At 48.1% G+C, this 57,671-nt stretch carries 52 protein-coding genes (2 of these 52 cut by a window edge); 29 read left to right on the plus strand and 23 right to left on the minus strand.

Annotated features, from left to right (window positions below; genetic code table 11):
• From POF51_RS25485 to POF51_RS25505, 5 genes are all read left to right on the plus strand, one after another.
• Positions 1 to 697: the 3' portion of a hypothetical protein gene (locus tag POF51_RS25485; RefSeq protein WP_069851868.1), read on the plus strand. Its footprint begins 338 nt before the window's first position; only the last 697 of its 1,035 coding nucleotides appear in the window; its start codon lies off the left edge, out of view; the stop codon is at positions 695 to 697.
• A gap of 5 nt (positions 698 to 702) precedes the next feature.
• Positions 703 to 999, plus strand: coding sequence for a hypothetical protein (locus POF51_RS25490; protein ID WP_069851870.1), 297 nt, complete (start codon positions 703 to 705; stop codon positions 997 to 999).
• A 24-nt stretch (positions 1,000 to 1,023) separates the two neighbouring features.
• A complete protein-coding gene (locus tag POF51_RS25495) occupies positions 1,024 to 1,170 on the plus strand; it encodes a hypothetical protein (protein ID WP_170831635.1) in 147 nt (48 codons plus the stop codon).
• 135 nt (positions 1,171 to 1,305) lie between these two features.
• Positions 1,306 to 1,761 (plus strand): phage holin family protein, encoded by a 456-nt coding sequence (locus POF51_RS25500; protein ID WP_069851872.1) that lies wholly within the window; start codon positions 1,306 to 1,308, stop codon positions 1,759 to 1,761.
• 6 nt (positions 1,762 to 1,767) lie between these two features.
• Positions 1,768 to 2,604: an N-acetylmuramoyl-L-alanine amidase gene (locus POF51_RS25505; protein WP_069851875.1), complete on the plus strand. Its 837-nt coding sequence runs from the start codon at positions 1,768 to 1,770 to the stop codon at positions 2,602 to 2,604.
• Between the two features lie 46 nt (positions 2,605 to 2,650).
• On the opposite strand, the gene POF51_RS25510 is transcribed toward POF51_RS25505, so the two are convergent.
• The 3 genes from POF51_RS25510 to POF51_RS25520 form a co-directional block, all read right to left on the minus strand.
• Positions 2,651 to 3,154: a S4 domain-containing protein gene (locus POF51_RS25510; RefSeq protein ID WP_069851878.1), complete on the minus strand. Its 504-nt coding sequence runs from the start codon at positions 3,152 to 3,154 to the stop codon at positions 2,651 to 2,653.
• A 313-nt stretch (positions 3,155 to 3,467) separates the two neighbouring features.
• Positions 3,468 to 4,352 (minus strand): hypothetical protein, encoded by an 885-nt coding sequence (locus POF51_RS25515; RefSeq protein ID WP_069851880.1) that lies wholly within the window; start codon positions 4,350 to 4,352, stop codon positions 3,468 to 3,470.
• On the minus strand, positions 4,349 to 5,452 hold the full coding sequence (locus POF51_RS25520; RefSeq protein WP_271756291.1) for a glycosyltransferase family 2 protein: 1,104 nt from the start codon (positions 5,450 to 5,452) through the stop codon (positions 4,349 to 4,351). Before POF51_RS25520 ends, POF51_RS25515 begins: the two co-directional genes overlap by 4 nt.
• Before the next feature lie 149 nt (positions 5,453 to 5,601).
• Here POF51_RS25520 and POF51_RS25525 point away from each other — a divergent pair, with 149 nt between their 5' ends.
• The 3 genes from POF51_RS25525 (at position 5,602) to POF51_RS25535 (ending at position 13,098) form a co-directional block, all read left to right on the plus strand.
• Positions 5,602 to 6,690: a glycosyltransferase family 2 protein gene (locus POF51_RS25525; protein WP_069851882.1), complete on the plus strand. Its 1,089-nt coding sequence runs from the start codon at positions 5,602 to 5,604 to the stop codon at positions 6,688 to 6,690.
• Positions 6,691 to 7,132: 442 nt separating this feature from the next.
• A complete protein-coding gene (locus POF51_RS25530; RefSeq protein WP_271756292.1) occupies positions 7,133 to 11,809 on the plus strand; it encodes a collagen-like protein in 4,677 nt (1,558 codons plus the stop codon).
• Positions 11,810 to 11,955: 146 nt separating this feature from the next.
• On the plus strand, positions 11,956 to 13,098 hold the full coding sequence (locus POF51_RS25535) for a sensor histidine kinase (RefSeq protein WP_069852959.1): 1,143 nt from the start codon (positions 11,956 to 11,958) through the stop codon (positions 13,096 to 13,098).
• A gap of 87 nt (positions 13,099 to 13,185) precedes the next feature.
• Here POF51_RS25535 and POF51_RS25540 read toward each other — a convergent pair whose 3' ends face one another.
• From POF51_RS25540 to POF51_RS25570, 7 genes are all read right to left on the minus strand, one after another.
• Entirely contained in the window at positions 13,186 to 14,226 is a 1,041-nt protein-coding gene (locus POF51_RS25540; RefSeq protein WP_069852956.1) for an acyltransferase family protein, read from the minus strand.
• 190 nt (positions 14,227 to 14,416) lie between these two features.
• Positions 14,417 to 14,725, minus strand: a complete 309-nt coding sequence (locus POF51_RS25545) for a hypothetical protein (protein ID WP_016741286.1) — start codon at positions 14,723 to 14,725, stop codon at positions 14,417 to 14,419.
• A gap of 84 nt (positions 14,726 to 14,809) precedes the next feature.
• Positions 14,810 to 15,016, minus strand: a complete 207-nt coding sequence (locus POF51_RS25550; RefSeq protein ID WP_083261758.1) for a cold-shock protein — start codon at positions 15,014 to 15,016, stop codon at positions 14,810 to 14,812.
• 154 nt (positions 15,017 to 15,170) lie between these two features.
• Positions 15,171 to 18,059 (minus strand): ATP-binding protein, encoded by a 2,889-nt coding sequence (locus POF51_RS25555; RefSeq protein ID WP_069852955.1) that lies wholly within the window; start codon positions 18,057 to 18,059, stop codon positions 15,171 to 15,173.
• A complete protein-coding gene (locus POF51_RS25560) occupies positions 18,056 to 18,418 on the minus strand; it encodes a response regulator transcription factor (protein WP_069852954.1) in 363 nt (120 codons plus the stop codon). The genes POF51_RS25555 and POF51_RS25560 overlap by 4 nt, the downstream gene beginning before the upstream one ends.
• A 12-nt stretch (positions 18,419 to 18,430) precedes the next feature.
• Complete coding sequence (locus tag POF51_RS25565; RefSeq protein WP_069852952.1) at positions 18,431 to 20,053, minus strand: GGDEF domain-containing response regulator; 1,623 nt, start codon at positions 20,051 to 20,053, stop codon at positions 18,431 to 18,433.
• A gap of 110 nt (positions 20,054 to 20,163) precedes the next feature.
• On the minus strand, positions 20,164 to 20,643 hold the full coding sequence (locus tag POF51_RS25570) for a hypothetical protein (protein ID WP_017251880.1): 480 nt from the start codon (positions 20,641 to 20,643) through the stop codon (positions 20,164 to 20,166).
• Between the two features lie 77 nt (positions 20,644 to 20,720).
• On the opposite strand from POF51_RS25570, the gene POF51_RS25575 reads away from it, so the two are divergent.
• Entirely contained in the window at positions 20,721 to 20,924 is a 204-nt protein-coding gene (locus POF51_RS25575) for a YwbE family protein (RefSeq protein WP_069852949.1), read from the plus strand.
• A 53-nt stretch (positions 20,925 to 20,977) separates the two neighbouring features.
• Here the strand turns inward: POF51_RS25575 and POF51_RS25580 are convergent, their stop codons facing one another.
• The 3 genes from POF51_RS25580 to POF51_RS25590 all read right to left on the minus strand — a co-directional run bounded on the left by POF51_RS25580 (position 20,978) and on the right by POF51_RS25590 (position 22,850).
• Complete coding sequence (locus POF51_RS25580; RefSeq protein ID WP_069852946.1) at positions 20,978 to 21,403, minus strand: NUDIX hydrolase; 426 nt, start codon at positions 21,401 to 21,403, stop codon at positions 20,978 to 20,980.
• Between the two features lie 114 nt (positions 21,404 to 21,517).
• Complete coding sequence (locus tag POF51_RS25585) at positions 21,518 to 22,075, minus strand: cysteine hydrolase family protein (RefSeq protein ID WP_069852944.1); 558 nt, start codon at positions 22,073 to 22,075, stop codon at positions 21,518 to 21,520.
• A gap of 226 nt (positions 22,076 to 22,301) precedes the next feature.
• On the minus strand, positions 22,302 to 22,850 hold the full coding sequence (locus POF51_RS25590) for a GbsR/MarR family transcriptional regulator (RefSeq protein ID WP_069852940.1): 549 nt from the start codon (positions 22,848 to 22,850) through the stop codon (positions 22,302 to 22,304).
• 260 nt (positions 22,851 to 23,110) lie between these two features.
• Here POF51_RS25590 and POF51_RS25595 point away from each other — a divergent pair, with 260 nt between their 5' ends.
• The 3 genes from POF51_RS25595 to POF51_RS25605 are packed head-to-tail and all read left to right on the plus strand — an operon-like array spanning position 23,111 to position 26,123.
• The gene (locus POF51_RS25595; protein WP_017251874.1) at positions 23,111 to 24,337 is read left to right on the plus strand and encodes a quaternary amine ABC transporter ATP-binding protein; all 1,227 of its coding nucleotides are present in this window, start codon (positions 23,111 to 23,113) and stop codon (positions 24,335 to 24,337) included.
• The gene (locus tag POF51_RS25600) at positions 24,334 to 25,179 is read left to right on the plus strand and encodes an ABC transporter permease (protein ID WP_017251873.1); all 846 of its coding nucleotides are present in this window, start codon (positions 24,334 to 24,336) and stop codon (positions 25,177 to 25,179) included. Before POF51_RS25595 ends, POF51_RS25600 begins: the two co-directional genes overlap by 4 nt.
• A gap of 17 nt (positions 25,180 to 25,196) precedes the next feature.
• Complete coding sequence (locus POF51_RS25605) at positions 25,197 to 26,123, plus strand: glycine betaine ABC transporter substrate-binding protein (protein ID WP_069852966.1); 927 nt, start codon at positions 25,197 to 25,199, stop codon at positions 26,121 to 26,123.
• Between the two features lie 54 nt (positions 26,124 to 26,177).
• Here POF51_RS25605 and POF51_RS25610 read toward each other — a convergent pair whose 3' ends face one another.
• The 3 genes from POF51_RS25610 to POF51_RS25620 all read right to left on the minus strand — a co-directional run bounded on the left by POF51_RS25610 (position 26,178) and on the right by POF51_RS25620 (position 30,108).
• Entirely contained in the window at positions 26,178 to 27,599 is a 1,422-nt protein-coding gene (locus POF51_RS25610; RefSeq protein ID WP_069852935.1) for a DUF1254 domain-containing protein, read from the minus strand.
• Positions 27,600 to 27,686: 87 nt separating this feature from the next.
• Positions 27,687 to 29,177, minus strand: a complete 1,491-nt coding sequence (locus tag POF51_RS25615; protein WP_069852933.1) for an amidase — start codon at positions 29,175 to 29,177, stop codon at positions 27,687 to 27,689.
• Positions 29,178 to 29,256: 79 nt separating this feature from the next.
• Entirely contained in the window at positions 29,257 to 30,108 is an 852-nt protein-coding gene (locus POF51_RS25620) for a helix-turn-helix domain-containing protein (RefSeq protein ID WP_069852930.1), read from the minus strand.
• A gap of 124 nt (positions 30,109 to 30,232) precedes the next feature.
• Between POF51_RS25620 and POF51_RS25625 the strand changes: the two genes are divergently transcribed.
• A complete protein-coding gene (locus tag POF51_RS25625) occupies positions 30,233 to 30,844 on the plus strand; it encodes a DedA family protein (protein WP_069852928.1) in 612 nt (203 codons plus the stop codon).
• A gap of 10 nt (positions 30,845 to 30,854) precedes the next feature.
• Here POF51_RS25625 and POF51_RS25630 read toward each other — a convergent pair whose 3' ends face one another.
• Both POF51_RS25630 and POF51_RS25635 read right to left on the minus strand, forming a co-directional pair.
• A complete protein-coding gene (locus tag POF51_RS25630; RefSeq protein ID WP_069852926.1) occupies positions 30,855 to 32,402 on the minus strand; it encodes a vWA domain-containing protein in 1,548 nt (515 codons plus the stop codon).
• A gap of 158 nt (positions 32,403 to 32,560) precedes the next feature.
• Positions 32,561 to 33,541 carry a hypothetical protein gene (locus POF51_RS25635; protein WP_069852924.1) on the minus strand — a complete coding sequence of 327 codons (981 nt, stop codon included), beginning with the start codon at positions 33,539 to 33,541 and terminating at the stop codon, positions 32,561 to 32,563.
• A gap of 250 nt (positions 33,542 to 33,791) precedes the next feature.
• Here POF51_RS25635 and POF51_RS25640 point away from each other — a divergent pair, with 250 nt between their 5' ends.
• From POF51_RS25640 to POF51_RS25660, 5 genes are all read left to right on the plus strand, one after another.
• The gene (locus POF51_RS25640) at positions 33,792 to 34,856 is read left to right on the plus strand and encodes an AAA family ATPase (protein WP_017251865.1); all 1,065 of its coding nucleotides are present in this window, start codon (positions 33,792 to 33,794) and stop codon (positions 34,854 to 34,856) included.
• Positions 34,857 to 34,859: 3 nt separating this feature from the next.
• A complete protein-coding gene (locus POF51_RS25645) occupies positions 34,860 to 36,659 on the plus strand; it encodes a vWA domain-containing protein (RefSeq protein WP_069852921.1) in 1,800 nt (599 codons plus the stop codon).
• A gap of 123 nt (positions 36,660 to 36,782) precedes the next feature.
• Positions 36,783 to 37,988: a chromate transporter gene (locus tag POF51_RS25650; protein ID WP_069852919.1), complete on the plus strand. Its 1,206-nt coding sequence runs from the start codon at positions 36,783 to 36,785 to the stop codon at positions 37,986 to 37,988.
• 363 nt (positions 37,989 to 38,351) lie between these two features.
• Complete coding sequence (locus POF51_RS25655) at positions 38,352 to 38,951, plus strand: TetR/AcrR family transcriptional regulator (protein WP_069852916.1); 600 nt, start codon at positions 38,352 to 38,354, stop codon at positions 38,949 to 38,951.
• 65 nt (positions 38,952 to 39,016) lie between these two features.
• Positions 39,017 to 40,246 (plus strand): MFS transporter, encoded by a 1,230-nt coding sequence (locus tag POF51_RS25660; RefSeq protein ID WP_069852914.1) that lies wholly within the window; start codon positions 39,017 to 39,019, stop codon positions 40,244 to 40,246.
• Positions 40,247 to 40,343: 97 nt separating this feature from the next.
• On the opposite strand, the gene POF51_RS25665 is transcribed toward POF51_RS25660, so the two are convergent.
• A complete protein-coding gene (locus POF51_RS25665) occupies positions 40,344 to 41,522 on the minus strand; it encodes an oxalate decarboxylase family bicupin (protein ID WP_017251860.1) in 1,179 nt (392 codons plus the stop codon).
• A gap of 180 nt (positions 41,523 to 41,702) precedes the next feature.
• Here POF51_RS25665 and POF51_RS25670 point away from each other — a divergent pair, with 180 nt between their 5' ends.
• Positions 41,703 to 42,458: a DUF4241 domain-containing protein gene (locus POF51_RS25670; protein WP_069852911.1), complete on the plus strand. Its 756-nt coding sequence runs from the start codon at positions 41,703 to 41,705 to the stop codon at positions 42,456 to 42,458.
• 11 nt (positions 42,459 to 42,469) lie between these two features.
• Here POF51_RS25670 and POF51_RS25675 read toward each other — a convergent pair whose 3' ends face one another.
• On the minus strand, positions 42,470 to 43,033 hold the full coding sequence (locus tag POF51_RS25675; protein ID WP_069852909.1) for a hypothetical protein: 564 nt from the start codon (positions 43,031 to 43,033) through the stop codon (positions 42,470 to 42,472).
• Between the two features lie 134 nt (positions 43,034 to 43,167).
• Between POF51_RS25675 and POF51_RS25680 the strand changes: the two genes are divergently transcribed.
• The 9 genes from POF51_RS25680 (at position 43,168) to POF51_RS25720 (ending at position 52,031) form a co-directional block, all read left to right on the plus strand.
• Positions 43,168 to 43,755 carry a TetR/AcrR family transcriptional regulator gene (locus tag POF51_RS25680; protein ID WP_017251857.1) on the plus strand — a complete coding sequence of 196 codons (588 nt, stop codon included), beginning with the start codon at positions 43,168 to 43,170 and terminating at the stop codon, positions 43,753 to 43,755.
• A 293-nt stretch (positions 43,756 to 44,048) separates the two neighbouring features.
• The gene (locus POF51_RS25685) at positions 44,049 to 45,137 is read left to right on the plus strand and encodes an ABC transporter ATP-binding protein (protein WP_069852906.1); all 1,089 of its coding nucleotides are present in this window, start codon (positions 44,049 to 44,051) and stop codon (positions 45,135 to 45,137) included.
• On the plus strand, positions 45,134 to 46,288 hold the full coding sequence (locus POF51_RS25690) for an alkaline phosphatase family protein (protein ID WP_069852904.1): 1,155 nt from the start codon (positions 45,134 to 45,136) through the stop codon (positions 46,286 to 46,288). The genes POF51_RS25685 and POF51_RS25690 overlap by 4 nt, the downstream gene beginning before the upstream one ends.
• Positions 46,289 to 47,176 (plus strand): carbohydrate ABC transporter permease, encoded by an 888-nt coding sequence (locus POF51_RS25695; protein ID WP_069852901.1) that lies wholly within the window; start codon positions 46,289 to 46,291, stop codon positions 47,174 to 47,176. It abuts the gene before it with no gap.
• Positions 47,177 to 47,186: 10 nt separating this feature from the next.
• Positions 47,187 to 48,014, plus strand: a complete 828-nt coding sequence (locus POF51_RS25700; protein WP_069852899.1) for a carbohydrate ABC transporter permease — start codon at positions 47,187 to 47,189, stop codon at positions 48,012 to 48,014.
• Between the two features lie 32 nt (positions 48,015 to 48,046).
• A complete protein-coding gene (locus POF51_RS25705) occupies positions 48,047 to 49,372 on the plus strand; it encodes an ABC transporter substrate-binding protein (protein WP_069852897.1) in 1,326 nt (441 codons plus the stop codon).
• Positions 49,373 to 49,399: 27 nt separating this feature from the next.
• A complete protein-coding gene (locus POF51_RS25710) occupies positions 49,400 to 50,134 on the plus strand; it encodes an HAD hydrolase-like protein (RefSeq protein WP_069852894.1) in 735 nt (244 codons plus the stop codon).
• A gap of 17 nt (positions 50,135 to 50,151) precedes the next feature.
• Positions 50,152 to 51,063: a sugar phosphate isomerase/epimerase family protein gene (locus tag POF51_RS25715; RefSeq protein WP_271756294.1), complete on the plus strand. Its 912-nt coding sequence runs from the start codon at positions 50,152 to 50,154 to the stop codon at positions 51,061 to 51,063.
• 17 nt (positions 51,064 to 51,080) lie between these two features.
• The gene (locus POF51_RS25720) at positions 51,081 to 52,031 is read left to right on the plus strand and encodes an NAD(P)-dependent oxidoreductase (protein WP_244521853.1); all 951 of its coding nucleotides are present in this window, start codon (positions 51,081 to 51,083) and stop codon (positions 52,029 to 52,031) included.
• A 46-nt stretch (positions 52,032 to 52,077) separates the two neighbouring features.
• Here the strand turns inward: POF51_RS25720 and POF51_RS25725 are convergent, their stop codons facing one another.
• From POF51_RS25725 to POF51_RS25735, 3 genes are read right to left on the minus strand one after another with little or no spacing between them, the layout of a single operon-like run.
• The gene (locus POF51_RS25725; RefSeq protein ID WP_069852889.1) at positions 52,078 to 53,226 is read right to left on the minus strand and encodes a Ger(x)C family spore germination protein; all 1,149 of its coding nucleotides are present in this window, start codon (positions 53,224 to 53,226) and stop codon (positions 52,078 to 52,080) included.
• A gap of 2 nt (positions 53,227 to 53,228) precedes the next feature.
• Positions 53,229 to 54,755 (minus strand): spore germination protein, encoded by a 1,527-nt coding sequence (locus POF51_RS25730; protein ID WP_069852886.1) that lies wholly within the window; start codon positions 54,753 to 54,755, stop codon positions 53,229 to 53,231.
• Positions 54,733 to 55,839, minus strand: coding sequence for an endospore germination permease (locus POF51_RS25735; RefSeq protein WP_069852883.1), 1,107 nt, complete (start codon positions 55,837 to 55,839; stop codon positions 54,733 to 54,735). The genes POF51_RS25730 and POF51_RS25735 overlap by 23 nt, the downstream gene beginning before the upstream one ends.
• A gap of 113 nt (positions 55,840 to 55,952) precedes the next feature.
• On the opposite strand from POF51_RS25735, the gene POF51_RS25740 reads away from it, so the two are divergent.
• Positions 55,953 to 57,671, plus strand: partial view of a DEAD/DEAH box helicase gene (locus POF51_RS25740; RefSeq protein ID WP_271756295.1) — the 5' portion only. Its footprint extends 564 nt past the window's final position; 1,719 of the gene's 2,283 nt are visible here — the first part of the coding sequence; the start codon lies at positions 55,953 to 55,955; its stop codon lies beyond the right edge, outside the window.

The following is a 57,671-nucleotide window of genomic DNA, read 5'->3' on the forward strand; positions in this document are numbered from 1 at the left end:
CGGATCAACCAGACACCAACCCGTTTACAATGCCACGACAGGCGCGTTTGTCAGGAATCTAAGCGCGGGATACGGTTGGATAGATTGGAGGATTGGGCCGGATGACGCGTTGTATACCGTTGAAAATGCGAATCTCCGAAAAATCGACACAAGCGGAAATATCGTATGGACAACGCTCATTAGCACTTCAAATGGCAATGGCGCTATCATTGCTGGGTTTGAAGATGGATTTGTCTATATAGGGCATTCCGCAAATGGCATCATGTCATATTACAATATGACAACCGGGGCGAAACAGGCCGAGCGAATGGTTACATCCTATTCCACGCAAACGATTGGGACAATGCGAAAATTCGGCTCGGAGTATTTTGTATTGAATAGCGGTAATGAATACCGAGTCTTTACCGACAGTTCACTTCAAACATTCGCACGCAGAGTCACGGGCGTGAGTTTTTTTTACAAAATTAGCGATGCGGAAATGTTGGTGTGTGGCTATGCGGGTACGGCGGGTTATGGCGAAATGTTTACCGTGAATCCGGCCAATTTCACTGTTATAAATCCATGCATATCTGCTTTCAATATTTTGGAGCAACCCGTTTACGAGGAACAAGGTAAGGTTATTTATTTTCCTGCCAAAAAGACACAAGGCGATTTCATGGCAGGTCAAAGCCTTGTGAAAGTACATTTGAAAGGGTGAGTGTTATGTATTTGGTTTTGCACAAGAAAACCAATGACAAAAACATGGTTTCGAGCATTATCAATCTTGATGTTGCAACAGATTTGCCACAAGAGGTTATTGATTCCGGGGTTATCGTTGAGAATGAACCATCCCCGGAGGCTGTGACAGGAAAAACAGCAACCATATATATCGATCTTGGCACAAAAAAATACTATTACGAGTATGCAGACCGACCACTAACACAAGACGAAGAGATTGCAGACCTTAAAGCGAAACTTAAAGTGACACAAGACGCGATTGACGCCACCTTGCTCACATAATCAACTACACGGAGGGATTGGAAAATGGCAAGTAGACTGTACGCTTATTGCAAAATGCGCTGGGAAGATGGAGCGTGGACAGAGGCAGAATTGACAATCGCCGTCACCAAGAAGCACATCACAGATCCAGAAAAAACAGAGATCATGACACACCCACAGAAAAGCATGTAGAGCGCCTTATCCTACTCAGGAGAGGCGCTTTCCTATGGAAAACTCTGCTATCTATCACGAAGACCAACAGCTCGCCCCGTTCCTAGCGGGGCTATTTTTATTCCTTTATAAGGGACTTAAAGGAGGAGACACACCATGAAATCCCTACACAGCCTAGAAAGCATCGCAACCCCAGCAAACGCCTGGGCGACAACAGCAGGTGCAATCGTGTCGCCCGCCTTTCACTATCTATACGGCACCAACCGCCAAGACATCCTAATCGTCCTCTTCTTCCTAATCGCCCTCGACTGGATCACAGGCATCTCCGCCGCCAAAAAAGACCAATCCTACTCATCCGACTACGGCCTGTCCCGAATCCCACGCACTCTATTCCTCATGGCCCTACCAGCCGTAGCCAATCTCCTAGACCGCGTCATGGGTACACCAGGCTTCTTATTCTACGGCGTCACCTTCGGCCTCATCTACCACACCTGGACAAGCCTGACCGCCAATGCCCACCGCGCAGGCTGGCCGATGCCCAAATCCGTCGAGAGACTAGTCAGCGCCGAAATCAAGGCAAAGGCTGAGCGAGCCAAACGAAAGGAGTCCTAGTAAACAATGAAAATCACCGAGATGCTTCTGACCAACGAAAATTCCCGCCCGAAAAAGAAAATCGTCCCAAAAGGAGTCGTCATCCACTGGACGGCCAACGAACGCAGCGGTGCAAATGCCGCCGCCAACCGAAACTACTTCAACAGACCAACGACAGTCGCGAGCGCACACTACATCGTAGACGACAAACAAATCATTCGCTGTCTGCCCGAGGACGAGATGGGCTACCACGTCGGGGCGAAAACTTATTCACAGGCCGCCTTGAGCAAATTGAGCAACTACCCGAACAACTGCACGATTGGGATTGAAATGTGCGTCAATGCAGATGGAAGCTATGAGAAAATGTACGAGCAAACAGTGGCACTGACTGCGGATATCTTGAAACGACATGGCTGGGGAGTCGAGCACCTGTGGCGTCATTACGACATTACAGGGAAAAACTGCCCGGCCTTTTTTGTCGTCAATACGACCGCTCAAACATATACGGGCATGTCAGCGAAGGACGCATGGGCAAAGTTTCAACAGGATGTCCACAGGTTTCTCACAGCTTATCCACAAAAACCACAGCCTGATGTGGATAAGTGCGCAGTTGAGCTGACACTTACTTCCACTGGAAAATTAATCGATGATGTATCCTATGTACCCATCCGAATGATTGCGGAGGCAGTGGGTGGAGCAGTGGAATGGGAGCCTTCCACGCAAAAAGTGACCGTGAACGGACAGGAAGTCTCCTATGTAAACGACCAGGGAACTACTTTTGCGAAAACAAGAGAGCTTGCCGCCTTACTTGGATTGCAAGTGGAGTGGGACGAGCCGAGAAAAATGGTCGTATTAAAGAAATAAAAGAAAAAGCCGCAGATATTGTCTGCGACTTTTCCCATACATACTTTTACTCAATCAAAATCTGAATGATATCTGCTGCACTCAATACAGCGCTTGGCTTCGTCTCCTGCTCATTCAGACGAATATGCCCGTCCTTGATCTTGCGGACAATCTCGCTGCGGCTCCAGCCTTCTATCTGTTCAGACAGCAGCTTGTCGAGTCTGAAGCGAGCCTCTGCGCGCTCAATCCGAATCGTCACTTCCTGAACGCCCTTTTCCTGGTATTCATGCAAGGGGAGAGTAGGCAGCGGCGCTATTTCTTCACTAAACTCCGTATCTGGCACCTCCCGATGATCCGTAAAGGCTTTGTAGATGGCTAGCTTTTCGTTCCACGTATGATTTTTTTCGCATTTATAGATAGCGAAGCGATAGATGTTTTTGCCGTTAGCGTTGTGGCGGCGGATGTTGGTATCGAAAAAGAGAACGATTCGCCCGCAATTGCTGCAATGTCGCCGCACTGGCTGATTTTCATGAATTTCACGTAAAACCCACGTATGCTCGATGATATGCATGGTCCTTCACCTCGTGTAAAAAGTGAAAGGAACGCACCTGCTATTTGGATGTCCTGTAGGGCAGGCCTGTTTTTTGGACACAAAAAAACGGAGATTCCCCATAGCGAACCTCCGTCAGGATAAACACCTACAGATTTCGTTACGTTCCTTTGTAATGGGAAAAAAGGGCAGACTGCACCTGTGCGAAAAACAGTTTGTTTTCCGAAGGGCCAGCTATCCAGTTTTTTAGGCCATTACAAAGTAGTTGTTGGCATACGTAGTTACCGTACCTTTCCATCCAAATAGACGTGGAATGAATATACCATATAATGGTTTAGTTTCCAAGGGGGATTGTATTGTTGACGACAGGAGAACGAGTGGTTTTGACGCGTAAAGGAGCGGAGCCGTAGATTTGCTTCATCCAGGTTCGCGCTTCCGCAAAGTCACTCTCCCGATAGAGATGAAAAGCGGGATGGTGTGTATCCACAAAAAGGGACAAACCCAAAGCCTGAGCCCGGATGCAGAAATGACGGTCCTCGCCCCAGAAGCTCAGATTTGGAATTTGCTTAAAGCTGACGCCAGCCTGCAGCGCTTTTCTGCGGATGAGGGTGCAAGCCCCTAAACCACCTACCTCATATACGCCGGGGACACGGAGTTGTCCGTAGAAAGCGTACTTCCGTAAGTATTGTTCTTCTAAGGAAATTTGTTCATGGCGTGCGCATTCGAATTGGGTGTATTCGTCTTTGAGCCACACCTGTGGGACGGGGACAGTATCTGGTGTCCAGCTCGTCCAGAAGATTTCAGATATGATCTCTTTTTCAGAGGCGAGCAAAACTTCCAAAGTAGTTGGCTGGAGAAGCAAATCCGAATCAATGAGGAAGAGGGCGTCGTAATCATGGAGTTTGGCGCGGGCGATCATTTCGTCCTTGAATCCACCGACCTTCCAGACGAGTGCGTCGCTCCAGTAGTGGGTCGTTTCATCGCATGTGTAAGGATGCAGGCTACCAGCAGCGGGGATAATGTCGACCTGTCCCGTGTGTTTTTCTGCAAAGTTTTGAAGAATTTTGCTCGAAAGTGGATCGTTATTGTCATCTACGAACAAATAGTGCAACGTCAAGTTTGAGGTCGACAGCCTTTCTAACGAAAACAAAAACATCCGGAGAACATCTGGTTTCTGACAAACTGGACTTCCGATTAGCACACTTGTTTTCACGCTCATAGCACCACCTCTCGCTTTTGTGCGAAGTGCGAAGCATGTAGGGAGCTTGCTGTGTAATCGTAGACAAGGGATTCATGTGCCTTGCCCATGCGCTCCATGCATCGTCCCAAAAAGTGAAAAGCGTAAAAGCTCCCCATTCCTTGCTCACTAAAATGCTCCCACTGATTGTCCCCGATCTCTAAGCAATACTCGAAAGCCTTTATCGCCTCGGCATACAGACCATGCTCCATCAGGAAAACGCCTTTGTAAAAATGAAGGTCTACGTAATTGGGGTAGATTTGAATAGCTCGTGCAATCCCCGGCCATGCTCCGCGCATACTGCCATGCTGGAAAAGAATATCGAATTTCAGCTTGTAGCAAATAGACGGGGGAGGTTGTTTGGTGGTCAAAAAGCCTTTCATTGCTTGATTCACTAGTGTAAATGCATGCTCCAATTGTTTAGCGCGAAAAAATTCGTTTGCGAGATGGTAATCGCACCACGGGTCTTGTTTGGATTGCTTTCTTTCGTGACGTAAGAGCCTCAAGTTGCGCAAAGCTTTTTGTTTTCGTTGAACGGCATCTTCCATATATCCGAGATGGTGGATATGTACAGGTAGCAAAGGGACGGCGAGATCCCTAGAAACGGTGGTCGGCCATTGAAGCACTTCGTGAATGTCTCGCACAAATCGGAACCCTTTTTTGTTACGAAATAAGCGGATTTGCCCGGATCGGAAGGCGGAGTGGTGCGAAGCTTGCACCTTTTGCGATCCAGTGTAATGGATCATTTTCATAAAAAAGGCGTCGCCTTTGCTCGCACTCACAGCCTGACGAAGCACCCCCGTTTTTTCTTCCTGTACGATTTCATCCGCATCCAGCCATAAAATCCACTCTCCCTTGGCAACCTGCAATCCGGCGTTTCTCGCTTTCGCAAAGCTGTTTTCCCAAGGAATCTCCAGAACTTTCGCTCCGTATTTCCGACAAATATCCTGTGTACCATCGGTTGATCCTGTATCGACAACAATGATCTCGTCTACCACCATATGCACGCTGGACAGACAAGCTTCGATCTGGTCTGCTTCGTCTTTGACGATCATGCATAGGGAAAGGAGAGGCGGGCTCATTTGGATGATCACCTTCTTTTCGGTGTTGTAGAACATATTGTTACACCATATTCGTGCGAGGTGATGGTTATGAAAGTACGGATACATAAAGGGGGAAGGAAGGAAATAGGATGTTGAGAAAATGATTTTCTGGGGAGGGGGCGATCTGCATGTTCACGGTTAGCTTGTGCATGATCGTTCGGGATGAGGAAGAATCACTCGGTCGATGCTTGTCGACGGTCTACGATTTGGTGGATGAAATCATCATTGTCGATACAGGGTCGACCGATCGAACCAAAGAAATTGCATTGACCTATGGTGCACATCTGTTTGATTTTACCTGGGTGGACGATTTTTCAGCAGCTCGTAACTTTGCTTTTGCGCAAGCCAAGATGACGTACATTTTTTGGCTGGATGCGGATGATGTGCTTTTGGAAGTGGATCGGGAACGATTTGCAGCACTGAAGGCCTTGGACAATTTTGATTACGACAGTGTCTCGATGCCGTACCACTTAATGGTAGATGAGCGAGGGAAGCCCGTTCACTATTTGCGAAGAAATCGCCTCGTCAGACGGAAGTGTAACTTTGTTTGGCATGGGGCGGTCCATGAGTATTTGGCTGTCGCGGGGGAAATTCTGCACAGTGAAATCGCCATTACTCACGAAAAAAATAAGCCGTATACAGACCGGAATTTGCAAATCTATGTAAGGCGCAAGGAAGAAGGCGAAGTTTTTGATCCGCGTGACCAATTTTATTTTGCAAATGAATTGTTCGATCATGCGAGGTACGAAGAGGCGGCTGAGCAGTATCAGTTGTTTTTGGACGGAGGTTTGGGTTGGATCGAGGATCAAATATGGGCGTGTCAGAAGCAGTCAGAGTGTTACGCTCACTTGAAGCAACCTGAAAAACAGATTCAATCTTTGACCAGGACACTTGCGATTGACCTTCCGCGTGCGGAGATTTGCTGCAGGATGGGGGCTTTTTTTGTGGAGAAGCAGGATTTCCCGAAGGCCATTTATTGGTACCGGCAAGCGACATTATTGGAGCGGCCACACGGTTCCATGGGGAAGGTAGATGAATCGGCATGGACGTGGCTGCCGCATATACAACTATGCTACTGCTACGATCGGATCGGGGATCAACGAAAGGCAAAAATTCATCACGACATGGCAAAGCTGTATTACCCGACGCATCCAAGTGTAGCGTACAATGAAGCTTATTTTGTAAAACTGGAGCAACTGGATTGGGTAGAACAGTAGATGGCTATACTCCTTCTTGGTTGTAGGTATTGTATTTGGGAAATTGTTATTTGCACGGGTCTTCTCTACAAAAATGGAATCGATCCCCGTTGATTAAAGAAGGAGATTCTCCATCCGTTACTGGTAAGAGCTGCATGTCAGTTTGTTGGAATCCCTTTTTAGATTAAGGGGGATGGCTTCTTTTTTGGAGGAAGAGGATGAATGAAAACAAAGACCCCGTTTATGGTTTCGTAAAGCACTTCAATAACGATTACTCCTCGTATTGATTCCTCTAATGAATGAGCAACGGTTTCCTTTCTCCTTCTATTTTCTCGTAGTTGTCTGTAAGTGCCATTCTTTTTGTCCAATACTTTTTCAGGTGATTGGGAAAAAAGTATGCCACGGCTTCTTGTGTAACAACTCATGAGGAGGGGAAACATCCTTTTCAAAGAGGAGGAGAATCATGTCATTTCCAAATATACCGAATATCATCCCGACTATTCAGATAGGGCGTGACGATGCGCTCAATTTAATGTTGTCTTCTTTAGCTATGGAAGAGTTGGGGCTTAGTCATATTTTAAATGCGGAAGCTGAAAAAATTCAGTATGCACTCGGGACAATTCCCGGGCTATCTGGACCAGGAGCCACCATTTCGGATTTGCTCGCGTTAAATAAGAGTGTGCGGGACATGCTCGAAGCAACGACAAAGCAAGACCTGCTTTTGCAACAGAAGCTGGAAGCGGTGCTGGATGCTTCTGAATGTCCGGTAAAGAGGGTTACGGGGCCAACAGGGCCAACTGGACCGACGGGAGCAACTGGAGCGAGAGGTCCGACGGGAGCGACTGGGGCGAGAGGAGCAACGGGAGCAACGGGAGCAACGGGAGCAACGGGAACAACGGGAACAACGGGAACAACGGGAACAACAGGAACAACGGGAACAACAGGAGCAACGGGAGAGACCGGAGCGACTGGAGTAACGGGATCAACTGGAACCACCGGATCAACGGGAGCGACCGGAACAACCGGATCAACCGGATCAACAGGATCAACAGGAACAACAGGAACAACAGGAACCACCGGAGTAACTGGAACCACGGGAGAGACTGGAACGACTGGAACGACTGGAACGACTGGAACGACTGGAACGACTGGAACGACTGGAACGACTGGAACAACAGGAACTACCGGAGTAACTGGAACCACGGGAACGACTGGAACAACAGGAACAACAGGATCAACGGGAACCACCGGAGAGACTGGATCAACCGGAGAGACCGGGGCAACTGGAGCAACGGGAGAGTCTGGATCAACAGGAACAACAGGATCAACGGGAACCACCGGAGAGACCGGAGTAACGGGAGCAACAGGAGAGACTGGATCAACCGGAGAGACCGGGGCAACTGGAGCAACGGGAGAGTCTGGAACAACAGGAACAACAGGATCAACGGGAACCACCGGAGCGACCGGAACAACCGGAGCGACCGGAGTAACGGGAGCAACAGGAGAGACTGGATCAACCGGAGAGACCGGGGCAACTGGAGCAACGGGAGAGTCTGGATCAACCGGAACAACAGGATCAACAGGAACAACAGGATCAACGGGAACCACCGGAGCGACCGGAACAACCGGAGAGACCGGAGTAACGGGAGCAACAGGAGAGACTGGATCAACCGGAGAGACCGGGGCAACTGGAGCAACGGGAGAGTCTGGATCAACAGGAACAACTGGAGCAACGGGATCAACAGGAACCACCGGATCAACGGGAGCGACCGGAGTAACCGGAGCGACTGGAACCACGGGAGAGGCTGGAACAACCGGAACAACCGGAGAGACCGGAGCGACTGGAGTAACAGGAGCAACTGGAACCACCGGATCAACTGGAATCACGGGAGAGACCGGAACAACCGGAGCGACTGGAGTAACAGGAGCAACTGGAACCACGGGAGAGTCTGGAACAACAGGATCAACGGGAGAGACCGGAGTAACTGGTTCAACCGGAGCGACTGGGGAAACGGGAGAGTCTGGATCAACAGGAACAACAGGATCAACGGGAACCACCGGAGAGACCGGAGTAACGGGAGCAACGGGAGCGACTGGAACAACAGGAGAGACCGGAGCCACCGGATCAACGGGAGCGACCGGAACAACCGGATCAACCGGAGCAACAGGAGAGACCGGAACAACAGGATCAACCGGAGCCACCGGATCAACTGGAGCAACTGGAACAACTGGAGCGACCGGACCAACCGGAGAGACCGGAGTAACGGGAGCAACAGGAGAGACTGGATCAACCGGAACCACCGGAGCAACGGGAGCAACTGGATCAACTGGATCAACTGGATCAACAGGAACAACGGGAGAGTCTGGATCAACAGGATCAACAGGATCAACTGGATCAACGGGAGCGACCGGACCAACCGGACCAACCGGGGCCACGGGAACAACTGGAGAGACGGCAGCCACAGGAACGACAGGAGCAACGGGAGAGACCGGAGTAACTGGAGCAACTGGAACCACGGGAGAGTCTGGAACAACAGGATCAACGGGAGAGACCGGAGTAACTGGTTCAACCGGAGCGACTGGGGCAACGGGAGAGACCGGAGTAACGGGAGCAACGGGAGCAACGGGAGCGACTGGAACAACAGGAGAGACCGGAGCCACCGGATCAACGGGAGCGACCGGAGCAACAGGAGAGACCGGAACAACAGGAACAACAGGATCAACCGGATCAACCGGAGCCACCGGAACAACTGGAACAACTGGAACAACTGGAGAAACGGGAGATACTGGAGTAACTGGAACCACGGGATCAACCGGAACCACCGGAGCAACAGGATCAACTGGATCAACTGGATCAACTGGATCAACTGGATCAACTGGAACAACTGGAACAACTGGAACAACTGGAACAACAGGATCAACGGGAACAACTGGATCAACGGGATCAACGGGATCAACCGGAACAACTGGATCAACTGGAACAACCGGATCAACGGGAACAACTGGATCAACCGGATCAACCGGATCAACGGGAGCGACTGGAGCAACTGGAACAACCGGAGCGACTGGAGAAACCGGAACCACTGGAGCGACCGGATCAACGGGAGAGACCGGAACCACCGGAGTGACTGGAGCAACAGGAACTACGGGAGCGACCGGACCAACCGGGGCCACGGGAACCACTGGAGAGACGGCAGCCACAGGAACGACAGGTGCAACGGGAGAGACCGGAGAAACCGGATCAACTGGATCAACTGGAACAACTGGATCAACCGGATCAACGGGAACAACTGGATCAACCGGATCAACGGGAGCGACTGGATCAACTGGAACAACCGGATCAACGGGAGCGACTGGATCAACTGGAACAACCGGAGCGACTGGAGAAACCGGAACCACTGGAGAGACCGGAACAACAGGATCAACTGGATCAACCGGATCAACCGGATCAACCGGATCAACGGGAACAACTGGATCAACCGGATCAACGGGAGCGACTGGAGCAACTGGAACAACCGGAGCAACGGGAGAGACCGGAACCACCGGAGTGACTGGATCAACAGGAACTAGGGGAGAGACCGGATCAACTGGAGAGACCGGACCAACCGGAGCCACGGGAACAACTGGAGAGACGGCAGCCACAGGAACGACCGGAGCAACTGGAACAACTGGAACCACCGGAGCAATGGGAGAGACCGGAGTAACCGGATCAACTGGATCCACCGGAGCCACTGGAGAGACTGGATCAACCGGAGAGACCGGACCAACCGGAGCCACGGGAACAACTGGAGAGACTGGTGCCCGAGCCACTGGAACCACTGGAACCACTGGAACCACGGGAGAGACCGGAGTAACCGGAGCAACTGGATCAACGGGAGAGACCGGAGTAACCGGAACCACGGGAATTACCGGAACCACTGGAACCACTGGAACGACTGGAACGACTGGAGCGACTGGAGCGACTGGAGTGACTGGAACCACCGGAGAGACCGGAGCAACCGGGGTAACTGGATCAACCGGAGAGACCGGATCAACTGGAGTCACTGGAACAACAGGAACAACAGGAACAACAGGAACAACAGGAACAACAGGAACAACAGGAGCCACTGGAGAGACCGGATCGACTGGAGCAACAGGAGCGACTGGATCGACAGGATCAACCGGAACGACTGGAATCACCGGAACGACTGGGACAACAGGAACAACAGGAACAACAGGAACAACAGGAACAACAGGAGCCATTGGATCAACCGGAACGACTGGGGCAACAGGAGCGACTGGATCGACAGGATCAACCGGAACGACTGGAATCACCGGAACGACTGGGACGACTGGGACAACAGGATCAACCGGAACGACTGGAACGACTGGAACGACTGGAACGACTGGAACGACTGGAACGACTGGAACGACTGGAACTACCGGAGTAACTGGAACCACGGGAGAGACTGGAACGACTGGAACGACTGGAACGACTGGAACGACTGGAACCACCGGAACGACTGGGACAACCGGAGCGACCGGAACGACCGGAACGACTGGAGAGACCGGAGCGACCGGAACGACTGGAGCCACCGGAGCCATTGGAACGACCGGAGCGACCGGAACGACAGGAGCCACTGGATCGACTGGAGCCACTGGAACGACCGGAACGACAGGAGCGACCGGAGCCACCGGAGCGACCGGAGCCACCGGAGAGACCGGCCCCACCGGAGCGACAGGTACAGTCTTCACCAACATCAACGCCTTCGGGGCCAATACCACAGGAGCTCTCATAGCAGTAGTTCTAGGAGGAACGAATATCCCTCTACCGAACAACCAGGTGTTAGCAGGTGGCATTACGGTGAATGGCGCTAATACGGTATTTACAGTTCCGTCTGCAGGCAACTATTTAATTTCGTATTCCATTAATACAACAGCTGCCTTACTGGTTAGCTCGAGGATCTTGATAAATGGGACTCCATACACGCCAACTATCATCGCACCAGCTGTATCACTTTCATCGTTCAATAATACCGTCATCGCCCCTCTCACCGCTGGAGCCACAATCACGCTGCAACTGTTTGGATTATTGGGATCAGCTACCCTTCTGACAGGGGCTGGAGCAACCTTGACGATTATAAAAATAAGTAATACGTAGTATGCAAAAGGAGCTACGATGACAAGTAGCTCCTTTCCCTTTGCTATTTCTTTTTCGTTAAAATAGTAAAAATATTTAGTTAATTAACAACAATAATAGTATAATAGGTTGGAAGGGGATTTGCCTATTATTCGGAGTGGGGATAGATGCCGATGGATGACTTGGCAGTATATTTGGGCGAGCACGAGGCAACGATCGTGAAAGAATTCAAGCGAAGAATTGCCGTTTCGGACAGTGATCAATACAAGGGATTGATCCATCTGAATGGGCGAGCACTGTATCGTATGGTTATTGAATATTTTCGTTCGGAAATCACTCTTGAGGATATTAAAGAATTGGCTTACAAGGTCGCATATGAACGAAACCGGGCAGAGACCAACATTGGCGATTTCGTTTCCAACGTGTGCATGGGCCGAGAAATGGTTATCGATCTACTCCAAAAAGGTCCGTTTACGCCTGCCGCTTTAATGCCTGCCTTATTGAAAATAAACGAATGCTTTGATGTCTTTTTGGTTCACGCTGTTTTCAAATACACCGACCTCAAAGACAACGATTTGGAAGAGAAGAAGCTATTTATCGAGCGTTCTCACAAAGACAGGCTCACGATCCTGGGGCAAATGGCGTCCAGCTTCGTCCATGAATTCCGAAATCCGCTTACTTCCATTATGGGATTCTCTCGTTTGTTGAAAGAAGATTATCCGAATCTCCCTTACGTAGAGATTATTGAAAATGAGCTGCGGCAATTGAACTATCGGGTTTCGCAGTTTTTGCTGGTCTCGAAAAAAGGAGCGGTCTATAAGCAAATGGAGGTTTTTAGCGTTTGGGAGTTGTTCGATGAGATTCTTTCCTTCCTCTATCCGAATATCGTTGACGTGAATGTGGATATCAAATGCAGTATCGATCCCACCTTTCAACTAAAAGGCTACAAGGATGAGATGAAGCAGGTGTTTATCAACATCATTTCCAATGCGCTGGATGCGTTACATAAAAAAACAGGTGATAAGGAGATTGTCATTGAGGTGTCCCAAACGCCTGACAGGTCCTTGATTACCGTTTCCAACAATGGATCACCAATTCCACCTGACCTGCTCTCGGTTATTTTTGAACCGTTTTTCACAACGAAGGAGCTCGGTACTGGAATTGGCTTATACGTCTGCAAAGAAATCATTGAGCGGCACGGAGGAACGATTACGTGCGAGTCTACTGATCAGCAGACGAATTTTTCTATGCAGTTCAAGCCCTGCGACACATGTACAAGTGGCTTGATGTCGATGAGCCAGCACATCTAATGCCACAAAAAAAGCGACCTATCCATGAAGGCACGATCATTAACAGACGTGCAGCAGGAATAGGTCATTTTTTTGTGAAAAAGCTGTTTATTTGCTAGCGTGAAGCTGCCTGTGTGTTTGTCGTATGGTTTTGGAGATACGCTCCAGTTTGTTTACCAGCCAGACCAGCATGAGCGCCAACAAACAACTGCACCCGATAATTACGAGCAAGTACAGCAGCGAGTACCACGTGTTTTCAAACAGCCAAGCGACCTCGCCGTATTTTTCAAACAGATAATCTTTGAACATGATCAAAAAAGCAGAGTGGAACAAGAAAATAAAATACGTCAGCCCTTTTCGAAACTTGATGTGCAAACGATCGACGCGTTCCAGAAAGAAGACCATGAGCACGAGAAACGACAGAAGCGTGGCGAAGACAAAAGTCAAATGGACAGCCACATACAGCTTGTTTGAGACAACAAAAAACATCGCAGCCGCAGTGGAAACACCCGTCATCAGCGTCAAGATGGAGCGGTTGTTTCGCAAAAAGGAAAGGATCGATTCACGGTACCAATACAACACGTGCCCCATGTACAGGGTAAAAATCCAGCTCGGGAGCATATGACGCGTGGTAAGCCCGAACCAGCCCTGATGGATAAAGTTGATGTACACGTACTGAATACCGAGCAAAATCCAAATGACATACAAAATGTTGCGCTTGGTGATCACACGGCGAAACAGATAAGCAAAAATATAATACTGGCAAATCATAAACACAAAGTACAGATGGTCACCCGTTTTGCCTAAAACAATGTTCGTAAAGTCCTGGGCAGTATGAGGCATCCCTTTTTTCAACAAGTAATGGTACAGGACACCAGATACTAAATAGGGAACAAAAATATACAGAAGTTTCCCTGAAAAAAACTCGCGAGCAGTAGGGCTCTTGGCTTCTAAAGAATAAGCAGTCAAATAACCGGTGGCGATCGTCAACAGGACAGTGCCGTAGCGACTGATCTGATTGAGGGCCACGATCCAAAACGGATCTGTGAAAGAAAGGGCAGAAGCCGTGAAATGACCGACTACAACGAGAAAACTTGAGAAGAGCTGGATGTAAAACAGAGATTTCAAGATTTTTGAATCTGTATACATTTCGATATTCTCCATTTCATCGTTTGTCGGCTGACGTTGTCGCTCAAACAATAAACTGTGAATGGTTTTTATGATAATAAAGTTTTCTTTGATTCGTATTTGGACAGGGGAGGGGAGTTTTTGGAAAGGGAAAAAAGAAAGAAAGCCACACCCGCGCGCGTAGCTTTCGCACGAGTATGGCTTTCATACATTATTTCGGATTCTTTTTCATTTCATCGATGGTCTCACTGACCACAAACGCCAAATCGTCATTGCCAAACAGTGACAATACACCAAGGAGAGTCGCATCAGGAATGTCCTCTGCTTCTTCTTTGGGTACGGTATTGTCCAGCATTTGAGCGAGTAACGTATTTTCCCCTTGAGCGGGATAAGCGCGGCGGTATAATTCGCGTGCATCTAGACCGTGATTCACACACCATTGGGCAAAAACGAGAATCATCATGCCCTCGTCGCGCTGATAGGCTTGAATCACTTGATCTTCCATCTCTTTTCGGTTCATGGGCATACTCCTCTAACATTCGTACGTCATGAATTTATTGTAGAGAAGAGGAAGAGTACCCGCAAGAAAAAAGAAAAGAAGCGCTCAAGAGTTCCGCCTGCTGCTGTGATTGGTTAAGACCGGCAGCATGCGCGTGTCTTTTACCATATTAGAATGGCAAAAGGGGCAGCTCGGGCTCTTATCAAAGGAAAAGTTATCTCTCATCCAGCACGTACAGCCCTCGTTACTGCACGTCCATACATCTGTTTCCTCTTCTTCGATTGGAACGATTGCTTTTTTTGAGAAATACACATGAACTCCTCCTTTGCAGGGCAAAAGTGCACAAAGTAACCTCTATTAATGTGTGATGGAAAGCGCATGAATATACCAAGATTTTCTTTGGTAGAAGGTAAAAATAAAGAGGCCGCACTTGCATAGCCGCAACCTCTTTTGTCCATTGACAACTTTACTGTTCATCGGGAATGAAGATTTGTCCCGTTGCTTCTTGATTCGTGATGGCCAGCAAAATCGCTTTAGACAAGGTATCTGGATGATAAGGCTTGATCAGATAGCCGGTTGCCCCCAGATCAAATGCCTTTTTCTTTTCCTCAAAAGCACTGGAGATCACGATCGGAATGGTCCGTAAATCCGGGTTTTTGCGTATTTCCTCAATGACCTTCCAACCACTCTCGCCGTCCTTCAAGATAAGGTCAAGTACGACAGCATCCGGTCGCAGCTCCTCGATTGCTGCTACTGCTTCAGTCGCCGTAGAGAAGGAATTGACACGGAATCCAGAGCTCGTCAACTCATCACGCAACAGCTCGGTTAAGTTCAAATCGTCTTCGATGATCACAACGCTTCCATTGCATTGACTAGTTGGAGAGACTACCTCCTCCGTCCCTGCTAGATAGCTGGGGGACAAATCGTGCTCAGCCAGCGGAAGGGTAACTGTAAATGTACTACCCTTGCCCGATTCGGACGTAACGGCAACTTCACCATGGTGCATATGGACGATCTCCCGAACAATAGCGAGACCCAGTCCTGTACCGCCGATCTCGCGGCGATCCGAGTTATCTACACGGTAAAATTTGGTAAACAGGTGAGGGATAGCTTCGGAAGGAATACCTAGCCCTTCATCCTGGACCACTACGAGCAAGCGATTCCCATCTTGTCGACAGCTCACCCGGACATGGCCGCCCTGCGGGGAGTATTTGACGGCATTACTGATCAGATTCATAAATATTTGACGCAGCTTGGCTTGGTCTCCATAAACAACGGTTTGCTCCGTTTGCAAATCGAGTTCGAATCGATGGAGAGGGGACTGGACTCGATAAAGTCCGAAAATATCTCGAATCACTTGATCAATCGCAACGTTCTCTAGCTCATACGTCTGTCTGCCGGATTCCATGCGCTGCAAATCCAAGAAATCGTTGATTAGCGCAGTCAGGCGGGTCGCTTCTTGATAAATGGTCGCTATGTACCGCTGTTGACGTTCGGGCTTGAGTTCTTTCGTTAACAGCAGCTCCGCAAAGCCGAGCACACTGGCGAGAGGAGTACGCAGCTCATGGCTGACCGTACTGACGAATTCCGATTTCATTTGGTCGATCTCGTATTCCTTGGTGAAGTCACGGTAAACGAGCAAGGTACTCCATTTCTCTTGGTTCCGGTACAGTGGCTCTGCATAGAGCTGAATATAGCGTACTTGCGGTCCGGTCATCTGAAACACAATACTGCCTGAAGGAATAGCACCTTCGTCTAAAACGACAGATCTGACATACTGAATCAGCCGATCAGGCTCAGAGGTTTGACTCTGTAGATGGGAAAGGAACTGTTCCAAGTCAAATCCTTGCGAAGCGAGCTGATGGTCGTAACACAAGAGCTCACAAAAATTCCAGTTCACCTGAAGTGTTTCTCCACTCAGATCAATAAGCTGAATGCCTTCTTGAACAGAATCGAGCATATCCTGCGTCATTTTACGCTGCCGCTCTGTCTCCTCATACATCGCGAGCTTGTCGAGTGCCAAGGAAATCTGCTTGGCGATGCCGATGATGACTTGTAGCTCCTGATTCGTGAATTTTCGACCGATACGGGAGCAGATGATACATGCAACGATTGTCTGCTGGGCATCTAGCACTGGGAGGTAAAGCTCAAATGTTTGTGACATTTCCTCCGTGTAGCCGCGCTCAGCGTCAGTGCTTTTACGCATCAGGACATATGGCAGGCCCGTTTCCCTGATTCGTACGAACGGACCATCATCCAATCCATTGCGCAATTGCTCCAGACCATTCTGCGAAACGCCAAAGCTAGCTGCGTCCCTGTCAGTATTCAACATGACGATAACACCTTTATCGGCATCCATGACTTCAGTTATATTGCGAATGATACTGGACAGTAGCTCGCTTTTATCCAGCGTATTCGACAAAGAGAGGATGAAACGGTTTTTCTTTTCCAAGTACCGTTCGTTTTCCTCCATCTTGCCCAATGCTTCTTGCAACTCTTCTTGCTGCATCATCAGTTCATCCTGCTGGGCTTGCAGCTCTTCGTTTTGCGCCATGAGCACTTCTTCTTTGGCTTGAATTTGCCTGATCAAATAGTCGAGGGAGCGGGAGAGTCTACCGATTTCGTCAATTCTGTTCAAATCCTGCAAAAGAGGTGTACCGCCATTAGCGAACTGTTCAGCATTTTGGGATAGACGAACCAACGGCCTGCCGATATCCCGCGTAGTTTGAATGGTGACTATTACCATGATCACCAGCACCATCAGCGAGTACACGAGAAACCAGGTGCTTAGCTGTGACAACTCTTCGAACAGTAGTTGGTTTTTCGTATATAAAAGCTGATCGTGCTCTTCCTGATACCGCCCGGCGTATTTAAGCAGGTTGTTCACTTCCTGATTCACGCCACTGGCCGAAGCTTTTCGCAGGGATTCAAAGTCTCCGTTCTTTGCATAACTCGAAAAAGTAGGAAACACATTGGCGAAAAAGTTCGTGAAGAAAGATTCGATCGAAGCGACAAGCGCTTGCTCCTCATCATTGAGCGGAAGCTTCTTAAATTTATCCAGCGCTTGTTCCAGCTTCTTTTTCTCAAGAAATAGCTCATTGTACTCAGATGGGCTCAAGAAAGCGTAATAACCCCTTGCGCGAAAAAAGATCTGGTTCGTGTGCTCAGCGATGTCTGCGACCAAATTTTGTTTTTCCTTGGTATTGTATATCTCCGTCTGATAATGGGTTAATGCGTTGCTATTCAAATCTTGAACGATGCCAGCGCCCGCAATTAACAGTGACAGAAAGAGAAGCATCATCGCCATGAAGCGACGAGTGATGCTTTTTCTGAAAATCGCCCAGAACCCGGTCATGCGAGCATTTCCTCCACTTTCCGGACAAGATCCATCGGGCTAAAGGGCTTCGGCATGAAGTCATCAGCACCAGCTGCACGCATTTTTTCCTGTTCGGCATGTTGACTTTTTGCCGAGAGGATCAGGACCTTCACTGCCTTTTTGTCGTCCATCTGCTTGAGCTGCTGTAATACTTCAAAGCCTGTCAGCTTGGGCATCATATAATCTAAAATAATCAAGTCGTACTCATTTTGACCGATTTTTTGCAGGGCTTCCTCTCCATCGCAAGCGATATCGAGCTCATGTCCCTCGTCTTCGAGCGTGTCGCCAATCAACATGCGCAACACGGCTTCGTCTTCGGCCAGCATAATCGTTGCCATCTCACTACCTCCTTACAACATTCGCTTAACCAGTCGCTTGATGCGAGCCTCCAGTTCGCGTGTACGGAATGGCTTGGTCATATAGTCGTCAGCACCGAGCTGAAGGGCACGGACAATGTCTTGCTCTTCTGTACGACCTGTTAGCATAATCACCGTATATTTCTTGGCATTTGGCAAATTACGGATTTTCTGGAGAACCTCGAGGCCATCCATCTGTGGCATCATCCCGTCTAAAATAACGAGATAGGGTTCGTGTCCCTGATGCCAGGTGGAGTCAAAGAAAGCTGCTCCTTCTTCGTAAGTCTGGATGTCGACGTGTATCCAACCGTCAAAACTGGTTTTGATGGAATCGGCAAGCATCACGCGAATCATCGGATCGTCATCAATAATGGCGACCTTCAGTTTTACCTTAGGGGAGTCATACGTTTCTGTGATTTGAGCGGTTTCAATCCGGCGCCGCCCTGCATTTTTGGCAGCGTACAAAGCAGTGTCCGCAGCTTCTACCCAATACGTATGCGGTTTATGAGGATCTTCTACTTGTACGATTCCACCGGAAAAGCTCAAAGAAAACGTTCCTTCAGGAGCTTCGAACGTGAGCGAACAAAAAGCAGAGAGTATCTGCTCCAGGCGCATCTTTCCTGTCTGTACAGTCGTACGCGGCATCAGCAGGATAAATTCCTCTCCGCCGTACCGAAATAATACATCGTGCTTTTCGGCGCTCTGCCCGATGAAAGCAGCAAAACGAGTCAGCACCTCGTCGCCAATCAGATGACCGTATGTATCATTGACCCCTTTGAAAAAATCGATATCTAAAAATGCCAGTGAGAAGGGGGTGTTGGTCCGATGGGCATCAGAAAGAAGCCGTTGGTACGTATCAACAAAAGAATTGCGATTGTTGACACCCGTGAGCTCGTCCAAAAACAAGATGCTGTTCATCCAGCGCTTCCGGCGAAGCTGGCGTTCGAGGCGTACGACTAGCTCTTCCATATCAAGCGGTTTGCACATGACGTCATCTGCGCCCAAACGATAGGCATTCAAACGGGTCTCCCGTTCGCAATCGATGCTGATAATGGTCGTAGGAACGTATTGCTTCTTTATTTTTTCGCTAATTGTCTGCATCACTTGGAAGCCGTCCGTTTCCGGGATGTTCAAATCCAGAATGAAGCAGTCAGGGTTCATGTCGTGAAAATAGTCGAGAGCCTTATGAGGATAGACCGTTGCGATGACAGACCAATTGCGTTTTTCTAAATATTCTTTTAGATACATAAGCAGGGTGACGTCATCATCCAGGATGAGGAGCAAAGGCTGTTGCTCACAAGGGGAGTCCCGGTGAAGAGTGGGGTTCTCGATAAAAACTTCCTGTTCGGGTCGCTTCTCGCAGCATAAAGTGATCAGCTCTTGCAAAAACGCTCGCCATTCACTCGTCGGCCAGTTCTTGGCAGGCATGTCGTCCATTTGTTCCAAGAGAAGCTGAGACAGATCAGACAAGTCGATCAATCCAATCGTCCCGGCTGTCCCCTTTAACGAATGGAGAAAGCGATACAGATCATCATGAGAGACGGGAACCTCCTGGTCGTACCACGTCTCAATCTGTTTATGGATATTCGTAAGAAGCGTATCTCTGTACTTCATCATGTCGTACCGTCCCCCTGTGTTGGGATGGCGCAAGCAGTCGGTCGCTTGCGCCAGTTTGATCAAAACATCTACAATTTGGTATGGTACATGTAGCAGGGAGAAGGAAGGGCTTATTGTTGCAGGGAAAATCCTTCTTCAATCAGATATTGCTCTGCTTCCACGTACGACTCAAAGGAAGCTTCCAGGTTCATCCCGTGGTATACGTTCCACAGCGCGTCTTCCTGTTGCAGCAAGAGCGTGCGGTTTTGCTTGTCGACCCATGTTTGCTCCAATTGTTCAGCTTCACCAGTCGCTTTTGGCGCTGGTTCACGCTTGATAGAGAGGGATTGGATCGAAGCCTCGACTACCTTGCGCAGCTCGTCCGCCGAGAAATCACGGATGTTGACATAGCCCTTGTCGTCTTTTTGGTAGCCCTTCAAAAACGCGGCAAACACAAACCCGTTGCCGTTCGGATGCAGATGATAGACCACGGTCTTTTTGTCATGAAGGCTTTCCTCATAATGAAAATTAACCCGTTTCAGGGAGACGTCATTCCGAGTCAGTTGTGGAAAAGATTCAATAATCGCTAGTTTTTCTTCAAAAGTAAGCATGGATTCCTCCGGTGAGATGGATTTGTTTGTCGATTATATCATAGGTGGGACACAGAACGAAAAAAGGAGAAGGGAAAATGAACGGAAAAAACCGAAAAGACATCGTAGCAGGACTCGAAGTCGATATTGTATTGAAACAGGACCAACGCACTGGCAAGCGCACCCGTGGGATTGTAAAGGATATCCTGACGAACTCCAGTACACATCCACATGGAATCAAGGTTCGTTTGACGGATGGACAAGTGGGGAGAGTGCAAGAGATTATCCAAAAAGGGAAGTAATCTTCTTTACGAAAAAATGGACAGGCCACATGGGCATCTGTCCGTTTTTCTTTTCATGATCGGTTCCGGTTCTGCAAATGCTCGATAGCTGGTACGGCGAAGCAAGCTAGATTCGAAGGAAGTGCATCGAGCGAAAACCAGCGCATGTCTCCAATAGCCCCGTCTTCCTCTAAATTACGTGCTTCTCCACTCAAGATCGTGACTTCGTAAATGACCGAAACCCAATGCTCGCCATTTTCCGGACGGATGGTTTCTGCTGTGCATAAGAGGGCTTTTACCTCGACATCGAGATTAACTTCTTCTTTGATTTCACGGATGACACTCGTCTCTAGTTGTTCATAGGGATCAACTTTTCCCCCGGGAATGCTCCACGTATTCTTCTCTGGATCTCTGTTTCGTAAAACCAGTAAAATCTCATTCTTGTCGTTTAGGATGACAGCTCCTACGCCCAATCTTGGTATAGCAATCGTAGTCGACATGGTTTCTCCTTCGATAGGCAGATTCGTTTCTTCTATAATAGCAAAGTTCAATCCTAGCAGGACAAAACAAGAAACCGCCTGAAAAGACGGTTTCGAGAAGTTCAGCAAAACGTTTTATCGGTAAGAATCATGGGTAGGGGCGAAGACATCCTCCGTTGATTCCCGTACCAAAATAAATGGCTCAATATTTCCCAATCCATGCAGGCATGTATTGTGATGGGCGATGATCTGTTCCGCAGACAGCACTTCGTTGTCCGACGTAGAGTGTCCGTCTTTGACGAGCGTCACATCATAGCCGAGTGTCGTCGCTTTGCGGCAGGCACTGTCGATACAATACTCGGTTTTGCACCCCGTGATGACAAGGTGGTTAATCCCGAGTGCTTGTAGTTTTTCGTGCAGATCTGTTCCGTGAAACGAGTCTGTCGCTAGTTTTCGAATCACCGTTTCTGATGGCAGAGGTGCGATCTCAGGGTGGATGGCATTGTCGTCTGAACCGACTTCTCCGACATCATCATCCTGAACGTACAGAACAGGAATATCCTTGCTGTAGGCGTCTTCCCGTACTTTTTTCAATGTTTGGACAAGTGTAGCCGGCTGATAAACAGGACCAAATTGTCCCTCTATAATTCCCACTTGCGCATCAATAATCAGTAGAGCTGTTTTTCGAATCAATCCAATTCCTCCTAGGTGAAAGGGGGTTAGTGTTGGTGTTCCCCTTTTTGGTTGTTTGGTACACGCACAGCTTTATAAGAACGTCGATTCATGTCCTTTTTCATAACTGACCACTCCTTTCATCATAGAAGAGCATGAAAACTGCTCTGGATAATTGTACCACAAAAAAGACTCATTCCTTACATATCGGCAGGTAAGGAACGAGTCTTTTTCGATTACGAACTTCTTATGATTCATTTTCCTTTTTCGGTACAAACTGAAAGATATCATGTGATTCGAAGGAGTCGATCAAACGGGATAGCCACAGATAATATTCCAACCCATTTTCAATGCGCTTGATACTAAGGTCAACACGTTCCCTGACTTCTTCCGTAAGCTCTTCGGATTGCTGGAGAGCACGAAGCTCAAGGAGCGACTTTTTCAAGGCGTGTACATTATGTTCACAGGCGTGTCGCCACTTCACGGAAAAGAGGTCGATGAAGTTCTGGTACCAATCCAGATTGACCTCGTAATGATCCTTCCGTGTCCCTTTTTTCCATATCTTTTCTACCATATTTAATTCCATCAATGTGCGGACGCCAGTGCTCATGCTGGTTTTGCTCATGCCCAGTGCTTCGCCCATCTCATCGAGTGTCATTGACTTGTCCTGAAAGAGCAATGTGCCATACAGCAGTCCCGTTGACATGGTAATTCCATACAGATCCATGTTGCGAGCTAGCGTTTCAATCACGCGTTCCTGAGCTTTTTCGAGGATTTTTTCTTGATTGGTATCCATTTTGAAAAAAGCAGCTCCTCTAGTCATAGTAACCTGACTAGAATTGTACGTCTCCAAAAGCAAAAAGTAAATGGAGATATTGTACAGTATATACGCGATAAACTGAGAATACAGGAAGTAAAGTACGTAAAGTTTTTTCTGAACGCTGAAAATGCCCGATTATCCTGCCTCATCCAGTTTGAGGTAAAAAAATTGGCTGGTTACAATTGTAAGGGTAAAGAAAAGTCCGGATGCCGGGCGTAAAAGTTGGAGGTGACCATATGCCCAAGATCAAAGTAGAGAATTTGACCAAAATCTTTGGACGCCAACCCCAACGCGCATTGTCCCAGGTGAAGCAGGGGAAGACCAAGCAAGAAATTTTGAAGGAAACGGGTCTTACCCTTGGGGTGAATCAAGCGAGTTTTGAGGTGCATGCAGGCGAGATATTCGTCATCATGGGGCTTTCGGGAAGCGGGAAGTCGACCTTGGTTCGATTGTTGAACCGGTTGATTGAGCCAACAGAAGGCAGAATCCTGATTGACGGTACGGATATCGTCAGTATGAACACGGAGCAGTTACAGGAAGTAAGAAGAAAGAAGCTGGGTATGGTATTTCAAAAGTTTGCCTTGTTCCCTCACAGGACGGTGCTTGAAAATGCGGAGTACGGTCTGGAGATTCAAGGGATGCCAAAAGCTGAGAGAGAGGCCAAAGCGAAAAAGTCACTCGAACTCGTCGGACTCGGTGGTTGGGAAGCAAGCTACCCGGATCAGTTGAGTGGCGGGATGCAGCAACGTGTGGGGCTGGCTCGGGCACTCGCGAATGAACCCGATGTGCTGTTGATGGATGAGGCCTTCAGTGCCTTGGACCCGTTGATTCGCAAGGACATGCAGGATGAACTGTTGGAACTGCAAAGCACCATGCAGAAGACCATTATTTTCATTACGCATGATCTGGACGAAGCATTGAAGATCGGGGATCGGATCGCCCTGATGAAAGACGGTGCGATCGTGCAGATCGGCTCACCGGAAGAGATCATGACGAATCCGGCAAATGAATACGTAGAACGCTTTGTAGAGGATGTAGATCGTTCCAAGGTGTTGTCCGCTGAAAATGTCATGAAGCGTGCGGAAACGATCACACTGGACAAAGGACCTCGCGTCGCATTGCAACTGATGCGAGACCGCGGCGTATCCAGTCTGTACGTGGTGGATAAACGAAAAACATTGTTAGGAGTGCTGACGGCAGACGCAGTAAACGGAGCCAAGGAAGCAGGACAGTCGCTGGAATCCGTGTTGCGAACCGAGGTACCGACTGTCGGACCGCAGACGCTTCTCAATGAGATGTTTGACCTTGTTGCGTTTTCGGATATTCCCGTGGCGGTTATAGGAGAACAAAACCGTCTCCTGGGCGTGATTGTAAAAGGAGCCGTCTTGGGTGGGTTGGCAGGAAAAGTTAATCAACAAGTTCCAGAGCCAACGAATGAAGAGGGGCAGGTGAATCCATCATGAGTCAAAACCAACTTTTTCCGAAGCTGCCGCTCGACAGTTGGGTAGAAACGATTGTAGATGGACTGGAAGAGAATTTGGGCTTCTTGTTCGACTTCATATCAGCTGGAATCGGTGGAACCGTTGACTTGTTTTCGTGGATTCTAACAGGAATCCCTTTTTGGGCCCTGATCATCTTGTTTACGCTGCTGGCGTATCGCGCTGGCAAAGTGGCAATTGCTCTTTTTACCTTCATTGGACTTCTTCTGATTCAGAATCTGGGTTATTGGGAGCATTCAATGGAAACACTTGCACTGGTATTGACGGCAGGGTTGATCTCGGTGATTATCGGGATTCCCGTCGGTGTCTGGTGCGCGAAGAATGATTCTGTGCAAAAGGTCGTTACACCGCTGCTTGATTTCATGCAGACAATGCCAGCGTTTGTGTACTTGATTCCCGCCATCTTTTTCTTCGGACTCGGTAAAGTACCGGGGGTTATCGCTTCTGTCATTTTTGCGATGCCACCGACGATCCGTCTGACCAACCTGGGAATTCGTCAAGTTCCTGCCGATCTGATCGAGGCTTCTGAAGCGTTCGGTTCTACCTACTGGCAAAAACTGACGAAGGTACAGCTGCCGATTGCCAAGACGACAATGATGGCAGGGATTAACCAGAGCATTATGCTCGCACTGTCCATGGTCGTGATTGCCTCCATGATTGGGGCGAAAGGTTTGGGGGCGGACGTGTATCGTGCTGTAACACAGATCAAGATCGGTGAAGGTTTTGAGGCGGGTCTGGCCATCGTTATTTTAGCGATTCTGCTGGATCGTCTCACGCAAAGTGTTGGAAAGAGAAAAAACGCGTAGGAGGGGTTTTCATGAAAATGAAAAAAGGCACCTTGAAAGGGCTGGCAGTCGCACTCGGACTCAGTATGGTGATGGCAGGATGTTCAAACGCGGGAACACCGCAGGGAAATCAGCCTGCCGAGGGTAACACGGGTACGTCTGCACCAAATAGCGTTGGAGCACAAGTGGATCATAAAATTATCGGAATCGATCCTGGCGCTGGTCTGATGAAAGCAACGGAAAAAGCCATGAAAGACTACGATCTGAAAGATTGGGAACTGGTGGAGGGCTCCAGTGCAGCGATGACGGCAGCTCTGACACAAGCCTACAAAGACAAAAAGCCGATTATCGTGACTGGCTGGACACCTCACTGGATGTTCTCCAAGTTTGAGATGAAATACCTCGAAGACCCGAAAGGCACTTTCGGTAAGGATGAACAGATTCATACCATCATTCGCAAAGGACTGAAGGAGGAGCACCCAAGCGCGTATGCATTCCTTGACAAGTTTTCGTGGACACCTGCGGACATGGAAAAAGTGATGCTCGATATCGAGAGCGGCAAAAAGCCGGAAGAGGCAGCAGCCGAATGGGTGAAAAACAATGAGGCTACCGTCAACAAGTGGGTAGAAGGCATTCAGCCTGCTGAAGGCAAAAAATTGACGCTCGCCTACGTCGCGTGGGATTCTGAGATCGCCAGCACGAATGTGGTGAAGACTGTATTAGAGCAAAAGCTGAAATATAAAGTAGAGCTGAGCCAAGTAGAAGCTGGCCCAATGTGGGTCGGTGTATCGAACGGCGATGTGGATGGGATGGTAGCAGCGTGGCTGCCAACCACGCACGCAGACTACATGGAAAAGCTGGGGAAAGACGTGGAGGACCTCGGTCCGAACCTGCAAGGAACCAAGCTCGGATTGGCCGTTCCAGCTTACATGGAGATCAACTCCATTGAAGATTTGAAGAAGTAACAGACTTAATACAGAAGGCACTGCTCACGATGGGGCGGTGCCTTTTTCGTTGTGTTATGGGAGTGGATTGCTTTCCATGACAGCGGGCCAAGCGTGCTGTTTGTCCAGCGTTGCAGGCTCCGGTGCAAATACTCGCAAAACGAGATTGAACTCGCCTTCAGGGAGCGGGAGCCAGTTGCCTTCCTTGCCTTTGGGCGGTTGCTGTTGCAAATACAGATCGAGGGAGCCATCCGGATTGTACGCAAGCGTTCCTGTATTGCTGCGAACGGATGCGCGATCGGCCGCTGTTTTGGCTAAAAACAGCTGGTTGTCATAGACGTTAATCGACCAGAATGCAGACGTCTTGGGAAGCTGTTCCTTTGTAAAATGCAGCCTATAGCTTTTGACTCCTGTAAGAGGTTTTCCTGATCCATCTGTCAATGCACGATAATAGGCTTCCTCGCTCGGCACATTGGCTCCAATACCGGAATAGGCGATAAAGGAACGAGCGAGAAACTGGTTTCCATATGTGCCGATGGGGGAAAAGGAGCCCCATCCATTACGGAAGGTGGCGTAGCCGGGAAAGCCATTTTGCACGATGGACGGGGCATCCTGTAAGGCACGCTGTAGGCCCGCAAGTTTGGCTGGACCGAGCGTGGAAGGATCAAAGCCTTTTTGGACATCGATCCCGGCTTGTGTGAATTGATCGAGCAAGACACGATCACATTCGGGTGGAGGATTGCTCTGGATCCATTTCGTCATGACTTGAAAAAAGGAAAGGGATGACAACACATCAGGGGGAAGCGTTTCGGGAGCATGTGCCGTTTGCAATTTTGGGTGGACAGGGGCAATCGCGATTTGTTTTTCAAACGAGACAGCCTGCGACAAATCAGCTTCACCCTTTACCTCGACACGGCCAATGAGCCAGACGGTATTCGTAGGGGCGTAGATCACAGGTATATGGGCAGGGGTAGGCCCTTTCCATTGTGGGCTTGCAATGATATATTGTCCGGCCTGCTGTTTGGTGGAACGATTGGAGACATTGCGAAACGTATTCGTGTAGGCATCCAGCATTTGCACGGTATAGTAGCGGTTTTGCGGATTGGCGGGGACAGTCAATCGGACGGGCGTCTCTGACAAATCCAGCCATGCGCTCATATACAATGTATCGGAGTTTGGCGTCACGATATCTCGATAAGCTGGGGAAGCGAGTGTGTCCGCATAGTAAAACTGGTTAATCGGCGACCGATTTTTGACCATGGCTTCCATCGTTATGGCGGACATCACTAATGGATAGCCGTAGATGTATGCTTGTATGCCGAGCGAGTAGGCGAGTCTCTCCTGCGATTGAAGAAATGACTTCGTTTGAAAGAGAGGTGACTGTTGGACAGATGGAGCGGTTGTGGTCTCTTTTGCAAATGACAGGCCGGACAGGTAAAGCGTCATGCAAAGCAGGGAAACGATTAGTATCAGGCGCTTTTTCAATAATGGAAGCATAAAGCCCCTCCTCATTACCAGAAATGGGGTTCGCACTGGTAGTTTTCTTCATAGGAAAGGGGCTTTATGCAAGTTGGGCTGGAATATTTATTCGTAATGCGGCTCCACAGAAATTTCAGGCGCCCGCCACTCTGGGCAGGTCGCATACAATTTCGACGCTCCCTGTAGCAATTCCCTATCACGCCATCGCTTGCCCACACACTGTATACCAATAGGAAGACCTTGCTCATCAAAACCGATCGGCATCGTCACGACAGGGCTTCCGGTGACATTAAACAGACTCGTATAAAAAGTCGTAGCGGCCCAGTAGTTTTGCGGGTTCTCGTCTACGTACAGCGGTTTGGTGTAAAGAGTCTTGTTACCCCACGTTCTCGATTTTGCCATATGGGGGAAAGCTGTCGTGCAGCTAACCGGACACAAGAACAAGTCACAGTCAGCCATGAATTGCTCAAAGCTGCGAATGAGCTGCTCCCGAATGGTTAAGACACGCATGTAGTTTTTGAACGTCAGCGGGATGAGCATGGTAGCGGAGGGAATTTGGCGATAAATCGGCATCGTCATGAGATGAGCCAAACCGCGAAGAATCGAAGGCGTCGTAGAGTTTAACTCCGCGTCGATCATTTTTCCCCATGTTTCCCAAGTCTTGCGTACATCCAAAGGTGGTGCCGTCACTTGTTCTACGCGCATGCCTTGTTGCTCCAGCATTTTGACGAAGCGACGCAACTGATCGCGAATGGCTCGACTCGTCGGGTAGCCGGGCAGCTCTTCCATCCAGCGAATGTGCAGGGGCTGCTCCTTGAGGGGAGGGGGCAAGACTTGTGGTCCATGAGGCAAGCCAGCGTTGCCGTTTCCACCACTAATGATGGAAAACGCCACTTCCAGGTCTTCGATCGAACGGGCTACAGGGCCATAACAGGCCAGATGACGAGACGAGGTATAATCAGACATTCCTTCAAAGCCTGGCATGTGTCCTGCTGCCGGAACGGCTCCTTCTGTCGGCTTCAAGCTAAGTACGCCACAGAAATGAGCGGGAACACGCAATGAACCGCCAATGTCACTGCCAATATCCAAATAGGAAAGCCCGGCAGCAACTGCGGCTGCCGATCCTCCGCTGCTACCGCCTGTTGTTCTCTCCAGATTCCATGGATTATTCGTCCGACCGTAAATATCATTGTCTGTTTGCATGTCCATCAGAAGAGGAGGGACATTCGTTTTGCCCAGGATGATGGCTCCTGCCTGCTTCAGTCTGCGGACGACTGCCGCGTCGTGTTGCGGAATATAGCCTTTGAGAGGTGTGAAGCCAGAAGTAGTGGCGAGTCCTGCTGTGGCAAAAGAATCTTTGATTGTGATTGGTACCCCGTGAAGAGGTCCGCGATAGATACCTTCCCCTATTTCTTTGTCTGCTTGTTTGGCGGCTTCGATCGCAGACTTTTCGTCAGAAGCGACGATGGCGTTCACTTTGCCATTGAGGAAGTCGATTCGTTTAAAGATATGTCGGGTAGCTTCCTCGGCGCTTATTTTACGCTCGCGAATCCAAGTGCCCATCTCCGTTGCTGTCAAATCGATTAGTTCTTTCATTCGATTCACTCCTTTTCACACGTCCAGCGTACGACAGGAAAACGAGGAAAACTTGATCGAAAATGCGAACCGCTACCGACTATTCTCTGGCCAGAACGGGTATATAAATGAAGCAAAGCGAATCAGGATGGTCATATCCGAGAAAGCGATGATCGTAATATTCAAAATCGTAGCGGGCATAAAGCTGGTCGGATGCGTGTGTCATCCAGCTCCCGTAAATGTATTGATACGTCAGCTTGATATTTTGCACCGGTCCTTTGTGAGGGAACACTAGATAACTAGATGGAGGCAGTGTGAGTGATTCCAGTCCGTCTGTGCCATCATGCTCCGGAGTTTGCATGGCAGCAAAATAAGAAAAGCTCAGCTCCAGCCCAAAAGCATCGGGGTAGCGTAAGACACCATAACGCTTTTGATTTGGCTGCACGTCGATTGTCTGCCCCAATTGGTTCCAGCAATGGATGATATCTTGTAACGAACAAGTAGCTTGAGAGTACCCTACGAGATGCAGTGCTTCGTGGGAAGGGACATAGATGGGATCAATGGACTGCCGCTGAATATTTTCCAAATACGGTAACTCCATGCGCTCCAACATCATGTATCTCGGCATTTTTCCAGATCGACGAAGCGCAGAAGGAGGCAGACCAAAGCGTTTGGTAAAGGCACGAGTAAAGGCTTCGTGAGAATCAAAGCCGTATGTAAAGGCGCTCTCCGTCACGCTCTTTTGTTCCAGCGACAGCGCTTTGGCAGCCTCGGTTAAGCGTCTCTTCGAAATGTACTGGCCGACAGTTTCTCCTGTCACGTGAAAAAACAAGCGTTGAAAATGGTACTTGGAATATCCGGCGGCTGATGCCACTTCATCGAGTGTGACTTTTTCCGTTAACTGCTTTTCGATAAAAGAGAGGGCACATGTTATTTGTTCTATATAGTTCATGACGTCACCTGAAAAAGGAAATAAGATCTTTTTTTAGGATACCATATGCCCTGATCTGATTTTTTGTAAAAAAGCCAGAATGTCAAAGAATAGGGAGAGAATACAATGAAGTAGGACAACATTATTGGAGGTAGCCGTGGAGCAGCATCTGGATCTTTTTTTGATGAAATATGGATATGTCGGCATCTTTTTTTCGCTCACACTTGGTGTTGTAGGGCTCCCCATACCCGATGAGGTACTGATGACGTACGCTGGCTATGCGGTTTCCCGCGGTGTTTTGCACATGCCGTTAACGGTGCTGAGCGCCTTTTTGGGAGCGGCAGTAGGGATTTCAATCAGCTATGCGATCGCGTGGAAGTGGGGGCTGCCGTTGCTTATGAAGGTTGGACCGTACATGCATATTACGCCGAAAAAAATAGAGTCAACCCAAAAGCTGTTTGCCAAGTACGGTCCATACCTGTTGCTCATCGGCTATTTTTTGCCTGGCGTCCGTCATGTTACCGCCTATTTGGCAGGAGTCTCCGCAATGGGTTTTCGACGATTCGCTATTTTTGCTTACGCTGGCGCATTTCTTTGGAGTGTCACTTTTTTACTGTTGGGACAGGCGCTTGAGAAAGAGTGGCTCAAAGTCGTCGTCTATATACGTCATTACGGCATCACATTTTTGCTAATCGGTTCGGCGATTGGAATGATGGTTTATATTTGGATGAGGTACAGGAACAGCACCAGGACATAAGGAAGAAGAGTTAGTTCCGGATAATAGACATGCTATCGCGGACCAAGCTGACAAATTCCAGCTGTTCCTCACCGGTGGCTGTCGATTCGGCTAGCTTGAGTACGTCGGGAAGTGAGCTTCTTTCGGAAAAGGGGCTATCCCGCAATATTTCTGCGTACTCGGCAACGGAAGCCAGGAACGTCAGCTCAGGTGACAGCGCGCTTTGCACTTGTACGGGCTCGGCAATTTCCTCTACTTTTTGGGAAACGATATTGTGATAGCGAATCCGTACCGTCCCTAGATCTGTTTTTGCTGGGGAAGCAAGCTTGACTTCGTAAAGGGCGGTCACGCTGTGCCCAGCACCGATTTCACCTGCGTCTGTCTTGTCGTTACGAAAATCCTTGTCGCGGACATCGCGGTTCTCATAGCCGATCAAGCGATACGAGTCTACCTTCTTAGGGTCGAATTCTACCTGAATTTTTACGTCACGAGCGATCGTTTGGAGGGTGCCCGTCAATGATTCCGTAAAAATGCGGCGCGCCTCGGAAAACGTATCAATGTAGGCGTAGTTGCCTTCTCCTTTATTCGCAAGCTGCTCCATCAGGACGTCATTATAGTTTCCCATGCCAAAGCCAAATGTGCTCAAGTAAATGTCTTTTCGCGCATAGTCCTCGATCGAACGCAAAATGCCCTCGGCTCCTGTTTCTCCTACGTTGGCCACACCGTCGGAGCAAAGAATTACCCTGTTAATAGCGCCGGGCTTGAAGGATTTAGCCGCCATTTTATAGCCGAGCATCAGCCCTTCTTCCGCGTTGGTGGAGCCTTCGGGTTGGAGTTCAGCGATTGCAGATAATATCGCGTTTTTGTTTTCAGTAGAGGTAGGAGGCAAAAGAACCCGTCCTTCAGATCCATAGACGACGATTCCTACAGAATCTGTGGGATGTAACTCATCCACGAGGACATTCAGACTTCTTTTTACCAGCTCCAATCGGTTTTCCCTATTCATCGAGCCAGATACGTCAATGACAAAGACGAGGTTTGCAGGCTTTCTGTCTTCGGCTGCAATTTCCTTTCCTTTGATGCCTACGCGAACCAATTGGTTGCCTTTCTGAAAAGGAGAGGGGCCGCCATCCACTTGAACGGCAAATGTTTGATTGGTGGGAGCCGGATAAGCTGCTGGAAAATAGTTGATGAATTCTTCCACCCGAACAGCCTCTGCTGGAGGAAGAGTACCGTCTTGAACAAAACTGCGCATGATCGTGTAGGAGCCAGTATCCACATCTGCGGCAAAGGTAGATAGGCGATCTTTTGCAGTAGAGACAAAAGTATTGGCGCCATAGTCTTTGAAGTACATATCGTTTGCAGGTGGGGCGGATGTCTTTTCCATGACGTAATCAGCCAAGGCGCTTGAACTACTGCGTGGACTTGAGCTTAGGGTTTCTTTATTCTCGCTTTTCTGGGCAGGTGCTGGTTGCTGGCTCTCACTTGTACCGCTTGTCGCCAATTGACCATTCGAACTACACCCAATCAATGATGCGACCAATAGGGTGATGCCACTTACTTTCACAATTTTTCTCATCTTTAGATATTCCCCCTTTGCCTATGTGACGTGGTAAAAAAAGGAATGTTACATAAGGAGGAGAAGTAGGCTTGTCCGCAGCAAGAGCTTCACTCGCAACGACAGCCAGGATCGAGTCGTAGCTGCGGCTCCGAGTGGCGAAATGATTTATGTTTGGATTAATCGGCAATCTTCACTAAAGTGAGGAAGCCAGTCACCGTCGTCGTTCCGTCTGCGAAGCTTTGCAAAAACTGGTCTGCGATACCTCCCGTACGGAATATGTCTACGATGTCACCTGCTACTAATCGGGTGAAAGAGGTAACCATGCCGAATGCATTTCCATCCCCTGCACTATCCGCACTGCTTGAAGTTCCAGCAGAAGCTGTAATATTAGCGCCATTCCTTCTGATAATGAAAGACACTTCACTCGCTTGTGCAGTAGTAACACGATAGCTGATGAGATAGATGCCGCTTGCAGGTACGGTCACTTGCCCGCCAGCGAGTAAAAAGCCGAGTGAATTGTCTGCATTCGACACATTCAGCGGGACGATCGTATTTGGCGAGATATCGATAGCGGAGGATAGCCAGAAGTTGCCGAAAACACTGGAAACAGTTCCTGTCGCGCCTATTACACCCGGGGCTCCTGTAGCGCCTGTAGCGCCTGTAGCACCTGTAGCACCTGTTACCCCCGTGGCCCCGGTCAAGCCGACTCCTGTCGCCCCCGTTATTCCTACCCCAGTCGCGCCAGTCGCGCCAGTAGCCCCCGTAGTCCCTGTTGTTCCTGTTCCACCTCCATCTGCTCCGGTGGCTCCAGGTAGACCAGTGACTCCAGTGGCTCCCGTTGGTCCTGTGAGACTAGCAATAAACGATGCTGTTAATACGGAATTCAGCTTGTTGTTCAGCAGAATTTCTTTCTTTGTTATCTCTCTGAGCGTATTTATTACACTAGAATTAACATTCAGCAAATCACTAATAGTTGCAGGGGGACCTGTTAATCCTGGAAGCGTACCAAGGACATATTGAAACTTTTCCGCCTCTGCGTTAATGATATGGCTTAACCCAAGCTCTTCTAATGCGATGGATGCGAGTAGCAAGTTTGCGATTTGGCTTTGTGTGATGGTAATGAGAGGGGTAATGTTGGGGATATTTGCTTGTGACAAATGAAACGTCCTCCTTCTTTCTTCACGTCCTTTCATCCTATTCCGATAAGGTGCATAAGGAGATTGGTCGGTTTCATTGTTTTTATTCGGGTACGGTTTACCATGTGCTGTCTTTCTTTCTTGCTCCTTATTCAATCTTCTTGTAATATTAGGAAATATTTGTGGTGTGACGGTCGCTCTAGTCAATGGAAATCAATTACGAAAAGAGGTAGATTGCTGCAAAAATCAATCAAACAAGAGAGGATATAAAATGAATCTAGGAATTCAAGTCACGCAAAATCAACTGATGGATGTGCTGCTAAACGTTGCGGTGGCTCGTCCAGTATTTATTTGGGGCGCACCGGGAATCGGCAAGTCGTCTCTCGTCGAGGCGTTTGCCGAGCAGGTGGGCCTGCCTTGCGTATCGTTATTGGGTAGTCAGCTGGCACCTGAAGATATTATTGGTGTCCCACAGATCGTAGATGGGAAAAGCAGATTTTGCCCACCTGCGCAAATTGCGCGAGAAGAACCGTACTGCTTGTTTCTTGACGAATTGAATGCATGCTCACAAGAAGTGCAAAAGGCGTTTTACAGTCTGATTCATGAGCGGAGAATCGGGGATTATCATCTGCCAGAAGGGTCCATTGTGATTGGAGCAGGAAACAGGGCGCAGGATAGCGCGATTGTCAAACCGATGTCGTCTGCTCTGATCAACCGGATGTTCCATGTCCAATTGCTAGTCTCGTATGAACAATGGATGAAGTGGGCGTACAGCAACGGCATCCATTCCTACGTGCTGCAATTTTTAGAGGTGCGTCCGGACTATTTGTGGTCGCAGCCACCGAAGAGCGAGGAACCGTTTTCTACTCCGCGTTCCTGGCACATGCTATCTGATGCCCTGAATGAATTCGGTGAGAACTTGACGACAGAGATGGTGGGGGTACTAGCCTACGGATGCTTGACGCCCCAGCATGCTGCTCAATTTCGGGCTTTTCACAAGAACATTCAAGGCAAATATCAGCTCAACCGTATTTTGGAGGGAGAGGCTTCTTTCCCGACGGCTCCAGAGGATCGGGACGTCCTGTATTTTCTGGCGGATTCTTTCCGTTCGCAGATCAAAAAAGAACTGCCAGCGGATAAAGCCTCTGTTGGGGAGCAGCATAAACGGTTTGCGCACCGAGCGAAAGCTCTCTTGAAGGAGCTCGCTTCCATCTCACTGGAAATGGCACAGATGATAGTGGCGCGGCACGAGGATGGCGACGGATTGCCAGACTGGTTCGTTGTGGAGGTCATTCGTGATTTACCGCGATTGGCCATGGACAGGAAGGGCAAATAGCCAATGGCCCGAGGAGTTAAAAACGACCCGTCGACGCAAAACTACGAGCAGGCCGTACATTTTTTGAGTCATCACCCGATGTTTGCTCCACTGTCCTCGCGAGCGCACTTTATTCGTTCCGAGCGAAGTATTTGTCCAGATAACGGTTGGGTAGTCGTGACCCGGGAAGGCAGCTTGTACGCGCATCCGAAGCGCAGAGGGGAAGTCGGGGAATGGATTTATGTTCTCGCACATGCGCTGCTGCATTTGGGCTTCGGACATTTTGTGGAAAAAGAGCAGCCGATTTTGTGGAACATCGCATGCGATTGTTATATTACGCGTTTTTTGAGAGACATGAAGCTGGGGAAGCCTCCTGCTGAAATGGCCTTTGAGCTGGATAAATCGGGAAAGAGCGAAGAAGAGCTGTATGACTGGTTCGTGGAGCATGGGGTGCCGGAGCATTTGAAGCTGTTTGGAACGGGCGGGGAAAAACAGGCAGATATGCTTTTCTCGGATAAATACGTCCGGTACACCTACAATCGAGATGTGAAGTGGGAGAGGCTCTTGGGGATCGGGCTGGCGCAAGCGGTGCAAAGTGCTGTCAGCGTAGCGGGCGGCTATTCCGATGCTCTCGGGAATGAAGAGAACCAGCTGTCTGAGGCACAAAAGGCCAAGCGCTGGTTCATCAATCATTATCCATTGCTGGCTTCCTTAGCGAGTCATTTCACGATTATCGAGGATTCACAGATCTGCCAACGGCTGCAAATCTCGGTGGCAGCCATTGATGTCACATCCAACGAAATCTTCATCAATCCTGCGGCGGGCTTGGATGAAGAGGAATGCAAATTCGTGATGGCACACGAGCTATTGCACGCAGGGCTTCGCCACCATGAGCGCTGCCAAGGACGCGACCCGTATTATTGGAATGTCAGCTGCGATTACGTGATTAATCAATGGCTGATGGAACTCGGTGTGGGACGTTTTCCGCAAATTGGCGGACTGTACGACCCAGACTTGAAGGGACTCTCGGCAGAGGCGATTTACGATCGAATCGTGACGGACATGCGCACGTATCGCAAACTTTACACCTTACGAGGAATCGGCATGGGCGATATTCTGGATGGCGACGATCCGCGTTTTTGGGAAAAGGGTCCGGGAACGACGCTGGATGACTTTTATCGCAATGCGATGTCGCAAGGCTTGATCTACCATCAGGAAAAAGGGAGAGGGCTTTTGCCTGCGGGCTTGGTAGAAGAGATTCGCGCCTTGGGGCAACCGCCTATTCCGTGGGATGTTCAGCTTGCCCGTTGGTTTGACGAGCATTTTCCTCCGTTGGAAAAGAGTCGCACGTATGCAAGGGCAAGCCGCAGACAGTCCTCTACACCTGACATTGCCCGTCCTGCCTGGAGCTTTCGGGAAACGGATCAGCTGGCACGCACGTTTGGTGTCGTGATTGATACATCCGGCTCGATGGATACCAAGCTGCTCGGCAAAGCATTGGGGGCGATCGCGAGCTACAGTGAAGCACGAGATGTTCCGTATGCACGCGTGGTCTTTTGCGATGCGCAGGCGCATGATGCGGGCTACCTTTCTCCCGAGGACATTGCAGGTCGCGTCAAAGTCAAAGGACGCGGGGGAACGATCCTGCAGCCGGGCATTGACATGCTGGAAAAAGCAACCGATTTTCCAAAGGACGGACCGATTTTGATCATTACCGATGGGGAATGTGATCGGATCAAAGTAACTCGTAGTCATGCCATCATGCTGCCGAAGGGGAGTAACCTGCCGTTCGTGGCGAGAGGACCGGTATTTCGAATGGAATAGCAGGGTTTAGGCTCCGTATCGATGATGCGGGGCCTTCTTTATGATCTTTTTACAATGAAAGGGTAGGAAAAGCGATAAAATAGCTTGTATGATGAAGCGGAAATCGGAGAGGTGTACAGCTAAGTGAAAAATAATCTCCTAGAAGAAACCGGGCATAAAAAAAGTAGATGGGAAGCTGTGCTTGAAGTTTTGCTCGTTTCGACCAAGCTGGGATTGACTTCATTCGGTGGTCCCATCGCGCATCTCGGTTATTTTCACAACGAATACATTGGACGTAGAAAATGGATGGATGAGCAAAGCTACGCGGATTTGGTTGCGCTTTGTCAGTTTCTCCCTGGTCCCGCAAGCAGCCAGGTAGGGATCGGAATCGGAATCATGCGAGCTGGATTGTGGGGAGGGGTTGCTGCATGGATCGGATTCACTCTGCCTTCGGTATTGGCGCTCCTGATCTTTGCGTTCACTTTACAAGGAGTGGACAGTGATAGTGCTTCTTGGATTCACGGTCTAAAATTAGTAGCTGTCGCGATTGTTGCTCATGCCGTATGGGGGATGGGACAAAAGCTTGCCCCGGATCGAACACGGGTGACGATTGCGATCATCGCTGCTACCATCACACTGCTGTGGCATTCTGCATGGAGTCAGGTCACAGTTATGATTCTAGCAGGAATAGCAGGGGTGCTTATCTTCCGGCAGCAAAAAGTTTCGGATCTTCCTGAATTTCGTGTGCCAATCAGTCGCGCACTAGCCATTACGTGCTGGATCGTTTTCTTCGGACTTTTGTTGGTGCTGCCTATCCTACGAGAGAGTACAGGCTTTTCCTTGCTCGCGTTGTTTGAGAGCTTTTTCCGTGCGGGCTCACTTGTTTTTGGTGGAGGTCACGTTGTATTGCCTTTGCTGGAGAGAGAGGTGATCTCGACAGGTTGGATGACGGAAGAAGCTTTTCTTACCGGCTACGGGGCTACACAAGCAGTACCGGGGCCATTGTTTACGTTTGCCGCTTATTTGGGAGCCATGATTGCAGGAGGAGTCGGTGCAGTAGTGGCTACGATTGCGATTTTTCTACCGGCCTTTTTACTCGTCATCGGCGCATTGCCGTTTTGGAATGCCTTGAGGAGAAATTCGAAAATCCAGGGAATGCTGGTAGGTGTGAATGCAGCAGTCGTCGGGATTTTACTGGCAGCCCTGTACGATCCGATTTGGACGAGTACCATTCTTGCTCCGCTGGATTTTGCGGTAGCGGCTATTTTGTTTATCATGCTGGAGCACTGGAAGCTGCCGCCATGGCTGGTTGTGGTTACCGGGGCTTTGTACGGTCTGTTGCTGTCTTAGACTGATGTCTTTTTAGATAGGTAGTCATTATCATCCTAAGTTTTAAAGGGTCTCAAATGAACTAATAAAGCTGGTGAGAAGAAAAAGCACAGAGCTCGTAGACCTTGACAACGCCTACCCAGTCGGAACTTTGGCTCGACGGTCCCCTTTTGGAAGTGGAGACTGCCAGTGAATCTCCCCCTGCTGGCGTGTCAGAGTCGAAGAGACCTGTGCTTTTTCTTCTCCTCCACTATGTTGACCCAAACCAAAATGCCCTTCATAGCTCTGTCTTATCGCATAAGAAAGTTTGCCAAGTATGTTTGTAACGCTTATAATACTGAATGAAAGTTCAGTATTGCTGGATGGGAAGTTGGTGAAGGAGCATTGAATAAAAAGAAGCAGCAAACGGAGCAGACAAAGAAGAAGATAGCGGATGCATCCAGAATTTTATTTATGCAAAAAGGCTACAAGGCCACATCAATAGAAGATATTGTGAAAGCTACTGGATACAGCGGTGGTAACATTTATTATCATTTCAAGAGCAAGGAAGGGCTGTTTTTACATCTGATTGAAGTTTGGAACAGCGAATGGGAAGAGAAATGGCTGGCCAAGGAACAGCTCTACACGACCTCGATCGATAAATTGTATGGAATAGCTGAACATTTTGCGACCGATTTTATGAACCATCCGCTGACCAAGGCTGCTGATGAATTTTTCGACATATCGGAGAAGCCTTCGGATGTGGAGGATCGTATCAACGAAATGATCCAAGGCTATATTGACTTTAATCAACAGTTGCTCCAAAAGGGGATCGATAACGGCGAATTTGAAATGACGAATGTAACCGGAGTCGCCATTATCCTGGACAGTCTGATGTTTGGTTTAAATCAACACTCGCGACGTATGGAACGAGAGGAAGCGCTGGCTACTTTTCGGTTAGCGATGGATGTGTTTTTATTTGGCATTGTCAAACCGTCCCGCTAGCTTTTTTTACTCGATTATCTAGAATAGATATTCAGTGTTTTGGTGATGGATTGGAGGAATAGTAAATGGCTTTATTATTAAAAAATCAGGGAGCCCTCCTGATTCTGATGTTCAATATTTTCCTTGTCTTTACGGGGATCGGGCTTGTTATACCGATTATGCCAAAGTACATGGAGAGTTTGGGAATTACCGGGGGAACTATTGGTCTGTTAGTTGCAGCCTTTTCACTGACGCAGCTACTTTTTTCCCCAATTGCCGGGCGATGGGCCGATTCATTCGGAAGAAAAAAGATCATTGTAATCGGCTTGGTCGTATTTGCTATCTCAGAAGGGCTGTTTGGAATAGCGAATTCTCCAGTCCTGCTGTTTGTTTCTAGGTTGTTAGGCGGCATCAGTGCCGCTCTGATTATGCCGGCCGTAATGGCTTACTCAGCAGATATTACATCGAATGAAGAACGAGCGGCCGGGATGGGGTATATTACGGCATCCATTACTACTGGTTTTATTATCGGTCCAGGCATTGGAGGATACATTGCTGAATTTGGTATCCGTGCACCTTTTTATACCGCAGGAATTGCTGGACTGATTGCTGCATGTATCACGTTGTTAATCCTCAAGGAGTCGAAACCTACGGAAGATTCATTATCTGACTCTCATTCTAGTGAAAAACAACGAAGCAGTCTTCTTTCCCAGTTAATGTACTCCTATCGAGAGCCTTATTTTTTCAGTTTGATCATTGTGTTTGTCATGTCTTTCGGACTGGCTAATTTTGAAACGGTCTTTTCCTTGTTTGTCGACCACAAGTTTGGATTTGAGCCGAAAGATATCGCCTTTATCATTACATTCGGGTCAATCGCAGGTGCAGTGGTCCAACTTACTGCCTTTAGCTGGATCATGAATCGCTTTGGCGAGAAAAGGGTCATTTCAGTCTGTCTGCTCTTTGCTGGTTTGTTTATTGTTCTGACGCTTTTTGTTCACGGATTTTGGATGATTTTTGCCGTTACCTTTATCGTATTTCTGGCAATCGATATTTTGCGACCGGCCATCAGTACCCAAATGTCGATGCTTGCAAAGGATCAACAAGGCTATGTTGCTGGTCTTAACTCGGCCTTTACCAGTCTTGGCAATATTGCAGGTCCTATCGTAGCTGGATTTTTATTCGATGTGGATATCAACTATCCGTATGCGCTAGCATGTATGATTTTGCTTATCTGTTTCGTCTTATCGCTACGAGTTAAAAACCGCAAGCTGAATGATGCCAATGCGGCTTCCAATCAAGTATCCATTCATGGATGATGATAGGAAAGACGGGAGCAGCATGGTCTGAAGCAATCGAAAAGCTACAAGCCTAAAAAAAGAAGACCAGTCCATTCAGGCTGGTCTTTTCTCGTATTCACGGAACATAGCCATATCCAGGATATTTGACAACGGGCCATTTATCCTTGCGCAAAGCATCTAATAGTTCAGGACCTACACACAAGTTGGAAGCGACGAGTTCATGTGGGGTGAGCGCCATCCATTGATTCAGCGACACATCGACAAAGCGGTCGCTCTTGAACATTTCCAAAAACCACACTGTTTCCGTCCCGGTATTTTGGATATAATGCCCAGTCGCAAAAGGAACGTAACCGACATCACCTGCTTGGTAGTCGAACGTTCGAGCGTTTCCGTTTCCGATAAAAACCGTCATCCGCGCTTGGCCTGAAATGTAATATTGCCACTCGTCGTTATTGGGATGCCAATGCAACTCTCTCATGGCCCCGGGACGTACCTCTACGAGTGCTGCCGCGATTGTCTTGGAGATTGGAAAGTTGCGGGAATCGACGATGCGTACACTACCACCAGGTGTAATGAGAGGGCGTTGGGCGAGTAAACGATGGGAAAAAGGGAGGGGGACGGTTCCGTATGGAGATTCTACTTGATCTGCTTCGATGGAACCCGGAACCTCGCTCTGATAAATGTACACTTGCTTGTCAGGAATGTCGGCAAAGGCTGATTCTGGTACACCGAAATTTGCGGATAGCACATCGGTTGGCGTATGAGCAAACCAATCGGAGATCGATAGCGTATTCAGATCGGAAAAATGCCCATCGTCGAAAACGAGCAAAAACTCACAGCCTTCCTCAAGCCCCTGAATCGAGTGGGGGATGCCGGGAGGGAAATACCACAGATCGCCTTTGCCGATATCTGCGATAAAATTCCGTCCACGTTGGTCAACAGATGTAATTCGTGCACGGCCGAGCAGCATGTAGGCCCACTCCGCCTGCTGATGCCAGTGCAGCTCGCGCACACCGCCTGGCGTCAGGCTCATGTTTACACCCGCAAGTGTAGTGGCGATTGGCAACTCGCGTATGGTGACTTCACGGGACCAGCCGCCATGATTTAATGTCATAGAGGCATCTGAGAAGGAAAATTTCAGATTGGGCAGCAAGCCCGCATCTGTGACGGGAGGAACTAGCATATTCGGATTTTGCCGATCACGCATGACATTCCGTGGACCGAGATCGACCCATCCAGTCCCGTCACTTCTCATCGGCTGGGGAATTTGATCCCCCTTGGCTGGCGGATTCATTCGGGCAACCTCCTTCATCCTTGGACAGGCATAGGTTTTGGCGTACTTCATCCACTAACCATGCCTATGCATCGGATTGCCCGTTATGCAAACAACGAAGCCGTTCTACCTTTTCTATGGGTGATTTTGTATAATTTTAGGAGTGATTGACAAATTGATAATTTTAGGATGTGTATAAAGATGAATAAGATTCCAAACGATCAATGGCTAGCACGATATGAACAAAAAAAACAGATGTTAGAGCCCCAAGTTGATTTACACACCTATTTCACATCAACGGAGATCAGTGGGAAACCAATTAACTTGCTTTCTTTGGGGGAAATCACGATTCCTACTGGAGACATCATCGTTCGTGATCCGCTTGTGTATCTGGAGAGAAATAGTGCCCCGTATTTTCGAAAAGTCCCTACAGGAACCTTTCCATTAACTGTTTGTGTGGTAACTGTTGAAGAAGATCACTACAGGTATGCAGCTGCTAAGGTGGAGTTCACAGATAAAGCTCCCCAAAAATTTACGGAAGCCCTCATTGGAGACGAGGATTTCGAAAATCTAGCAGAAGGCGAATATTTTGGGTTTAATGTGGACGCAGGCCTTGCTACTGTGGTAGATGTCAAAACAAGAGATGCTTATCTGGATTTTTATGATAGCTGGAAAAAAGACAATCCAGACGGCAATATTTATGACGATTATTTCGCTGGTGTTTTTGCACAAAGTTACAAAGACCATCCAAAATACCAAAGAAGCGCTGGAGATTATATAAACTGGACGATACCAGGCACCGATTTATCCGTTCCGATGATTCAGACGGGATTTGGAGACGGAGCCTATCCTGTCTATTTTGGGTTGGATGAAAACGATCAAGTATGTCAGCTGGTGATTCAATTTATTTACATCGAACTCGCATTTGGTGAGGATGACAGCGAAGACGAAAGCTAGTAGGAAGCCTCTCACCAATCATTTTTGGAAACGGTGTCTCGCTTATCTTTCTTTGGAAAGAGAAAATAGCTGGCTGTAATCAATAGATCAATCCCCAGAACAACAGTCCAAAGCTGGAGAATATGCCATAAAGAAGCAGTTCGTTCCGCATCATCGATAAAGTAGATGGTCCCCGCTAAGAGAGCCGCCCCAATTACATAGGAGAAGAGATGTCTAAACCAGCTTTTGGCGTAATTCTTGGCATACTCCATGCCGTATAACTTGGGCTTCGCCGTACCTTGCTTGGTGACGTACTGCTGAAATTTTTCATCCGCCCATTGAATCATGCTTTTCCCAAACGCAAGCGATACCCCGATATAAACGGCAGCCAGCGCATGAGGAATCGTAGCGGTAGCCCCACGATACAAATCCACGCTCGTAACGACGAGTAAAACTACATCAACAACAGGCGTCAGGGCGAGAAGAAAGAGCCCGGCCTTTTTTTGTTTGAGCACGTACCTTGTGAAAAGGCCAAGTACAATGACCACCCAAAATGCAATTTCGCATGCGACAATCATCCATGCAACAAAATTCACTAGAATAGGTCCCCTTTTCGGAAATTTTTATAATACAACTGTGCTAATAAAAGGAATTTTATCATCAAACTTTAAATAATACAATCGTATTATCAAAGTTGCTTGTCCCTTGCAAATCTTGTTAAAATACAACTATGCCAAAAATAATCGATCATGAGAAAAGAAGAGAACAAATAGCAGAAGCAACGTGGCGTGTCATTGTTGAGCAAGGAATGGAGGGAGCGACGGTAAGGGGCATAGCAAAAGAAGCAGGACTTTCATTAGGTGCTCTGCGACATTACTTTGCAACACAAGATGAACTGTTGATGTATGCCATGCAGCTCGTAAAAGAGAGGGCGACAGCTCGAATTGCTGAAATCTCCGCCAATGAAAAATGGGCGCCAAAAGAGAGAATCACCAAAATTTTTCTGGAGCTACTCCCTACGAATCAAGAAAAGATGGTCGAAATGGAAGTGTGGTTTGCTTTTACCGTGTACTTCCGACACAAGAAAGAAGGCTTTGATGCACAGCACGACGGGATCTATGCCGCCGTCCGCAAGCTGTTGGACTCTGCTGATCAACTAAATCTATTACGCAAAGAGCTGGACAAAGAGATGGAAGCAGAAAAGCTCTATGCCGTCATCGATGGTCTGGCGCTGCATGCCTATCTTGAACCGCAGCGTGTCAATGGGGAATGGATTACGAAAGTGCTAGAGCATCATCTTGCATCCTTGTTTCATTAACTGACTTTTACACTTCTTTTACGAAAAAGATGGTCCATTCTTCATACAAGATAAGAAACACATACAAATACGCCCATAAACAAAAGCAATCGGATCAAGGAAAGGTTGATCTGATTGCTTTTTTTCGTCGTGTGTGTTGGTTTACAAAGAACACAATGGGCTTTGATACGCAGTTAACAATGCTGGATTACGATGAATGTACAAATATTTTTGAACAAAAATTTGATTGTTGGTGTGTATAAGAAAAAATAACAATTGTCCAATAAAGATTGAATGATGAAGGGGTTTTCAACATGTCGAGTATTATGCTGAAGTCATTGTCCAAGCAATATACCAACGATAAAAACACCCTGGACGATATCAGTCTGGAAATCAAAGACAAAGAGTTCCTGGTGTTATTGGGACCGTCCGGATGTGGAAAATCTACGCTACTCAGAATGATTGCCGGGATTGAAGAGATCACCCAAGGCGATGTGTACATTGGCGATGTTTGTGTCAATGAAGTGGAGCCAAAGGATCGGGGAGTTGCGATGGTGTTTCAAAACTATGCCCTTTATCCTCATATGACCGTATACGAAAACATGGCATACGGACTGAAAATAAAAAAGATCAAAAAAGCAGAGCGAGAGAAGCGCATCAAGGCAGCAGCGGATATTTTGCAAATTGATCATTTGTTAAAACGGTTCCCGAGCCAATTGTCTGGTGGGCAAAAACAGAGGGTCGCCATCGGGCGGGCCATCGTGAAGGAGCCAAAAGTCTTTTTGATGGACGAGCCGTTGTCCAATCTGGATGCCAAGCTGCGAAATGAAATGAGAATGGAGATCAAAAAACTACATGAGCGCTTGGATTCGACGTTCATTTACGTGACACATGATCAGGTGGAGGCGGTTACCTTAGGGGATCGAATCGCGATTATGGCGGAAGGCAAGTTCCGACAAATCGGAACGCCGATGGAAATCATCGATTGCCCAGTGGATATGTTCGTTGCCAATTTCATCAGCTCACCCCCCATCAATTATATGGAATCGAGTTTGATTCAGCGAGATGGCCGGGTCTATGTGGAGGTAGACGGGGTGCTGCTGGAAACCAATCTTCCGCTCGACGTGATGGAACAAGCTCCTGAGATTGTCGCGGGAGTCAGACCAGAGCATTGCTTTCTCACGGAAAACAGTGACGATGCACTCGCCATGGAGGTACTGCTCACGGAAATTATCGGAACGGATGTGTTGGTCCATCTGACGTATAAAGGGAGCAATTTCATCGTGAAAAAAAGCTTTACTCAGACGTATGCAAAAGGTCAAAAGGTAAACGTAGGGATTAGCGCTAACCGTGTCCATGTATTTGACAAGCGTACGCAAAAGAATCTGAGGTGCCGCCCATGAATGTACTCATCTCGTTAGACGGCATCAGCTATCAAAGCTTTGAACCTTACGCGCAGCAGTGGATAGAAAATGGTTACTCCTTCTGCCAAAAACTGATCACGACCTTTCCTTCGGTCACATTTAGCGCGCATGCGGCAGCGATGACTGGGAGCCACCCGGGTAAGCATGGTGTCTTTGATAATATCGTAGCTCGCCCGGAAACGATGGAAAGAGTGGCGTTGTATGGCGACCACGAGATTCTTTGCAATGAAGCACTTCATAAGCAGACGATTTTTCATTCGTTGGCGAGACAGGCAGGGACGAGCTGCTGCATTCATTGGCCCATGACGTCCGGAAATCCGTATATTCACCATTTGATTACGGAATCGGGCAGCAAAAAAAAGCTGAAGTCAAAGGTTTCCGTAGAGGAAATCGATCATGTCGCACTGCGTGAAACGATGCGGGCGATCAAAACGGAAGCCTATGATTTTATCTCGGCAAGGTTTGTCGGTTATGATGCGCTGTCGCACCAGTATGGGAAAGACTCGCCTGAGGCAATGCGGTGCCTAAAGGAGCTGCTTACGTATCTCGATCAAATCGAGCAAACGTTGAAAAAGACACAAAAACCATTCAACCTGATCATTTTCTCGGATCATGGTCAAAGTGATATTCACTCGTTTTTTTACCCGAATGAGATTTTGGCCAAAAGCCAGTGGAAGCACCATTTTCGAAACAAACAAATCAAATTCGTCGGGGACGGCAGCGGGGCGTTGTTGTTTTATAGCTCGTTAGATTATCAGCAAAACAAAGAAATCATGGCGTTTTTTGAACAGATGCCAGAAGTGCATCACTTTTATGAGCTGACAGGGGACACTCCCTCAGCATGCAGTCCATTCGGCATCCTCGATTTGAAGCATACGGTATGCGGCGAAGATATCGCGTTTCCCGAACAGCCGAAATACCAGGAGATGAAAAGCCTGCACGGGTATCATCCCGCCAATGTCGATGAAATGAATGGTTTTCTCTTGTGCTTAGGGGATGCGTTTACGAAAAGCAAAGTGATTGAAGAAACAAACATCGAAAACATTGCACCCACACTGGCGCAGTTGTTCCGAATTGCTCATCCATGTGACGGGCAACCGATCAAAGACATCTTCAAGGAGTACGAGTAAATGGGCAGACCAATCAGCAAAACGATCAAGGATAACGCATGGTCGCTTGGGTTACTTTTGCCGACACTGATTCCGTTAGTTATTTTTTGGATCTACCCCATGATCAAAACGTTCCAAATCAGTTTTACCGACTGGAACTATATTTCACCTGACTACGACTACGTAGGGCTGGAAAACTACCAAAACTTGATGAGCGATGCTTTCTTCGGGAAGGTGCTGCTGAACACCTTGGTGTTTACCTTTTTTACAGTCGTTCCGCCGATTCTTTTCGGGCTGTTCGTGGCAATCCGGTTAAACAAAATACAGAAGCTTCGCCATATCTTTGTGGCGAGTGCCTTTTCATCGTGGATCACGCCGACTGTGGTCGTGTCCATGGTATGGGTCAGCATATTCGATACCGATTCGGGGATTGTCAATTATGTCCTGAAAGGTTTCGGTATGGAGCCAGTAAAGTGGCTGGGTGGACAAACGACAGCGATGATTGTCGTCATTATCGTCACCATCTGGCAGTACATGGGGCTGGGGATCTTGCTACTTTCCTCTGCTCTCGCGAAATTGGACCCGGAAGTAGAGAAAGCGAATGATTTGGATGGAGGGAGAGGATTACGAAAATTATTCAGAATCACCTTGCCTGCGATCTCACCAATTCTTGTTTTTCTGTTCGTCTTTTTTACGCTGAATTCTCTCAAAGCCTATGATCAGATTTATATTTTGACGCAGGGTGGACCTTCAGGAGCGACTTCGACCATCTTGTACTACTTCTACGTACTCGCTTTTGAATATTTTGAAACCGGACCAGCTTCAGCGTTGGCGTTGATTTTCTTGGTCATGTGTCTCTTGATTAGCGCATTGAATTTCTTCTTGTCCAAACTACTGTTTACCAAATGAGGTGGGAGCTGTGTCCTTGGCAAAATTAAAAACAGGCATAAATTATGCAATGTTAATTTTGTTAAGCGTACTGATGGTGTTTCCGTTTCTCTGGATGTTCTTGATTTCGATCAAGCCTAAAAGCGAGGTGTACAGCGGGAGCCTGCTGCCTTCCACCTTTCATTTTGAGAATTACATCCGCGTATTCACGGAAACGAAGATGCTGCTTTATTTGTGGAACAGCATTTCTGTCAGCCTGATCATCATCGTTTTTCAAATTTTCACCGCGATTTTTGCGGCTTATGTTTTCGCGACGGCGCAGAAAAGATGGGTTCGTTACTGCTTCGTGCTTATTTTAGCGACGTACATGCTTCCATCTGCGGTAACGTACATTCCATCCTTTATTTTGCTGTCCAAAGCGAATTTGCTGGATACGCACATTGGTTATGTTCTCAGCGAGCTCATTAGTATCTTCGCTATTTTTTTTCTGAGGCAATCGTTCGCCCAGGTGCCAAAGGATGTGGTGCATGCAGCCAAGCTGGATGGGGCGGGGCATCTACGACTCATTTTCACGGTGTATATCCCGTATTGCAAAAACGCGATTGCTTCGCTTGTGTTGATCACATTTATTTACAGCTACAACAACTATATGTGGCCCTCGCTCTTGATCAAGTCGGAGGAAAACATGTTCGTTACGATTGGATTGCGGCGGTTGTTTATGAGTCAGGCGGGCTACGGGATGGACTTCCCACTGGCGATGGCAGCGTGTGCGATTTCACTAGCACCTATGCTGATCCTGCTCGCAATCGCAAGCAAAAGAATCATTCATTCCATGGCTAATCTGTATGTCAACAAATAGACCAAAACCGCTATTTATTGGGAGGAGTCATTGTGAAAAATCAGAAGCGAAACACCAAGAGCGTCATTCTTTCCATCCTGAGTTCTGCGCTTATTTTTACCGGAGCCGTCGGTTGTTCGAACAATGCCGCGTCTGACAGCAACGCAAATACATCGTCTGGCCCTAACGAGAAAATCAAGCTGGAGTTCTACTACGGTCTCGGCGGCAAGCTCGGGGAGACGATGCAAAAAATCGTACAGGACTTTAACAGCAGCAATGAAAAATATGAGGTGGTTCCGATTGTCCAAGGTGACTACAGCGAGACGTTGCAGGCACTCCAGGCCTCGCTGGCAGCAGGTAAGCCCCCAGCATTGGCGATCAATGCGTATCCGGAATTTATGAAGCTGGCGAAAAGCGATGCATTGCTGCCATTAGATGAAAGGATCAATCAGCCGGAGTATAAAAAGGACGATGTTCTGCTGCTAGAACAAGGGAAGTACAACGATGCGATGCTGGGTGTTCCTGCTTATGTCAGTACGCAAATGATGTACTACCGCAAAGACATTTTTGACAAATACAAGATTGACTACAATGCACTCACGAGCTTCGAGCAATTGGCGGACGCAGCCAAGCTCATCAAAGAAAAAGAAGGAATCAACGGCTGGTCCATCATGTGGTACACGGAGCATATGATCGACTACGCTCGTTCAGCTGGCGGCGATATCGTGAGCGAAGACGGCAAGACTGTCACGATCGACTCGGAGGAATGGGTGTATGCGTGGGACAGCATTCGCAAATACATTCATGAGGACAAAATCATGGATACCGTCTATGGCGGCAATGGCTGGGAATGGTGGTACAAAACCATCGACAACGTGATGAACGGAAAATCTGCAGGCTACACAGGCTCTTCCGGTGACGGAGGCGATTTGGATTTCACCAAGGTAGCAACCGGCATGCAAAAAGGCTTCCATGGACAACCACCTAGACCAGTCGCCATTTCCGTCATGTTCAACCTGTTCAAAGCATCCTCAAAAGAACAGCAAGAGGGCGCATGGGAATTCGTGAAGTACTTCTCGGAAGCAGAAAAAACAGCGTACTGGGCCGTAAACACAGGCTATATTCCTATTCGCGACAGCGCCGTGAATACAGAGATTTACAAGAACAAATTGAAAGAAAATCCGTACTTCTCGGTACCTTTGGAACAGGCGAAAACGAAAGGAATAGCTCCTTTTGTAGACCCGACAGGCGGCAAAATTTATGCGGAAATTGAGTTGGCGAAGGACAAAGTGCTGATCGAAAACGTTCCTGCCGCAGAAGCGCTCAAAGTAGCGAAAGAAAAAGCACAGAAAGAACTCGACAAGGCACTGAATCAATAAAACATAGCGAACAGGAGAGATGGAAAAATGAAAAACGACATCGCATTGGCTGTATTTGATCTGGCAGGAACGTTGGTAGAGGATGATAACGCCGTGAGAGATTGTCTGCATAAAGCGGCTGTGGAATACGGATTAAACGTGACACCCGATGAAATCAGCACGCATATGGGAACGAACAAGATTCATCTCTATCAGTATTTGATTGCGAGAACAAAAGGAAATAGGATCGACTTCAAAAACTTTGAAATCGATATCGACAATTCGTCGTTCGAGGACGCTGTCAAACTGTACGAACGCTATACCGAATACATGATTGCGTTTTATCAGGAAAATTGCCGCGAAATCGAAGGTGCAACCGAAACGCTGAAGTGGTGCCAAGAAAATGGCATTAAAGTAGCGACTGGGACAGGCTTCCATAAAGACATCAACAGCGTCATTATGGATTCGCTCGGTTGGGTGAAGGACGGCTTGATCGATTATGCAGTAGACCTGGATATGGTACCAGAAGGCAAGGGACGCCCAGCTCCGTTCATGATTTTCAAAGCCATGGAATATTTGAACGTACAAAACGTCAGACAAGTCATCAAGCTCGGCGATACGCCAGCGGATATGCTTGAAGGCTACAACGCAGGTTGCAAAGCGGTCATCGGCGTGATGCAAGGCTCGACCCCCATCGAGGTATGGGGCAAGTACTATCATACGCATGTGCTCGACACGGTAAAAGAACTGCCAGAGCTGATTTTGTCCGGTAAAATCGTATGATCTACCCTGTGGAGAAGATGGCGAGTATCGGAATTGTTTTGCCGAAGCTGTTTCCTTTTTCACAAAGCAGGCCTGAACAGATGCTTCCGAGTCTTCTAACGATCCTGGAAGATCCATTCTTTACAGCGGTAGAAGTGTCCTATATCGCGGACAAAGAGACGAGGGAACAAGCGGCAAAGTATATGACGTACAGCGGAGTCGAGGTTATTTTCAACGGTGGAGATGCAGCCAGAGAATTGCAGATTGATCTCAGCTCCTTGGACCCGGTCGTTCGCAACAAGTCTATTCAATCAGGCAAGATGCTGATCGATCACTGCTATGAAATGAACGCAAAAATCATGCATATCGTAACGGGTAAATTTCAAGGCGAGGAAAACAAGTCGAAAAACATCCAGGAGTTTATTGCTTCGGCGATGGAGCTGTGCAAGTACGCAAAAGAAAAAGCCGATACGTACGAGCTGTGCATTTCTTTGGAGATCGGGGATCGGTATGTCGACCGCAACTATTTGCTCGGACCTACTCATGAGGCGGTGCATGTAGCAAACGTGATCCGCAGTGAGTACGACAATTTTGGTCTCTTGCTGGATCAAAGCCATTTGCCGATTATGGGCGAGGACCCGCACAAATCCTTGTGGTTGGCTAAAGATTATTTAACGCACATTCATCTCGGAAACTGTTACTTGAAAGACAGGCAAGCCAGCTATTTCGGGGATAAGCACCTCCCGTTTCACGTCAAGGATTCAGAGGTTGGTGTGAATGAGCTGACGGCTTTCATCACGACGCTCCATGACATTGATTTTTTCAAGAGCCCAAAACCGACTAGGAAGCCAGTCATGACCTTTGAGGTGGGGCGCTTTGAGGATGAATCGCCTATGCTGGTAATCGCCAATGTAAAACGTGCTTTTTACGAAGCATGGGCCAATGCATAAACGAAAAGACTGGGGCTGTGGCAGAAGTGAATGTATTGATTACGGGATACTTTACCGACTATTCCAAGCAACGTGTGACACAAGCATTTCCGCAGGATTGGCGCATCCAAATTGTGGAGCCTGAGCAGATCGAGTTATTTATCAGCGAAGCAAATGTGTTGATTCCCGAGCATATCCAAGTAAATGAAGAGTTGCTGAACAAAGCGCACAACTTGAAGTTTGTCCAGACGGGTGCGGGCTTTGACAACGTGGATATTGAGGCGTGCACGAAGAAAAACATTTGGGTGAGCAACGCGGCTGGCGTGAATGCAAACGCAGTAGCCGAGCATATTATGGCGCTCATTCTTGGGTATTACAAAAACATCTCTTATCTCGATCAAGCGATGAAAAATCGGGAGGATGAGACCAAGCTCGTCTACGTCGGTGGCGAGCTCGCAGGAAAAACTATCGGAACCATCGGCTTTGGTGCCATCGGCTCTCGTGTAGCTGAGCTGGCAAAAGCCTTCCGAATGAAGGTGCTGGCGTACGACACCAACCCGAACAGGCAGAGCGATGATGCCGAAATGGTTGATCTGGACACGTTGATTGCCCAATCTGACGTCATCACCCTGAACATTTTTCTGAATGAATCCACGAGACATTTAGTGGACAAGCAGTTTTTAGCCAAAATGAAAAGTGATGCACTGCTCGTCAATACAGCGAGAGGGCCGATCATTTGTGAAGAGGACTTGATCGAAGCATTGAAAAACAATGTGATAGGCGGAGCGTGCCTCGATGTGTTCATACGGGAGCCTCTCAGCGTGGACAGTGAGCTGCGTGCTTTGAAAAATGTTGTGTTGACCCCACATACAGCAGGCATGCCTGACGGAACCAAGTTTCACGAGAAAAGGTACCAATTTTTTGTGGAAAACATAGAGCGAATCCAACGCAATGAAACACCGCAAAATCATTTAAATCAACTTTCCTAAACAAAAAAGGCCGGGATCAGTCATCAGAGACTGGTCCCGGTTCGTTTTAATGCTCCCGTATCTTCGAGAGGTTTCCTCCGAATAGCTCCAGCTCTACGTCCAGACGGGAAATCGTATCGGGACGAAGAGGCAGCTCCCCATTTTTCGTAAGCTTGTGCCATGCCTTGGGATTCTCTCGATATAAAGCATCTGACAATTGAAGAACATCGATTTGTGATTTTTGTCCCAAAAGGTACGTGTGCATGATCTCCTCAGAAATGCTCTTCTCCGCATATTCGCGTAGTTTCTTTTCAGGAATGGCTTTTACCAATTGGGGCATGTTTGCCTTCGTTTTCACCTTGAGCTGAAACGTTACTTTGTCATTTTCCACTTTGGGGGTGATGGACGGTTTGATCTTTTCCATGACAAGCGTTGCGATGGGGTGGCCATCATGATATACCGTAATCCCTGGTCGTTTCGTATCTTTATCCAACCAGCGCAGACCCATGATGTCAGTACGTGGCATGCATTGTTTCAATTTCTTGTTATGCAAAAAGCAGACGCCACTCATGATCAGTTTGGGGTGCTTTTTTTTATCTTCGGTCCACTGAACTTTGTTGATCCCTATTTCGGGCAACTGCATGGTCTGCCCACTTTCTTTCCACTTCCAGATAAACTTGTATAGATACATAGGAGCAACGACCGAGCTTTGTCTGTATACATCCTCCGGGTCGTTCAATTGGGAATACAGGACAGAGATATTCAAAATAGGCTTGGCGTTAAAAATATCTTCGATGGGTTCTTTTGTAGCAAATGTCCAGATTGTATAGCGGAATTCGTAGTAACGGTCGACGACATCCAATAATTGATTGACGACATCCTGCTTCAGGGCAGCTTCGGAAAAGACAATAGCTTTGATATGGCTCCAGGAAAGTCGCTGTTGTGAGGTCGGGTACAGATTGAATATCGCTTCATCCAGCGTTTTCCCTTCTCCCTTACCGATGGAAATGGATTGAGGAAGGCGTTGTCCACCTGCTTCTTGCTTGGCAATATTACCGAAGCTAATGATTTGCGTATAAAACACAAATTTCCCCTTCACATAGTCAACTCCAATAGAATTGACGTAAATCAAATGCTCAATTTCCCTGGCACCCCAACAACCGCTTAACATGGCACAGATCAAAATCGTCGTGAAAAAGCAGCGAAGTTTTTGCATTGCTATTGTTGATTCTCCTCGCTTGATCTGTTTTTCTGTAGCATGTGAGGGACCTTGTACCATTTTCCCCATGGGATCCGAAAGATTACCTTCCACAAATCCTGAAAAATAGGGGGAGAGAGCGGCTCCAAATAATAAACCCCAAATGATCGCAGATTGGTTAGGTACAGCACGATCATCCCAACTGAGATGAAAAAGCCAAACAGCCCGGCCATACCAGAAATGACCAAGATGATGAGTCTGAGCAAGCTAACCGTACCGACGAGGTCTTGATTGACCAGCGAAAAGGTGGAGAGAACGGACATCGCCACAATTACGAGAATCCCGGGAGCTGTTAACCCTGCACTGATGGCGGCTTGACCGATGATCAGACCGCCAACCACCGATAAAGTTTGACCAAAAGACATGGGAAGACGCATGCCGGCTTCACGAAATAATTCAAACAACAGCAGCATCACGATTGCTTCTAGTGGGGCAGGGATAGGGACGCCCTGTCTGGATAGGACAAGTGTTGCCACCAGTGTGTAGGGAAGCTGATCCTGATGATAGGTGATCAAGGCAATCCAGAAGCCAGGTAGAAACAAGGCCATTAAAAATCCGAACAATCTCATTAGACGAGTAAAGGCGCTATACCAAAAATACGAGTAGATATCTTCCGGTGTATTAAATAAAAAAGTCAAGGTCACAGGAGCGATCGTGGCGATCGGGGAGCCTTCCACAAAAATAAGAAATTTCCCATGCAACAGCGCGTTAACTGCAAAATCAGGCCTGCCTGTATACTCAAACAGAGGAAACAACGGTATGCGGGCGCCTGTTAGCATATCTTCGAGCTGCGTATTGCTGATAATCGCTGTTACTTGCAGTTGTTCAAGCTTGGTTCTGATTTCATCCAATGTTTCCGGGTTTATCTTATTTTTGAGGAACAGCAAATTGACTCTTGTTTGTGTCTCTTCACCTAGTCTGTACTCTTCTACCGCTAACCTATTGGTTTTTAATCTTTTCCGGATCAAGCCGATACTGATGTGCGGCTCCTCGGTAAAGCCATCTCGCGGTCCTTTCACAGAGACCTCTGTAGTCGGTTCTTCCGGAGTGCGTTGCGGCGGGTTGGAGAGCTCCATCCAATAGAGCTTGTTAAACGAAGGAAAGAAGAGGAGGAGTTCCCCTCCGAATACTTTTTTGACAAGGAGGTCCGGATTGCGATCGTCGAGAATCACTTTCAAAAATAACTCACTGTATTGCTCAAGGCCTGAAGCACTCAGCGGGGAAGTCGTTTGATACATGTGGGATAGCTTCGGAATCACATATTGGTTGATCTGTTTGATATCGCATAGACCCTCCGAATAAATGATGGTAACGTCAGACGAATTCTGCTGATCTTCTGTGGAGGGGAAACGAACCGAATCTATGATGACATCTGCACAAGAGGCAAACAATTGCCGAAAATATTGTTCGGTTAAAGGCTGATCGTTTGGGATGGACGGTGGATGTTCGTTAGGGACGAAGACATCATTCCCTCGGACTCTCCTCATAGATCATACCCCTCCTTCGGCTGGACCAATGTACGAGCACGATGATAATGAACGAGTAGAACAACATCGTATAAAACATAATTGGAACGATATAGGCGGTTAGCATGTCCAGAAACGCGTTATCGCTGAAGGGGAGAACGGCAATGGCAATCAATAGGGAATAAAGCAGGACGAGGACAACCAGTTTTTTCGCTTTGTTTTCCATTCGAAAGATATCTACGATGAGAAAGATCGTCAAAGACATCCGAATAAAAGCACCTGAAAACCACTGGTAAATACTTAAGAAATCCATATGCTCAATGTAGCGGCCAATATTAACCAAGCGCCATTCTTCGTAAGCAGGATATCTCAGCTTCTCCGACTCGCCAGTGCCGAATTCGGCAATTGCCCCCGTAACAGGTCCAAAGGTCAGTCCTATTAACACGATGGCAAGAATCAAGAGGGGCAGCAGCGAATACTTGGAGCGAATATGCTGTTGCATAAACAGAAGGATGATCAGTTCAATATAACCAGCTCCGACAAAGACCATGCCTTTCCACACTGGAAGCATCCCAAACTCCAGGAATGGTTTCAACAACATATAGCTTTTATGCGCGTAGTTGGAAGACATGACGAAGAAACCGAGAAAGATGACAAGCGGCAGGAAAAGGACCGCTGTGTTTGCGATAGAGCGTATGCCCAAGTATGCATTGCACAAGCAAATGCCAGCTAGCAAAAGGGCAATGAAAAAAGTGGGCATCTTTGGGGAAAAAGCGACGTGTATCCAGGTAACGGTATCTCTCATCGTAATTGCACACATCATGAATAAATAGACACAGGCAATGCCTGCCAATATATAGGAAACTACAGGATGGTATGCTTTTTTCAGCAAAAGAAAAAGATGCTGCTGCCGAGTTTTGGCAATTGCCGAATACAGAAGGCAGGTCCACACAAGAAAGACGACACCTGCCAAAATAACCGATATCCATGAATCCCGTTTTGCGGCATCTAATAAAATGGGGATGACAATCACATGGTTCATTAGGCCAATGGTGAGCATCAACATACAGACAACTTGAAAAAAAGTCAAAGAACCTTGTTTCATGCACATACCTCTACATACTTGAGTTGATTATAGTATCTGTTCAAAGTGGATCTTTATTCCATGTTTACATGCCGAACGTCCATTCGTAAAATGAAAGCAAGAAGGTGACGAAAATGAATGTGAAAAAAGATATCGCAGCCATATTGGATCACATAAAAACAGAGGAACGATTTCGCGATAACATTGCGCATTGGAGGGTCATTCCTGCTCGGGAAGCAAAGTCTGTTCCATTTCCAGATGAACTGGACGGACGAATTCGAGATGCCCTGACGAATAGAGGCATTCCCTCCTTATATACGCATCAAGAAACGTCTTTTCGCCATGTGCGCGAAGGTAAACACATCGTCGCGGTTACGCCCACAGCTTCTGGCAAAAGCATGTGCTATCATTTGCCGATCCTCCAGACGTTATCGAAAGACACACAGGCTCGGGCTCTTTACTTGTTCCCAACCAAGGCTTTGGCGCAGGATCAAAAGTCGGAGTTGCACGAACTGATTACGGAAATGGGCCTTTCGATCAAATCCGAAACATATGATGGTGATACACCTGCAAATATCCGGCAGATGGTACGGAAGGCAGGAAATATCGTTATCACCAACCCAGACATGCTGCATTCGGCTATTTTGCCCCATCACACCAAGTGGGTGTCCTTTTTCGAGCATCTCAAATACATCGTGATTGACGAGCTGCATACATATCGCGGCGTTTTTGGCAGCCATGTCGCCAATGTCATTCGGCGGTTGAAGCGCATTTGTGCCTTTTATGGGAGTCACCCGCAATTTATTTGTACGTCGGCTACCATCGCCAACCCGAAGCAATTGGCAGAAGCTCTGACAGAAGAAGAGGTAGTGCTGGTCAACAACAATGGTGCTCCGTCTGGCATCAAGCATTTCCTTTTCTACAATCCGCCTGTGGTCAATAAGCAGCTCAATATTAGACGTAGTGCCACATTGGAGGCACGAGACATTACCGAGCAATTTTTGATCAATGGCATACAGACGATTTTGTTTGCGAGAAGCCGTGTACGTGTAGAGATTTTGCTGACGTATTTGCAGGAGTTGATTCGTCGCAAGCTAGGGCCAAAAACGATCCAAGGGTATCGTGGCGGCTATTTGCCGAGCCAGCGCAGAGAGATCGAACGCGGCTTGCGCAATGGTGACATTATGGGCGTGGTCAGCACCAATGCGCTGGAGCTTGGGGTAGATATCGGGCAGCTTCAGGCGTGTGTCATTACTGGCTATCCGGGCTCGGTCGCAAGCACATGGCAGCAGGCAGGACGGGCAGGAAGACGGCAGGGGGAATCCGTCGTCGTGATGGTCGGCAGCTCCACACCGTTGGATCAGTATGTGATCGCCAATCCAGAGTATTTTTTCGACCGCAGTCCTGAGACAGCGCGGATCAATCCCGATAACCTGATCATTTTGGTGGATCATCTCAAATGTGCGGCATACGAGCTGCCGTTTCGTGAGGGTGATACATTCGGTCGCGCGGAAATCGTGGAAGTTCTGGAGTTCTTGACCGAGGAGCAGGTGCTTCATTACTCGCGGGGCAAGTGGTTCTGGATGAACGATTCATTCCCGGCCCACAACATCAGTTTGCGGTCAGCCTCGCAGGAAAATGTCGTGATCATCGACATCAGTGAACGGGGAAATGAGCGTGTCATCGGGGAAATGGACCGCTTCAGCTCCATGACGCTCTTGCATGACGAGGCTATCTACCTGCATCAAGGGACGCAATTCCAGGTGGAAAAGCTGGACTATGAGGAAAAGAAGGCGTATGTCCGGGAAGTGCAGGTCGATTATTACACAGATGCAAACTTGGCAGTCTCGCTG

The organism is Brevibacillus sp. AG (assembly GCF_028369215.1).
Classification (GTDB): Bacteria; Bacillota; Bacilli; order Brevibacillales; family Brevibacillaceae; genus Brevibacillus; species Brevibacillus porteri.

What these genes read in the sequence shown, in the direction of transcription:
- POF51_RS25490 (WP_069851870.1), top strand. Translation starts at nt 703, where the DNA reads ATGTATTTGGTTTTGCACAAGAAAACCAATGACAAAAACATGGTTTCG.
- POF51_RS25495 (WP_170831635.1), top strand. Translation starts at nt 1,024, where the DNA reads ATGGCAAGTAGACTGTACGCTTATTGCAAAATGCGCTGGGAAGATGGA.
- POF51_RS25500 (WP_069851872.1), top strand. Translation starts at nt 1,306, where the DNA reads ATGAAATCCCTACACAGCCTAGAAAGCATCGCAACCCCAGCAAACGCC.
- POF51_RS25505 (WP_069851875.1), top strand. Translation starts at nt 1,768, where the DNA reads ATGAAAATCACCGAGATGCTTCTGACCAACGAAAATTCCCGCCCGAAA.
- POF51_RS25510 (WP_069851878.1), bottom strand. Translation starts at nt 3,154, where the DNA reads ATGCATATCATCGAGCATACGTGGGTTTTACGTGAAATTCATGAAAAT.
- POF51_RS25515 (WP_069851880.1), bottom strand. Translation starts at nt 4,352, where the DNA reads ATGAGCGTGAAAACAAGTGTGCTAATCGGAAGTCCAGTTTGTCAGAAA.
- POF51_RS25520 (WP_271756291.1), bottom strand. Translation starts at nt 5,452, where the DNA reads ATGAGCCCGCCTCTCCTTTCCCTATGCATGATCGTCAAAGACGAAGCA.
- POF51_RS25525 (WP_069851882.1), top strand. Translation starts at nt 5,602, where the DNA reads ATGTTCACGGTTAGCTTGTGCATGATCGTTCGGGATGAGGAAGAATCA.
- POF51_RS25530 (WP_271756292.1), top strand. Translation starts at nt 7,133, where the DNA reads ATGTCATTTCCAAATATACCGAATATCATCCCGACTATTCAGATAGGG.
- POF51_RS25535 (WP_069852959.1), top strand. Translation starts at nt 11,956, where the DNA reads ATGCCGATGGATGACTTGGCAGTATATTTGGGCGAGCACGAGGCAACG.
- POF51_RS25540 (WP_069852956.1), bottom strand. Translation starts at nt 14,226, where the DNA reads ATGTATACAGATTCAAAAATCTTGAAATCTCTGTTTTACATCCAGCTC.
- POF51_RS25545 (WP_016741286.1), bottom strand. Translation starts at nt 14,725, where the DNA reads ATGAACCGAAAAGAGATGGAAGATCAAGTGATTCAAGCCTATCAGCGC.
- POF51_RS25555 (WP_069852955.1), bottom strand. Translation starts at nt 18,059, where the DNA reads ATGACCGGGTTCTGGGCGATTTTCAGAAAAAGCATCACTCGTCGCTTC.
- POF51_RS25560 (WP_069852954.1), bottom strand. Translation starts at nt 18,418, where the DNA reads ATGGCAACGATTATGCTGGCCGAAGACGAAGCCGTGTTGCGCATGTTG.
- POF51_RS25565 (WP_069852952.1), bottom strand. Translation starts at nt 20,053, where the DNA reads ATGATGAAGTACAGAGATACGCTTCTTACGAATATCCATAAACAGATT.
- POF51_RS25570 (WP_017251880.1), bottom strand. Translation starts at nt 20,643, where the DNA reads ATGCTTACTTTTGAAGAAAAACTAGCGATTATTGAATCTTTTCCACAA.
- POF51_RS25575 (WP_069852949.1), top strand. Translation starts at nt 20,721, where the DNA reads ATGAACGGAAAAAACCGAAAAGACATCGTAGCAGGACTCGAAGTCGAT.
- POF51_RS25580 (WP_069852946.1), bottom strand. Translation starts at nt 21,403, where the DNA reads ATGTCGACTACGATTGCTATACCAAGATTGGGCGTAGGAGCTGTCATC.
- POF51_RS25590 (WP_069852940.1), bottom strand. Translation starts at nt 22,850, where the DNA reads ATGGATACCAATCAAGAAAAAATCCTCGAAAAAGCTCAGGAACGCGTG.
- POF51_RS25595 (WP_017251874.1), top strand. Translation starts at nt 23,111, where the DNA reads ATGCCCAAGATCAAAGTAGAGAATTTGACCAAAATCTTTGGACGCCAA.
- POF51_RS25600 (WP_017251873.1), top strand. Translation starts at nt 24,334, where the DNA reads ATGAGTCAAAACCAACTTTTTCCGAAGCTGCCGCTCGACAGTTGGGTA.
- POF51_RS25605 (WP_069852966.1), top strand. Translation starts at nt 25,197, where the DNA reads ATGAAAAAAGGCACCTTGAAAGGGCTGGCAGTCGCACTCGGACTCAGT.
- POF51_RS25610 (WP_069852935.1), bottom strand. Translation starts at nt 27,599, where the DNA reads ATGCTTCCATTATTGAAAAAGCGCCTGATACTAATCGTTTCCCTGCTT.
- POF51_RS25615 (WP_069852933.1), bottom strand. Translation starts at nt 29,177, where the DNA reads ATGAAAGAACTAATCGATTTGACAGCAACGGAGATGGGCACTTGGATT.
- POF51_RS25620 (WP_069852930.1), bottom strand. Translation starts at nt 30,108, where the DNA reads ATGAACTATATAGAACAAATAACATGTGCCCTCTCTTTTATCGAAAAG.
- POF51_RS25630 (WP_069852926.1), bottom strand. Translation starts at nt 32,402, where the DNA reads ATGAGAAAAATTGTGAAAGTAAGTGGCATCACCCTATTGGTCGCATCA.
- POF51_RS25640 (WP_017251865.1), top strand. Translation starts at nt 33,792, where the DNA reads ATGAATCTAGGAATTCAAGTCACGCAAAATCAACTGATGGATGTGCTG.
- POF51_RS25645 (WP_069852921.1), top strand. Translation starts at nt 34,860, where the DNA reads ATGGCCCGAGGAGTTAAAAACGACCCGTCGACGCAAAACTACGAGCAG.
- POF51_RS25660 (WP_069852914.1), top strand. Translation starts at nt 39,017, where the DNA reads ATGGCTTTATTATTAAAAAATCAGGGAGCCCTCCTGATTCTGATGTTC.
- POF51_RS25665 (WP_017251860.1), bottom strand. Translation starts at nt 41,522, where the DNA reads ATGAATCCGCCAGCCAAGGGGGATCAAATTCCCCAGCCGATGAGAAGT.
- POF51_RS25670 (WP_069852911.1), top strand. Translation starts at nt 41,703, where the DNA reads ATGAATAAGATTCCAAACGATCAATGGCTAGCACGATATGAACAAAAA.
- POF51_RS25680 (WP_017251857.1), top strand. Translation starts at nt 43,168, where the DNA reads ATGCCAAAAATAATCGATCATGAGAAAAGAAGAGAACAAATAGCAGAA.
- POF51_RS25685 (WP_069852906.1), top strand. Translation starts at nt 44,049, where the DNA reads ATGTCGAGTATTATGCTGAAGTCATTGTCCAAGCAATATACCAACGAT.
- POF51_RS25690 (WP_069852904.1), top strand. Translation starts at nt 45,134, where the DNA reads ATGAATGTACTCATCTCGTTAGACGGCATCAGCTATCAAAGCTTTGAA.
- POF51_RS25695 (WP_069852901.1), top strand. Translation starts at nt 46,289, where the DNA reads ATGGGCAGACCAATCAGCAAAACGATCAAGGATAACGCATGGTCGCTT.
- POF51_RS25710 (WP_069852894.1), top strand. Translation starts at nt 49,400, where the DNA reads ATGAAAAACGACATCGCATTGGCTGTATTTGATCTGGCAGGAACGTTG.
- POF51_RS25715 (WP_271756294.1), top strand. Translation starts at nt 50,152, where the DNA reads ATGGCGAGTATCGGAATTGTTTTGCCGAAGCTGTTTCCTTTTTCACAA.
- POF51_RS25725 (WP_069852889.1), bottom strand. Translation starts at nt 53,226, where the DNA reads ATGCAAAAACTTCGCTGCTTTTTCACGACGATTTTGATCTGTGCCATG.
- POF51_RS25730 (WP_069852886.1), bottom strand. Translation starts at nt 54,755, where the DNA reads ATGAGGAGAGTCCGAGGGAATGATGTCTTCGTCCCTAACGAACATCCA.
- POF51_RS25735 (WP_069852883.1), bottom strand. Translation starts at nt 55,839, where the DNA reads ATGAAACAAGGTTCTTTGACTTTTTTTCAAGTTGTCTGTATGTTGATG.